This window comes from Mangrovibacterium marinum (genome assembly GCF_003046625.1).
GTDB classification, from domain to species: domain Bacteria; phylum Bacteroidota; class Bacteroidia; order Bacteroidales; family Prolixibacteraceae; genus Mangrovibacterium; species Mangrovibacterium marinum.
Genome location: NZ_QAAD01000014.1, coordinates 39,489 through 97,159 on the forward strand (window position 1 = coordinate 39,489; position 57,671 = coordinate 97,159).

Below are 57,671 nucleotides of genomic sequence, written 5' to 3' on the forward strand. Positions count from 1 at the left end.
TCGTCCCGTACGGGACGGAATAGCCGTGATGGATCTTGTTGGTCTACCCAACTATCATCCCTCCGGGATTTTTCTGTTCCGATCATTTATTTCAGAAAGCTCATCGAGACTTTAGCAGAGCAATGTTGTGCTTGAGGGGCAATGCCATCTGGTGGATAGTTTCTTGCAGGCAAATTTCCGTATTTAAGCTTAGGATGGCTCTATTTGTTACAGGGCAGTGTTCTGTTTGTGAGGATGAATAGGATGTTTACCAATGGCTTTAGCCATTTGATTTGGGTAGCACATAAGCGGAGAACAAGATTGTCCCGTCCCGTGAGGGACGGAATTGTTCAGGGAGATGGTATTGGGCTGGTCGGATGGCAGTGCCTGTAGACGGGCTTGTTTGAACGGTGTTTTTACTGGGCGGGAAGCTGATAAACCCCGAAGCTAGCTTTCTTTCAGCATTTTTATCCGGGCTTTTAGTTCGAAGGTGCGCAAGGCATCTTTATACTGGTTGTGGGCATTCACTTTGTACACGTCGAGCGAAGCATCCGAGTTGTCTTCCCAACGGCGGCATCGGTAAATGGGCTTGTAGATGCGGCCAATTTTCCATTTTCGCGAAATTACCAGACCCATTGCGTAATCTTCGCCATAACTGGTATTTGGAATACGGATGCTGCGGAAGATTGGCGTATAAAATGCCCGCGGTGCCCCCAGGCCGTTGATGCGCAGGGCATTGTTGGGGCCGTTTTCGGGGGTCCATTCGCGGTGATCGATAATTCCCGGAGGGATTTCTTCCAGCTTAAAATTACACATCTGGTAGGAGCCAATCACCATGGCACATTGCTCTTTGTGGAACTCATCGACCACCTGCTGAATGGTGGTTTCGTCCAGGTACAGATCATCGCTGTCGAGCTGAATGGCAAAGCGACCGCACTGGGGGTGAAAAACGGCTTCGTTCCAGCAACCGCCGATGCCCAAATCTTTTCGCTCGGGAATCAGGTGTATTAGCCGCTCGTCGGCATAGCTTTGCAGCAGCTCGGTGGTGCCGTCGGTAGAGTGGTTATCCACCACAATCAGGTTGAAGTTGAATTGGCATTTTTGGTTCAACACCGAATCAACAGCATCCTTGATGGTTTTAATGCGGTTACGAACGGGTATGACCACGCTTGCTTCAACGGGGAAGCCTTCTTCGAACGTTACGGTTTGAAAGTCGGCTTTCAGGAAAGCGCCGATCTTTTGCAGGTGAACGGTACAGGCTTGTTCCATCTCCCGCTGCCGTTCGCGGGCCGAGCTTTGCACATAGTCGAACTGCTTCTCGCCCGACAAGCGGGTGTCGGTTTCCGTCATGCTAAAGAGCAACTCCGGAACACGACGTATTTCACCCATGCGCGAGGCCAGTAGGCGTAAAGCATAGTAACCTGCATGATGCCAGTTGGCCGTTACAGCCGATTCAAAAGTTTTCAGCACATCGCTGCGGTACAGTTGTGCCGGGCCAAAGTTAAAGTCGTCGCGCAAGCTACCTTCCTGGTAATCAATGACCGGATTGGGGCTGAGCACTCCGTTTTTCTCTTCATAATAATCGGCATACAGGAGGGTGGCATCGCTGCCTTCGGCCAGCTGAAGCATCCGTTCCAGGGCATACTGGCCAATGGTGAGTTTTTTGGCGGCCAAGAGCAATAAGCTGTAGGGGCTTGTGGCTGCTTCGGCAATTTGTTGCATGGTTTGGGTCGACCAAAGGTTATCAACCTTTAGGCAGCTGGCACCTTCAAGCTGAACGTGCTGCGGTGCGAGCACAAAAACCGATGCTACCTGTGCCGACTGGTTTAACTGGTCGACAATATCTTGTGTTTGTTCCTGTCCGAGCCAGGCGATAAAACAGTTTGCTTTCATCTGTTAGTATTTAAGTGTTTTGGCCTTGGTTGCCCGACTTTCGTTATTGAGTTTGCCCAGAGCAGTCACCCTGAAATCGTAAGGGCGACGCTTCCCTTTGCGTCGGTCGAGCTTTAGGTGTTGTTCGTTGGTAATGGTATAGATTGAACGCGGATCGTTCAGGTCCGGTTTCTTCCCGGCCGGTGTTTTGTAAACGATATAGCGAATTGCTTCGTCCATTGGATTGTTGAAGCTGGGTTTCTTCCATTTCAACTTGCGGCCGCGTTTTTTCAATTTTCGGGGGCTCTGCGGAGTGGCCGGATCAATCCAGGGCATCTGCGGTGTTAAGGCAGGTGTTGCAAACAGTTTGTTTTGAAGGCTGTCCTGCAAGCCCAGTAAATTGCGTTTAAGATGTTTCACACTGTACAGCGAGCTTCCCTTAATGTTGGGGGTTGTGCGTGTCAGGCGGATTTGTTGAGGCATTTGGTCGGGGCGGGTCCACTCTTCGGTCGCCGACTTGGCATCAATGCGGTATAAGCCCAGTCCGATGTACACGTCGCGCTGAAAAGCGTTTTGGCTCCACCAATCAATGAGGCTGAGGTAGTCGGCCGCGGGATGGCCAATCTGCCAGTATAACTGTGGGGTGATATAGTCGATCCAGCCCTGTTCCAGCCACTTCAGAATGTCGGCATATAAATCGTCGTAATTGGTTACTCCGGCGCGGGTCATCGATCCGCGGGGATCCTGATCGTTATTGCGCCATACCCCAAACGGACTAATGCCGAACTTCACCCAGGGCTTGGTTTCTTTAATGGTTTTGGACAGCAGCTGGATGGTCAGGTCTACATTGTTACGGCGCCAGTCGGCTAGTTGATCGGGGCCAAAATGACGCGGATTTTGAGCAAAGTCGGCCGCATCGGGAAAGGGCACGCCGGCTACCGGATAGGGGTAGAAGTAATCGTCGCAGTGGATGGCGTCAATGTCATAGCGTTGGAGTATGTCGCGAACAACAGCAGCAATGAACTGACGGGTCTCGTCGAGTGCCGGATTAAAGTAGAGTTTTCCGCCATATTCAACCACCCATTCGGGATGTTGAAAGACGATGCTGGAAGAGGAAAGCTCCTCGGTGGCTTTTTGCGCAATGCGGAAGGGATTAATCCAGGCGTGAAACTCCAGTTTGCGCTTATGGGCTTCATCAATCCAGAATTTCAGCGGATCGTAACCGGGATCTTTGCCCGGCGTGCCGGTCAGGTAGCGTGACCAGGGCTCCAACTGTGAAGGGTAAAACGAATCGGCCGTAGGGCGCAGCTGAAAGATGACGGCATTCAGTCCGTTTTCGGCCATCAGGTCGAGCAGGGCTAGGGCTTCCTCCTTTTGTTTTTCGATACTCAGACCCGGCTTCGAAGGCCAGTCGATGTTGTTGACGGTGGCGACCCAGGCCGCCCGAAATTCGTACTTGGGGGGTACTTCGCCCACTGTTGCCAGGCTAACTGCCAGAACGATCAGCAGTGTTGAGGTGATTTTACGGATCATGAAACGGGATTGATTAAACGAATTTTTCTACTCATTAAACGAAAGCAACAAAAATGTTGCCTTTTGCGGACTCTTTCAAACCGAACTCGTCAAAAATAATGATTGCTTGACCAGTACAAGCAAATTTACAGATATTTTGATTTGTTGCGTGGCTGAGTCTATGTTCGATATGCTACATTTGAGGGAAAATCTATAATCAGGAAAGCTATGCTTTTAATTGCCGATAGTGGTTCGACTAAAACAGATTGGCTGGTGGCCGACGACTTTGGGACGACACGCCGTTTTCAAACCTCGGGAATCAACCCGGTTTTTCGTTCTACTGAAGACATACTGGCTGAACTGGGGTCTGTTTTCAAGAAGCAGCATCTTCCGGTTGAGGCTGTCTATTTTTACGGGGCCGGTGTGGTGAATGAGGAAAAGGCCGCCGTGATTCGTCGGGCTTTGCTTACGCTGCTGGGCGATCGGCCTTGCGAAATTGCCAGCGATGTGTTGGGAGCTGCCCGGGCGCTTTGCGGACGTTCGCCAGGTATTGCCTGCATTCTGGGAACCGGCGCCAACGCTTGCTATTACGACGGCCAGCAGGTGGTTTACGGAATCCCTCCGATGGGCTACATCCTGGGCGACGAGGCTTCGGGAGCCGTGATGGGTAAATACCTGCTGGGCGATTATTTTAAGCAAGTGATGCCGGCAGACTTGCGCACAAAGTTTCACCAAAAGTACGGGCTTGACAAGAATGAAGTGATCGATCGGGTTTACCGAGGCGAGAAGCCCAACAAATATCTGGCCTCCTTTGCCATCTTTTTAAATGAAGAGCGGGAGCATCCCTACTGTCATGCGTTTTTGCACGGGCAGTTTCATGCGTTCTTGCAGCGCAATGTCTTGCAAATGCCCGAGTCGGCGAGTTTGCCGGTCAGCTTTGTGGGATCGGTGGCGTATCATTTTCAGGACATCCTGAACGAAGAGCTTTTAAACCTGGGCTTGAACAAAGGCCTTGTTCTGAAAGAACCTATTGACGCTTTGTTTGCCTATCATTCCGCCGAATTTTAAAAAATGCGTAATCGATTGCACTGAGAAAAAGCTGTTTGAATATAAAGCTGTTGCATAAAAGTAAAAAACACGTTTAATAATTCTTGAAAATTCGTTTTCGTTATCAATAAAATCATATATTTGCGATCTATTGATGTGTTTTGTGTGTCAAATCCAATTTGATATACAGGCACATAAATCAAGTAGTGATCCGGCTTTGGCCGGAGAAACTCATGGTTTAATAGGTTTAGTTGGTTTAGGTTAGTTTCGGGAAACCGGAACGGAAAGGCAATCGGGAGGTTGCCTTTTTTCGTTTGTGTGCCCCCGGGCATGGGGGTTTGCGAAAATCATCGTGGAACTTGGTCGTCTTCCAAGCGTAACTACAGGTAGAGCGCAGGCCGTTATTGGCCGTGTTTTAACGCCCCGGAGATTGACACGATGAAAAGAAGGCTGAAATATTGGTGGCATCTGTTGCTGTTGGTTGTGCTGTTGCCTGGTTGTGCAAAGACGGATGAGGATGTTGGTCGCCCGGAGAACTTTCTGCAAGTTCAGGATCGGGTGTATGAACTCAACTACGGTTATCTGGAAGATTGGGGCCGGGGAGATTATTATCAGGGCGATAATGTTGATTTAGTGCTGGTCTCGGAGGGCATTTCGATCAACTTTGATAATTACGACGTGTCGGGCTCGGGGCACATCTTGTATCTCGAGCTTTTTACCGATCGCAAGGCGGGTGTTGCGAGGGGGAAATATCGCTACTCCAATGCCGAACCCTACCAGACCGGCACGTTCGACGATGGCGAATACCTGGTTAATTTCGACATTGTCACCGAGGAGGCCCAGTCAGTCGGCTATTTTAAAAGTGGTGTCGTCACCGTAAAACGGCGGGGCGCTGTTTATGAAATTACGATCCATGGAACCGATCTGGCAGGCCGGAAAATTACCGGATTTTACAAAGGACGCCTCAAACTGCTCGATGTAGAGTCGTTCTTTCAGATGAGCACCGAAGAGCTTGACCGCGACCGCTTCCAGATTCTGCCGGATGTGTATTGATGCGCGGCCCTCAGAGCGGCTTTGCCCGCAAAATGTTGGAATTAGATTTCACCCAGTATGGTCTTGGCTTTTACAACCGAAATTACTTTCTCGAAACTAATGCTCAGCTTGCCGTTCTTTTCTTTCATGCGGCATTTGTTTGGGTTGTGCTGCACAAAGCTCAATACCTTTGTAAATACCTCCGATTGGTAGAACGGCGATTGTTGGTCGGAAATGAAGTAACAGGTCATCTTCTTATTTTTCAGGATGATGCGTTCGATGCCAAGGCTGATGGCTACCCAACGCAAGCGAACCACTTCGAGCAGCTCGATACTTGGTGCGGGCAGTTTCCCAAAGCGGTCGATCAGGCTTAACTCAAACTGCTGCAGGGTTTCCTCGTTTTCCATGCTGTCCAGTTCGCGGTACATGAGCATCCGTTCCGAAACGCTCTGGATGTAGGCATCGGGAAAGAGCAGCTCCATGTCGGTGTCGATCTGGCAGTCGCTGATGAATTTATTTTTCAGGAACGCTTTGCTGGCGTCTTCTTGTTCGTCGGCAAACAGATCCTTGTATTCGGTTTGTTTCAACTCCTGGATGGCTTCATTCAGAATGCGGTGATAGGTTTCGTAGCCAATGTCGGCAATAAAACCACTTTGCTCGGCTCCCAGCAAGTCGCCGGCACCACGGATGTCGAGGTCGCGCATGGCAATATTGAAACCGCTGCCCAACTCCGAAAATTCTTCAATAGCCTGCAAGCGCCGGCGCGCTTCGGTACTAACCAGCGACATGGGCGGCGTTAACAGGTAACAAAAGGCCTTTTTGTTGGAACGGCCAACACGGCCGCGCAGCTGATGTAAATCACTCAGCCCAAAGTTCTCCGCATGGTTAATGATGATGGTATTTGCATTCGGAATATCCAGCCCCGCCTCAATGATGGTTGTGGCAATCAGCACATCCTGTTCGCCATTGATGAAGTCGAGCATAATCTTTTCCAGCTTTGGTCCTTCCATCTGGCCGTGCCCAACGGCAGTTTTCACGCCGGGAACAATGCGTTTGATGGTTGCTTCCACCTCGTAAATATTTTGCACCCGGTTGTGGATGAAGAATACCTGTCCGTTGCGTGCCATTTCATATTGAATGGCTTCGCGAATGATGTCCTCGTTGAACCCGTGTAGCTCGGTAACAATGGGGTATCGGTTGGGCGGCGGTGTTTGAATAATGGACAAGTCTCGGGCACCCATCAGCGAGAATTGCAGGGTGCGCGGAATGGGCGTTGCCGTTAGTGTGAGCGTATCTACATTCACCTTCAGCTGTTTCAGCTTTTCCTTCACCGACACGCCAAACTTCTGCTCCTCGTCGACAATCAGCAGCCCCAGGTCGTTAAATTTCACATCTTTCCCCACCAGCCGGTGCGTGCCAATCAGGATGTCAACTTTGCCATCGGTCACATCTTTCAGAATTTTTCGCACTTCGGCAGCGGGTCGTAAGCGGCTGATGTATTCTACCCGAACAGGGAAATCCTTCAAGCGGTCGCTAAAGGTTTTGTAATGCTGAAGGGCTAAAATGGTTGTTGGAACCAGTACCGCCACTTGCTTGCTGTCGGCAGCAGCTTTAAAGGCAGCGCGCACAGCAATCTCGGTTTTTCCGAATCCAACATCGCCGCATACCAGACGGTCCATCGGGATGGGGCGTTCCATATCTTCTTTCACCGCGGCGGTGGTCTTCACCTGGTCGGGGGTATCTTCAAAAATGAAGGAGGCTTCCAGTTCGTCCTGCAAGTACGAGTCGTGCGGGAAGGCATGTCCCATTTCCTGGCGGCGTTTGGCATACAGGCCAATCAAGTCGCGGGCAATATCTTTTACCTTCGACTTGGTTTTGTCTTTCAGTTTTTGCCAGGCACCACTGCCCAGTTTGTTAATCTTTGGCTCAACGCCTTCTTTGCCTTTGTATTTCGATATGCGGTGCAGCGAGTGGATGCTGACCAGCAACACATCGTTGTCGCGATAGGTCAGGCGGATGGATTCCTGCATTTTCCCGTTAATCTCGCTTTTCACCAGTCCGGCGAACTTGCCAATACCGTGGTCGATGTGCACCACATAATCTCCCGGAGTCAACTTGTTCAGCTCCTTGATGGTGATGCTTTCCTTTTGCTCTTTCTTGCTGCGTGTCTTGAAACGGTGGTAACGTTCAAAAATCTGATGATCGGTGTAGCAGCAAACTTTCAGGTCGTGGTCCACAAAGCCTTCGTGGACGGTAAAGTTCAGGGGTGTAAATTTCACATTCAAGCCCTGGTCGTCGAAGATGGCTTTCAGGCGCTCAATCTGTTTTTCGCTGGTCGACAGGATGAAGTTTTGATAGCCGTTAGCCAGATTTTGCTGCATGTTTTGCGCTAGCAGCTGGAAGTTTTTGTTGAAAACAGGTTGTGGCAAGCTGTTGAACTCGAGTATCTTGTCGGCTTGAAAGCCGGTTTGTGAATTACAAGCCACCAGCCGAAACGGACTGGCCGCCTCCCGGAACTCTTTGCCCGAAACAATGCGTTCGGCAATATCTTCTTCCTGCCCTTCCAACCCAAGAGTGCTGTTGTAAAACTGTTCCATTAGTTCGCAGATCAGCTGCAGGTCGTTGAAAAACAGCAGGCTGCTCTCGGGAATGAATTTTAGGAAATTGGCACGGCTGGCATCCTTCAGGCTGCTTTTTACATTGGGGATGATGACAATCTTGTTGAGCTGATCTTTCGAGATCTGTGTTTCAATGTCGAAACTGCGGATGCTGTCCACCTCATCGCCAAAGAAGTCGAGCCGGTAGGGATCTTCGTTTGAAAAGGAAAAAATATCAACCAGGCTGCCGCGAATGGAATATTGTCCCGGCTCGTAAACAAAGTCAACCCGCTCGAACCCATATTCAAACAGCACATCATTTAAGAAATCGATTGAAAGATTGTCGCCCTTAATGACGGCGAAACTGTTCAGATCCAGTGCCTCGATGGTGATTACCTGTTCGACCAAGGCTTCGGGATAGGTCACAATTTTGACCGGCTTGCCCTGGCGAACCTGGTTTAACACCTCGGTGCGCTGAATGATGTTTTCCTGTTCGAGGTGCTCGGGATGAATCATCCGCTTGTACGATCCGGGGAAGAACAGCAGTTGAGCATCTGTTTTCAGGTTTTGCAGGTCGTCGTAAAAATACGAAGCTTGCTCCTTGTCGTCCAGGATAAACAGTTGAACTTGCTGTTCCTGCTCGGCCAGAAGCGAGGCAAAAACAGTTTTTAACGATCCTACCAGTCCTTTGAGTTGGGTCTTCGATCCGGTTTTGGCGATCTGGCTGAAAGCTTGTTGAAAAGTATTGTGTTCGCGGTATAGTTTACGAAAATCTGCTAATTCCAAGGTTGAAAAATTTTGATGGCTAAGATACAAAATTGTTTTTGGCTATTGTTTCCTTGCCGGTAAGGAGGGTGAAAAAGCTTCTGCGGGCTGAACCAAAAACGGCTATTCGTGTTGAAATATCCAGATAATTAAATATGAAATTCAAAAATCAACGATGCTACACACAAATTTGAAACATGTTCTGTCGGCTGCCGACCATCAGAAGCTGATTGCCGAAAATGAAAATGTAATGATCTGCTGCGGACGAATGGGGCCCATGTGTGTTCCGGTTTATGCCGCTATGACTAAATTGGAAAGTCAATTTCCACAGGTTGTTTTTGCCGACATGGAATTTGACATCCCGGATGCGGCCGTGATTCGCGATGCTCCGCAATGCCGCAACTTTATGGGCCTTCCCTTTGTGATGTATTACAAGAATGGTAAAGTGGCACACGCTTCGAGCAGCATCTTGTCAACAGCGCAAATTGAAGCGGTCCTGCATGAGAAGCTATTGAAATAAACAGTTGCAGCGACATTTAATGAGGGGTAAACACCGATTGCGAGGAGAAAATGAAGGAAGGCATTTTAGTCGGGCCTTCCTTTATTTAGTCGATTTTATTCTATTAAAGGAGTTTTGCTTTCCGCAATTCAAATTCCTGGTCGGAAATAACGCCTTTTTCCTTCAGCTCGTGGAGTTTGCCTAATTCTTCGGCTGTGTTAACACCTCCCGAAACGCCGGCGACTTGGCCATTGTTGTATTTCTGGTTAAAAGCATCGTCGCTTATGGTCAAAAAGATGATGAAGTCGACAAATGCGATGACTGCGGGGATAAAGGTCCAGCAGAATAAAAGGTATAAGATACCGCGACCGGTTTGTCCCAGGTAAAAGCGGTGAACACCGATGCCTCCCAAAAAGAAGGCAAGAATTGCAGCAGTTGTTTTGCTTTTCATTTTTTTTTGGTTTTTGAAAGTTAGTAAAAAGTGAATTTTGTTGTGAATGCCAACTTCAGAGTGGGGTAGATTGTTCAGCGCGCTGGATAATCGTGTTCTTCGATCTGAAAACTAGCGTTCAGCTTTGACTTTCCCAAGTTAATGCAAACTTATCAAAATGCAAATACGCTTAAGCGAAAATTAATGATTGTTTTTAGGTGCGCAGACGGTGAGTGTTTTCGGGGTATTTTTGTTTGTGGTTTATGTTTCCCTTTGTGTGGGCTGTTCGCATCGTTACCAACGACGAAAATCAGGCCGGAAGTACGGTCTGATTAAGCTTGAAGACAATATGGTGCTGGTCGTTTTCATCCTGTGGATGGTCGAACCGAGCCAGTTGTGTTTCTTCTGTTTGACGTAATGCCCGAATCGGCCAAAAGTTGAAGGCGTTGATTCTGTCGGCGATGCCTTTTGGGGGGGGTATTTACCTGTGACGAAAAAATTGTCGGGGGCAGCACTGGCTACCCGCAGATTGATTCTTCCTGTTGCAATGCAGCGGTTTTTAAAAATTGCAAGGGGGTTATTCCCACTTCATTTTTAAACGAGGCGTAAAAGGTTGATTGGGATGAGAAGCCGGCTTCGAAGCCAATTTCTTTCATCAGGATGGTTTCGGATTTGCGCTCACAGATGATTTTTTTGCAGTAAGATATGCGATGGTGGTTAATCAGGGCATTGAAATTACACTTAAATTCCCGGTTGATTAATTGTGATACATAAGTGGTGTTGGTGCCCAGCATTTGAGCCAGTTTATCGAGTGAAAGGTCATGTTGTTTGAAGATTTGTTGTTGCTCCAGCAGTTCATTAAGCTTTTGTAACAAGAGGTTGTCGTCGTTCATTACCCGACTGTGCGGAGGGCTTTCGGCCAGTAGCTGATTGATTAGGGCTTGTTTTTGCTGGTTTTGTAAATGTTGCTTGTAAAGGGCCGCAACCGCCTTATTGCGGATTCGTTTGTTGGCAGCTATCAAAACGCCTATTTGCAGTATCAGCACCAGGACAATGACCACCGCAATTGCCAGCGTTCGCGAGTTTTTCAGCTGCTGTTGCTGGAGGTCGATCAATTGGTCTTTCTCCCGACTTTCGTATTGCACCATCAGTTCTTTTAGCTTGTCATCGGCTTCGCGGGTGTCGGCTTGCTTTTGAAAGTTCAGGTAGTCGGTTACGTAATCAATCGCCCGGGGATAGTCTTTTTCCTGTTTGTACAGTTCGTAGATCGACTTGCTGAGTTTGGCCTTCCATAGCGGTGATTCCAGTGAGTCGGCCAGTGGCATGGCCTCCTTCAGTGCTGCCTTGGCCTGGTCTATCTGCCCGGCTTTAATGCAGGCGTCGGCCAGTGCTTTGTAGCTGCGCAGGATGGATAAATGCCCGAGGCCAGCCTTTTTTTTGTGCCTCAGTGCTTCGCAGTAATACTGAATAGCTTGTGTCGTGTTTCCAAGTCGCTTGTTGTATTGTCCCAGGTTGGTGAGTGCAACAGCAATGGCCTCGGGGTTTCGCATTTTTGTGGCTTCGTTCAGCGATTGGTGAAATAGTTCATTGGCTTTTTCGTTATTGCCTATTTCGGTGTATATAATGGCCATTCCTTCCAGCCCTGCGCGGATTTCTTTGCGGTTATTTTGCTGTTGGGCCAGCGCCAATTGCTTTTCTTGCCAGATTAAAGCTTCGCTGTAGCGTCTCTGTGTGCGATATAACCGAGCTATACCTTGGTAAATGAGCAGCAATTGGAAGTTATTTCCGTTCCTGATGGCAATTTGTTCAGCGGTTAGGAAGTGTTTATAAGCCTGTGCAAACTCCCTTTGGAAACGACAGCTTTTCCCCAATACATACTGATAATAGTCGCGATCCTTGCTGATGCTGTTGCTCGCCAAAATGCTGTCGGCTTTATGAAGATAGGGGCTTGCCTGGATGAATTTGCCTACCTTCATGAAACGCAAAGCACGGGCTCCGGCACAATCGGCGGCATATTGGGGGTTTTTGTACTTTGCTGCCAGTTTTTCGGCTTGTGTCAGGTATTGTTCAAAGCGTACAAATCGTTTCAGGTTGGCTGCATCGCGGGCAGCATTAATCAATAATTGGTATCTCAGCCTGGAGTCTTTTCTTAACAACGATAAGCCTTCGTCGAAACAAATTAGCGCACTGTCCAAATCTATTTTTTTATGGAAATACATCGCCTTTATGTGGGCTATTTTGGCCAGCGACTCCTTGTCTTTTGTTTGTGTCCGGTAGTGGGCGGCTTGTCTTACGAACAGTTGCTGATCCTGTTTCATGCTCTTGGCATTTTCCCGGGCGTGTTGATATAGTTGTTCAATAGCCCAATCGGGCTGTGGGGTGGAGCACTGACAGCCGCAAAGGAGCAAAATACAGGTGGACAGGTGGCGTAAAAATCGGTTCATTTCAGCAGTTGTTTGGTTTCTTTCGTCCGTTAGCCATGTAGACTAGCGGGGCGCGGTTGTTATGTTTAGGTTGATGCAAAGATATATAATGACTGTTTTGTTCTGTAATGAATTTGTAACTTATTTTCGAATTCCGAAAACTTTAAAAAGGATTCCGAAAACTTTTAAAGCGATAAAAGCGCTTGTTTTTAAAGTAGTTCTTTGGTTAGGTTTGTGTCGGTCGGTAAACAGGCATAAGATCATCCGATCATATAGAAACGTCATTCTTGTTTTGTTATTCATTTATTTGTTAAAAGGATCTGGCTGTCGTTTTTTAATTGGCGATGGGCTAGCAAAGTCTGCCGAACAGGAGTGCAGGGTTGTTCGGGCTGTTGGTCGTCCGGGGGAGATTTCCCGTGGATAAGCAATTGCCGGCGACTGTGGATTTGTCACGTTTTTCACGTTCTAAAATAAATAACCAAAGAAAAAAACATGATTAAAAAATCAATTTTAGCCCTGTTGCTATTGGCTTGTTGCGGATTTGGAGTGTCGGCACAGCGACTGAAAGGACCGGAAGCGGTGAGTTATTTTCAGGCTCCGAGTAACGGTATCGAGTTTACAAAAGCAGATGTATATCTGTCGAACGATGATGTGCTGGAAGCAGCCAAAAAAGAAGAGACAAAGTCGAAAATATCCGGTTTGGGCTCTAAGCTGGGCGGACTGGGCAATATGGTTGCCGGCGCAGCCAATTCGGCCATCGACGCGACTGCCAATCTCAATAAGATGCTGGATGCCTACAAAGATGATAAAGGACGTTTTGGTGTGTGGAGTTTTGTGCCTCCCTATGTGCAATTACCCGAAGAGGTGGAAAAAAGGGTAAACGTTGAAATTTTTGTGTTTAATGAAGATGATCCTTCACCAAGCGCATCGATGCCTACCACACCCGACAAGGATGGTTATTACGATATCCCCTACTATGTGAACTGTCGCTACAAAGTGGTCGACCAGCGTGGCAATGTGCTTTTGGAAGAAAACCTGGGCGTTTTGCAAGGAAGTTCGAAAACCAAAGATTATACACCGGCAGCTCCGGCCAGTTCGCTGAAAGGAAGCATCGGGGCCGGATTTGCCGCAACAAAAAAAGATGCAGCATCGCAGGCTGACGCCCTGGCATCCGGAGACCTGGAGGATGAAGTGCCTATTCAGTATCAGATTGGAACCAATGCGGCTTACAATGCGGTGCGCACAGCTGTGTTTGCGCGTTACGGATTCGGTCAGTTTTTTGCCCCTATTAAGTTGGCAGTCATTAAAGAATCGAAGGAATCGAAAAAGATGATTGCGCCAACATTGGCTGCTTTCGAAGGCAAAAAGGGATTGTTGCTGACAAAACCGGAAAAGGAGCAGGTAGCTGCTTTTGCCCGGGAGATGGAGCAGGTGTTGCCTGCGGTTAGCTCGAAAGAAAAATGGGCTGTACTGCATAACCTTTCGGTTTGCTATGCCTGGTTGGAGGATGCTGCTAAAGCTTCGGACTATTATCAGCAATATACGGACGAAATTCAGTCGACCATCGGGAAGATGGAGTATTGGAATAAATTTTTGAATGCCGGTATGAAGGAACGCATGGCCATTCAAAAAGAAATGAAGGAGAAATTTGGCTCTTCGTCGTTGGGGACAGCCGAGTTGAAACAGTATCAGGAATACAACAACATCAGGTATTTCGTGAATTATTACCCGGCTGGTGCCAATCGTTATCAGCCCATGCTTACTGCGATCAACCGCGACCTGAAACGTTTTGTCGATTTCTATGCGGTTAACGATTTGTTGTGTCAGATGTTCGAAATAGATTTTCCTTACCAGTTTTTCCCCTTGAACGACTTTGCCGGATCGCCTAAAGATATGCGGGCAACCGTTGTGAAAGAAGGAATGGCTCCGATTGAGTACCGCGTAAAATTCAATTCGAAAAGAGAGATTAAAGAGTTGGCGGCCGATCAGGTTGCTGTAGCCGACGATGGCTCGAAAGTCAAGCTGGAAACCCGCGATATCATGCCTCAGTACGATGCCGACAATAAATACACCGGCATTTCGACCGACGCAGGTTTTTGGGCACAGGTGGTTGCCGACAATACCTATACGGGCTTAAACGCCATTAACGACCCCTTGCTGAAAAAGACTTACGGTATAGCCAATAATATTACTAAAAATGTGGGGCTGTTTGGAGGTAAGGCTTCCGACGAAAAAGTACAGCTGAAGGTCGATTTGGATGGTAACCTGTATTTTACCGGTAGTTCCAGTTATTATCGGGCAAATTCGTTCTTCAAAGAGATGCTGAACTCGATGGGCGTTGAGGCTAAGCGGGTTGATACGCGTAGTGAGTTCTTCACCAAAGCAAATATTAACGAGGATGGCGTGATGACTTCCTGGAACTGGCAGGGCGATGTGGTGACCAACTTCGGTGGTGTGCTGTCGGGGCGTGTTCAGCGCTTGAGTGCCAAACCGATGGTTCGCAGTATCGACTTTGAGGGAGCCGACGACAAAGGAAATCCGACCAAGATTGATTTTAATTTTAAGCTCGACGGGACAATGGAGTTGGAAGAAAAGGCTAAGGGAATGGCTTTTGTCAATAAGTACATCGCCGATTTGAATGGTCCGTTGCCAACCATATCGAAAGATACCTACGAGTTCGATGTGAATACGACCTGGGCTTGTGCTTTCGAGTACGATGATCAAGGCAACTGGGTGAAGATGAAAATCGGTCCTTACACGGCTGAACGTACCTTTAAATATTAAGCTTAGAGCTGTTGAGGTGAGTGGAGCATGTTTCTCCACTTTCCTTCATTTTGTTAACCCTTCCTTGAAATTTTATACCATGAAACGATTTGTTGTTTTGATAGGTCTGATGGTTTTGGGCCTGGTTGGTTCTGCACAGATGAAGACAATTGTTACCAGCTTGGCCGATGAGGCGCTCAACAAGGTAAAGCCTTTTGTGTTGGTCGATCAGGCGACCGGTTATGTAATGGCTCAAAAGCCGGTTAAGTACAATTCCGAAGCGGATATGCCGGAGTGTTATTTTACAACGCTTCCTGTTAGCGAAATCGGCCTTACGGTTTGCAATGCCAGTCGTATTTTGGCCATTAATACCCGGGTCAACTCCGACGCTTTCGCCATCAACCTGAATCAGGACGAAAAGGAAATCTTTTTCTCGCCGCGCAAATATCTGGCTACAGCTAAGTGGAGTTACCTCTGGGAGCCTCGTGTTGAAGGTAATTGGGTGTGCTTTCGCAATGTGTTACAGCAGGATGTTTATTTGGCGGTCGACAATAGCGGGAATTATCAGAAAGCAGACGCCGCACATGCTTCACGCTGGCAGTTGATCTGGAGCGGGGAACACAACTAATAGATCTACAAAAAAAATTGATGATGAAAAGATTGTTGTTTTTGCTAATGCTGTCGGTGCCTGCCCTGTGCGCGCCGGGACAAATTAGAATGACCAGTTATTCGTTGGATGCCGAAAAATTGCAGAACTCTCCTTTTAAGAGCAGCGCTTATTTTTTGCAATCGTTCGAGAATGCCGGTGATACTCCGGATCCCTTATTGGAACAAATGATTGACCGCTACTGGAGGCAACAGGTGGACGATCCGCAAATCAGCTGGCTGGTCCGTAGCTGGTGCTGCCCGGTTGAAACCGAGTCGGAAGCCGCAGTGCTGATTTCCGGAAGCTATGTTTACAGCTACGGAACCGATGCGCACGAAACCGTATACCGTGAAAGTGTAAGCGCCGGGAGCCCCACAATTCCGTATTTTACGAGTGAGAAAACGAATTATGCAGATCTTATGGTTATTCTGAACTTTAGCTACACCGATGGATCACCTGCCGTAAGCGATACGCTGCATTTGCGGAAAGAAAGTGTGTTAAAGCCCGGTAAGAGTTATTTTAAGGTCGACCAGCTCGTAAAACAGTTGGAGGATGAAACCCGATCGGCAATCGGTGGCTATCGCTTCTTTGTTGATCGGAAGACGGCTTTGCTTAACCTGCCATCGGTGAAAATTAAAGATAAAGCCTTGCGTGAAGACTATAAATCATTGAAGAGCTTGTTGCAGGAGGGGGAGTATATGGAGGCCGGGAAGCTGGCCCGCAAACTTTACCAAGCCGAGCAAATCCCGGAATTGTCGGTGGCGCTGGGAATGTGTTACGAGTTGGTTGGTAATTTTCCCAAAGCACAGGAATACTATGCCGCCAAACCCGATTTTCATATTAAGGTACGAATGAAAAAGAACATGGAAATGCTGGAGGCTGCACAGCGCTTGGGGTATCATCCCGAGTTTATTGAATTTCAGTGAACAGGGGAAGCTTGTTCGTGACGCATAAAAAACCAGGCGGATTGTCGTGAAATCAGGAAAAGCCATTAACTTTGGTTTTGAATTAATAGGCAATACGTTATGAAAAAGCTTAGTTATTTGTGTGTAATTATTGTGGCATTGGTTTCGTGTCAGCAGGGCAAGATCGACCGCATGCAGGCAACTCAGGATAGTTTGGCGCAGGCGGCAGTTGAAAAAGATTCAGCGATTATCAACTTCGTGTCGGTGATGACCGAAATTCAGGAAAACCTGGATTCCATCAAGCAGATGGAAGACATTGTGCGTATCGAATCGGCCAAAGTTGGCGAGGGAGGTCGCACCGATAAAGATCAGATTTTGAGTGATATTGCAGCCATTCACGAGCTGATGCGGCAAAACAAGGAGCTCATTAATAAATTGCAGAAACAGCTGGGCAGCTCGAATGCGAAAGTTGCCGAGTTGCAACGTGCCATCGTGGTGTTGCGCAAGCAGGTTGAACAAAAGGACGCTGAGGTTGCCAGCCTGAAAACAGAGATGGAGAAACTGCATTTGGATATGGCGGGCATGACAAGCCGTATGGAGGAAATGGCAGCCGAAAGCAAGCTGAAGGACGAAGCCTTGATGGATAAAACCAATACCATTGATGCACAAACCATTGCTTTAAACACGGCATACTATGCTTTTGGCTCACAAAAAGAACTGATAGAGAATGATTTGGTTGAAAAGGATGGCGGATTTCTGGGTATTGGTAAACGCCTGAAGATGAAAGAACAATTCAACTCGGATTATTTTACGGAAGTTGATATTCGCGATTTGGCCCGAATTGAATTAAATGCCCGCAAAGCGAAGCTGGTGACCAATCATCCGGCTGACTCGTATCATTTTGAAGGTGAAGATATGGCTGAGGCGTTGGTGATTGACAATCCCGTGGAGTTTTGGAGATCCTCAAAGTTCTTGATTATTGTGGTGAACTAACGCGAATGATGTTCCATTATAAAAAGGAAGTCCGCTATCCCGGTGAGGGTAGCGGACTTCCTTTTATTTTGTCTTTCTTTTGGGTGATCATTCTAGTAGTTGAACTCCAGTCGTTTGCCGCGAACGGATGTTTCGATGTGTCCCCGGTCGTAAGCCAGTTGACCGTTGACGAAAGTCTTCGACACCTGGGTGCTGAAGTTTGTTCCTTCGAAGGGTGACCAGCCACATTTGTAAATGATATTTTCGGGGCACACCGTCCAGCTTTTTTCCGGGTTAATCAATACCAGATCGGCGTAGTATCCTTCACGGATGTATCCACGGCGGTCAACACGGAACAGGTCGGCCGGAGCATGACACATTTTCTTTACCACCTCTTCGGCTGTAATCTTTCCTTGCTTCACGAACTCGAACATGGCCGTTACCGAATGTTGTACCAACGGACCTCCCGAGGGCGCTTTAAAATACGAGTGCGATTTTTCGTCCAGGGTATGGGGTGCATGGTCGGTGGCAATTACGTCAATCTTGTCGGCCAGCAGGGCATCCCACAGAGCCAGCTTGTCGGCTTCCGACTTCACTGCCGGGTTCCACTTGATACGTGTTCCGTAAGCCAGATAGTCGCGCTCGTCGAACCACAGGTGGTGGACACATACTTCGGCTGTAATCTTTTTATCTTTCACTGGTCCCGGTTGGAAAAGGTCCATTTCCTGCGCCGACGAGATGTGCAGTACGTGCAGGCGGGCGTCGTATTTGGCAGCCAGCTCAACCGCTTTCGACGATGACTTGTAGCAGGCTTCGGCGCTGCGTATTTTGGGGTGACGCGAGATGGGCACAACCTCACCGTACTTCTCCCGGTAAATTTCAATATTGCGTTTGATGATCGCCTCGTCTTCGCAGTGGGTTGCAATAAGCGTTGGCGCATTTTTGAAAATCTCAGCTAGTGTCGCTTCGTCGTCTACCAGCATGTTTCCGGTTGATGAGCCCATGAATACTTTAATGCCGCAAACCTTCCGGGGATCGGTTTTCAGCACTTCATCCAGGTTTTTATTGGTGGCTCCCATATAAAACGAATAGTTCACCGCCGACACTTCTGCCGCGCGGGCATATTTTTTTTCCAGCTCCTCGTGGGTCACACTTTGCGGATTGGTGTTGGGCATCTCCATATACGAAGTAACACCGCCGGCCAGCGCGGCCTTCGATTCGGTGGCAATTTCGCCTTTATGGGTTAAACCCGGTTCGCGAAAGTGAACCTGATCGTCGATGGCTCCCGGGATCAACCAGCGCTCTTCGGCATCGATAACCTGAGCGGCATTGTTGGTGCTTTCGGGCTTTTCTCCCTCAAATATGCTCTTAATAAATTCACCTTCGATGATAACTCCTCCACGGAAACGCTTCCCTTCGTTGATGACGATTGCGTTATGGATGATGGTCTGTTGCATGGTACTTGGTATTTGTCTTAAATTACGATCGTAAAAGTAAAAAGGCTACAATCCTGTGCAGCCTTAAGCAATTATCCGGTTTGATTTGTTCACGAGGCTATGTTGTTAGTCGGCTTTGGGCTGGTAGTTGGTAAACCAGCTGTGCATCTTCATTTTTAGAATTCCCCATAGTGCTTCGTTAAAAATGCCGCCACTCATTTTGGAACTTCCCTCCTGGCGGTCGGTGAAAATTATGGGTACTTCCACTAAGTTGAACCCGTGTTTCCAGGCGGTAAATTTCATTTCAACCTGAAACCCGTAGCCTTTTAGGCGGATGTTGTCCAGGTCGATGGTTTCCAGCACGCGACGGCTGAAACATTTAAAGCCGGCGGTGGTGTCCATCACTTTCATACCCGTTATAAACCGCACATAAACCGAGGCACAGTACGACATCAGCACCCGTCCTAGGGGCCAGTTGATGACGTTGATGCCTTTGATGTAGCGGGAGCCAATGGCGACATCGCCTCCTTGCTTTTCGCAGGCATCCAGCAGGCGCTCCAGATCTTCCGGGTTGTGCGAAAAGTCGCAATCCATCTCAAAAATGTAGTCGGCGCCGTAGTTTAAGGCCCACTTAAATCCGCTCAAATAGGCAGTGCCGAGTCCCAGCTTGCCTTCTCGTTGCAATAAGTGAAGCTTTTTGGGGAACTCCAGTTGTAGTTTCTTGACGATCTCAGCCGTTCCGTCCGGTGAATTGTCATCGATGATTAATAACTCGAAAGGCCTTGGTAATGAGAAAACTTTGCGAACCATTCGTTCAATGTTTTCCTTTTCGTTGTACGTGGGAATGATAACCAGATTTATTTTCACGAGCCCTATGTATTTAATTGAGTTAAATATAGAGTTTTTGAAGATAACTGGTAAATTAGAATAGATATTTTTGTTCCGGTAAATGTCATTTGGTTCGTAATGATGTTATTATTCCGTTAAAATGATACCGGCACAGGACTTGGCGCTTGCATGGCGTTGTTTTCTTGTGAAATTTGTGTGTAAAAAGAAACCGAAAATAAATCATCTTAGGCGGGAAAGTATGGAATTTAGGTGCAAAAAGGCGGGTGACGAATGTTACGGCGTAAAAGAGTTAACGCTGCTGTCGGAAATCAGTCAACGATTGATTCAGACCAAAGAATTGAAAAATGATTTGTCGGTAATTTTGGAATTGCTGGTGCGGCACCTGGATGCCGAGCGTAGCTTTTTGACGATTTTCAACAGGCAAAATTCGAAAATTTATATCGAGGCGGCTTATGGGTATAGTTCCGCGCAGCAAGCTCGCGGAAAATACGACCTGGGCGAAGGAATCATCGGTCGGGTGATTGAACTGGCCAGGCCGATTGTGGTGGATAAAATCTCTGAGTCGAATCTGTTTCTGAACCGCACGCAGCAGGAACTCAAATCGAAAGATGGAAAAGATTTGACCTTTGTTTGTGTTCCCATCATTGAGGAGTCGCAGGTAACCGGTGCATTAGGCTTGCTTCGTTTGTACAACCCCTATATTACCAAGGATGAAAACCTGTATCTTTTGTCGGTTATCGGGAGCCTTATTTCGCGAGTGGTGAGCTCCAAACAAGAGCAAATGGAAGAACTTGAAGCGCTTCGGCAAAAAAATCAGGAACTGCAGAGTAAGCTGGACGATGGACAGCGTCCCGTCAATATTGTTGGTAATTCGGGCAAAATGCGCGATGTATATTCGTTGGTGAATATGGTGGCCGAAACCAACTCGACGGTGTTGATTCGCGGGGAAAGCGGGATTGGTAAGGAACTGATTGCTGATGCCATTCACTATTCGAGCAAACGAGCCCGGAATAATTTTGTGAAGGTCAACTGCTCGGCCTTGCCCGACTCGCTGATCGAGAGTGAGTTGTTTGGTCATGAAAAGGGAGCTTTTACCGGAGCCGACAGTCGCCGGAAAGGACGCTTTGAATTGGCTGACGGCGGCACCATCTTCCTGGACGAAATCGGTGATATTCCGTTGTCGACGCAAGTTAAGATACTGCGGATCTTGCAGCAGCGTGAGTTTGAGCGCCTGGGGGGAACCGAAACCATTAAAGTGGATGTGCGCATTGTGGCGGCAACCAACCGAAACTTGGAGGAGGCCATCGAGAAGGGTGAATTTCGCGAAGACTTGTTTTATCGGATTAATGTTTTTCCCTTGTATATCCCGTCTCTGCGCGAACGCCGCGACGACATTCCTTTGCTGGTCGATCATTTCATCGAGAAATTTAACAAACGCAACGGAACCAGCGTGAAGCGCATTACAACCAGTGCCTTGAATATGTTGATGATTTACTCGTGGCCGGGCAATATTCGTGAGCTCGAAAACTGCATCGAACGGGCTTGTATTCTGACCACCGATGATGTCATTCATTCGTATAATCTGCCACCATCGCTTCAAACCGCTGATTCGTCGAATACGCAGGCTCGGGGAGGCTTAATGTATACGGTTGAGCAGGTGGAGAAACAATTGATTCGCGAAGCTTTAACAAGCACCAAAGGGAATATTGCCAAAGCGGCCGAACTGCTGTCGGTGACCGAGCGAATGCTGGGAACACGCGTAAAGAAATATGAAATTGAAGCCTGGCGATTTAAGGTATAAGTTCCTGATAGTATGGAAAACAGCTCATTGACGTTTATCGAAATTGATTTGTATAACAACGCGCATGTTGAGGCATTAATCGATTTGTTGGACTGTTACATGCGCGATCCGATGGGGGTGAGCGCTCCTATGCCGGAGAATATGGCGCCCAAAATTATTGAAGGACTGCGCAACTATTCGGGCTATCTGGGTTTTTTGATTAAGGCCGGTGATCGCTATGCAGCCTTGGCTAATTGCAATAAGAACTTTTCAACATGGAAAGCCCGCTACCTGATTAATATTCACGACTTGGTGGTTCATCCCGATTTCCGAGGCCAGGGTGTGGGGCTTTTTCTGTTGGACCAAATTGCCGCTTGGGCGCAAAAGAATGACTATTGCCGCCTCAATCTGGAGGTGCGTAACGATAACAGCAGCGCGCAAAAGCTTTACCGAAAAGCCGGTTTTACCGACTGTAATCCTCCGATGTATTTCTGGGAACGGAGCTGGTAGATAATGATAATATTAAATATCGCGTGGTGATTGGGCATTACTGAAATGCAATTCCGCCTAAGTCTGTATTTTTAGCTGGTTGATTAAATAGACAGCGCTATGTGGTGGAAATCAAAATTCGATACAAACAAGCATAATCCGCGGCTGGGAGCAGCCGAAATCTTTAAATTTATTGGTCCCGGCTTGTTGGTCACTGTCGGTTTTATCGACCCCGGTAACTGGGCATCGAACCTGGCTGCCGGAGCGCAGTTTGGCTATTCCTTGCTGTGGATGGTTACTTTGTCGACGATCATGCTGATTATATTGCAGCATAACGTGGCGCACTTGGGCATTGTTACCGGCTTATGCTTGTCGGAGGCAGCTACCGAGCATCTGAAACCGGTCTATTCGCGCGGGGTATTGGTTTCGGCCATGCTGGCATCTGTATCTACCTCGCTGGCTGAGATCCTTGGCGGAGCTATTGCCCTGAAAATGCTGTTCGATGTTCCCATTCGGCTCGGGTCGGTTTTGGTGACCATCTTCGTGATCATCATGTTATTCTCCAAAAATTATCGGGTTATCGAAAAGTGGATCATTGCCTTTGTATCGGTGATCGGGCTTTCGTTTTTGTACGAGCTTTCACTGGTTGATGTGGAGTGGACACAGGCCATGAAGGGCTGGGTGACTCCCTCGTTTCCGGAAAATTCAATTTTGGTGATTATGAGTGTTCTGGGAGCCGTTGTAATGCCGCATAACCTGTTCTTGCATTCCGAGATTATTCAGAGCCGGCAGTGGAACTTGTCGGACGATGCGGTGATTAAGAAGCAGCTGAAGTATGAGTTCTTCGACACCCTGTTTAGCATGATTATTGGCTGGGCCATCAACAGTGCCATGATTTTGCTGGCAGCAGTAACCTTCTTTAAAACCCAAACGCCGGTCGACGAGTTGGAACAGGCCAATCACCTGTTGGGGCCGCTTTTGGGAAGCCATGCGTCGAATGTTTTTGCCGTGGCCCTGCTGTTTGCCGGGATTTCGTCAACCATCACTTCGGGGATGTCGGCAGGCAGTATCTTTGCCGGAATTTACAAAGAACCCTACGATATTAAGGATAACCACTCCCGCCTTGGCGTCATCATCTCGCTGGTGGTGGCTTTGCTGATCATCTTTTTTATTTCCAATCCGTTTCAGGGACTGCTGATATCGCAGATGGTGCTCAGTATTCAGCTGCCCTTCACCATTTTTACACAGGTTTACCTCACTTCTTCGGAAAAGGTGATGGGGAAATATAAAAACTCAACAGTCTCCAAATGGATGCTTTACACTCTGGGGGCTATTGTTACTGCGCTGAATGTGGTGTTGTTCGCCAGTGCCTTTCAGTAAGATCGGTCGGCTTTCGCGGTCAACAAATCCGACGTTTGCTTGTTGGTATCCACATTAAAAGCAATCGTATGACGAAGTCAATTATTATAACAGCAGCCATTTTGCTGGCTTTGGGAGTTGTGATCGGAGCCTTTGGTGCCCATGGTTTAAAGTCGCGTGTTTCGCCCGATCTGCTGCAAGTGTACAAAACCGGTGTCGAGTATCATTTTTATCATGCTTTAGGGCTGTTGCTCATCGGTGTTTTGTCGGTTAGCATGCCATCGGGCTACCTCAATTGGGCTGCGCTGTTTTTGTTTGCCGGCATTCTCATTTTCTCCGGTAGCTTGTATGTCCTGACCTTGACCGGTATCAAATGGATTGGCGCTATTACGCCCATTGGTGGGTTGAGCTTCATCGTCGGGTGGATTTTGTTGGCTCTCGCTGTCGTCAAGCATTTCCCCAAACAGATTTAGGAACGGGATCTCGCGCAGAGGCGTCCTGCCGGATGAGGCAGGGCTGAGTTTGAAATTCGTGAGCAAAGTTCTGGCTTCCAAATTGTTTTTGTCGTAACTTGAAGGGAAGCCAAAAATCACTTGCCATGAAAAAATCTGTCTACAACGATGCTTTACGCTATCACGAGAAGGGGAGGCCCGGAAAAATTCAGGTAGTCCCCACTAAGCCCCACGAAACCCAATACGATCTTTCCTTAGCTTACACGCCGGGGGTGGCTCAGCCCTGCCGCGAAATTCAGCGCGATCCGGAAGAGATTTATCACTACACTTCGAAAGGAAACCTGGTGGCTGTTGTCTCGAACGGAACAGCAGTGCTGGGGCTTGGCGATATTGGCCCCGGTGCCGGCAAACCGGTAATGGAGGGGAAGGGAATGCTGTTTAAGATTTTTGCCGATATTGATGTGTTTGACATTGAGGTGGACGAAAAAGACCCCGACCGGCTGATCGATGTGGTGCGGGCCATCTCGCCTACATTTGGAGGTATTAACCTGGAAGACATCAAGGCGCCGGAATGTTTCTATATTGAAGAGAGGCTGAAAAAGGATCTCGATATTCCGGTTTTTCACGACGACCAGCATGGAACAGCCATCATCTCGGGCGCGGCCTTGTTGAATGCCCTGGAGATTACCGGAAAGCAAATTGAAACTATTCGGGTTGTCATTAGCGGTGCCGGAGCGGCAGCCATTTCCTGCGCCAAATTGTATTTGCAGCTGGGGGTGAAGCCGGAAAATATCGTCATGTTCGATAGTAAAGGTGCTGTATCTAACGCCCGGAGCGATTTAAATGAGTCCAAAAAACAGTTTGCCTGTGCCCGCGATTATGCCTCGCTGGCCGAGGCCATGAAGGGAGCCGATCTGTTTCTGGGCTTGTCGGTGGGGAATCTTGTTACGGCGGATATGGTGCGTTCCATGGCGCCCAGCCCGATTGTTTTTGCCATGGCGAACCCCACGCCCGAAATTGCCTACGACGAGGCCGTGGCCGCGCGCGATGATGTTATCATGGCTACCGGCCGCAGCGACTTTCCCAACCAGATTAACAATGTGCTGGGCTTTCCTTTTATCTTCAGGGGAGCCCTGGATGTTCGCGCCCGGGTGATTAACGAGGAAATGAAAATTGCAGCGGTGAAAGCCTTGGCCGATCTGGCCAAAGAATATGTTCCGGAGCTGGTTACGAAAGCCTACAATATGGAGAATATTGTTTTTGGCAAGGATTATATTATTCCGAAACCCTTGGATCCCCGCTTAATTACCACGGTTGCCCCGGCCGTAGCTAAGGCCGCCATGGAAACGGGCGTTGCCCGCAAGCCAATAACCGATTGGGACGAATATGAACGCGAGCTGGGGGCACGCCTGGGAGGCGAGAATAAGCTGATCATGACCATCTGCAATAAGGCGAAACAAAATCCGAAGAAGGTGGTGTTTGCCGATGCCAATAACCTGAAAATGTTGAAAGCGGCCCGTTTTGTTACCGATCAGGGAATTGCACAGCCTGTTTTGCTGGGTAAACGTTCGGAGATAGAACGGATTAAAACAGAAAATAAACTGGATTTGGATGGCCTCACGATCATCGATATTTATCAGGATGTGACCGATGAAAAGCGCAATGAATATGCCCGAATTTTGTTCGACAAGCGCAAACGAAAAGGGATGAGTTACGACGAAGCACTCGAACGGATGTATAATCACGATTATTTTGGCTGTATGATGGTTGAAACCGGCGAGGCCGATGCTTTCATCTCGGGGTTTTCGCGCAAGTATGCCGATACTATCCGGCCGGCTATTCATGTGATTGGTACAAAAGAAGAGTTTAACCATATTGCCGGGATGTATGTGATGCTCACATCCAAAGGCCCTTTGTTCTTAGCTGATACCACGGTCAACTCCGACCCGGCGCCTCAAACCATCGCCGACACCACCGTTTTGGTGGCTAATGAAGTGCGGCGATTTAAAATTGAACCCCGGATTGCCATTCTCAGCTATTCCAATTTCGGGGCTTTTAAAGGAAAGGGAAGTCCGGTAAGGGCCAGCGATGCTGTGAAAATTCTTCACCGCGATTATCCGGATCTGATGGTCGATGGTGAGATGCAGGCCAACTATGCGCTGAATGGTGCCTTGCGACAACGAAAGTTCCCCTTTAGCAAGCTCGGCGATGCTGATGCCAATGTTCTTATTTTTCCCAATCTCAGCTCGGGCAATATTCTGTATAAAGTGTTGCAGGAGCTGGGGGCAGCCAAGGCGATGGGCCCCATTTTGCTGGGCATGCGAAAACCGATTCATGTTTTGCAGATGGAAAGCTCGGTGCGCGAAATCGTCAACCTGGTGGCTATTGCTGTTGTTGATGCGCAGGAAGCCGAGATAACGAAAAAAGCATAAATCACGAGATTCGCTGGTAATATGATTCGGAGGGAATCACCAAAAGGGATGAAAGTGTAGTCGTTTTCGACGATGCTGTTGTCGTTGTTTTCAATAGTTGTCGGGTTGTTGGCCAAAACAGCGTCGTGAGACGGAGATCACCCGGTTGAACTTAGCTTTTCGGCAGATGGCGGTTGCAGATAAAAATCAGCCATGACCTTTTTGTTTCGTTTTTGTGTCCCCGTCAGACCGGCCGGGCAGGACTACAAAAATGAAAACCCGTCCGGTAGGACAAAAGATCCGAGTTGAATAAAAGCCGGAGTGAAAAACGGGTCAAACTGTTCAGGGACGGGGCAAATTGCTCGGGGGATGCTTCAAACTGCTCGGGGATGGCTTCAGATTGCTCGGGGGACGGTCAATCCTGCTCGTGAAGCCGGTCAAACTGCTCAGGGGACGGTCAAATCTTTCAGGGGATGGCTCAAACTGCTCAGGGAACGCTCCAAATTGCTCGGGGAAGGCTTCAAACTACTCAGGGACGGGTGAAAATCCTCAGGGGAGGGTCAAACCTGCTCGGGGGACGCGTCAACCGGGCGTTTCAGTATGTCTTTTCCTAAAATAGCTTGACAGATTTATACTTTATTTGGTAGGATGTAAATGTTTTTCATTTCATTTACTGGTTTACAAATCTAATACGATTCTAATTCCTGATTGCGTTCATACTTCATTTTCTTTATCCTGTTTTTTGTTGGTTGTTTTTTCTCTTTGCTGGTTTCGCTAATAAGCAGCGTTCTACTCCCTGTTTTTAGCCTTGTGTTTTTTTCAATTGCCTGAAGCAGGTTGTCTTGTTGTCACAGGTTATCATGGTTGTCACAAGTTATCGGGTTGTCATCCAAGACGCCATCAGCTCATAAGAAGGTCGTTCGATCAATGCCAAAAACTTGGGAACCGGTTGGCCTGGTTTTATCGAGGCCTCCATCAAACGAAAAGCTTCCTGCAATCCCGGAGGGATGCTAATTGGGTAGCATAACGACGACAGGGGCGAAATTCCGTCCCGTACGGGACGGGAGAATCTTCGTGTTGCCTTTGGTGCTACCCAAATTATACCGTTTTACAGGCTAATTTATGCTATGAAATAGGACGGTATAATGCCGATAGACTGAAAAAGAAGCATTGTACTGAAGTGATACGATGCGATACTTTTGAAGCTAATCGGTATTAAATGGCTAAAGCCATTGTTGAAAAATGAAAACCCGTCCGGTAGGACAAAGATCCGAGTTGATCAAAAGTTGAAGCGAAGGAATAGGCTCTAAAGCGTCGAAAAAGAAACTTTCGCAAAAAAAAAAGGGGACATCGTGTGTGATGCCCCCTCTTCCGGAAAGTTGTATTTTCAGTTTTCAAATTCTTATTGCCAGCCGCCTCCCAACGCGCGGTAAAGTGTTACCACGGCGGTCAGTTGTTGTAAATGGTCGCTTACATTGTTCAATTGGGCTCCGAGGTAACTTTGTTGTGCATTTAGCACTTCGGTATAGGTTGCCGACCCGTAGGTCAACAGCTCTTTGGTATAGTCAACCGATTTTTCCAGAGCGTTTAGTTGCTTTTTGCGCAGGTCGATCTTGCGTTCTGCTGCCTGGTAGGTGCCCAGCGCATCGGAAACTTCTTGGCCGGCAGTGAGCAAGGTGTTTTTGAAGTCGGCCAGCGCTACTGCCTGTTGGGCTTTGGCAACTTCGAGCCGTGTTCGGTTTGCTCTTTTGTTGAAAAGCGGAGAGGTTAATCCGCCAACCACGTTGGCCATAAGCGAACCGGCATCAAAAAGGTCACTGTATTCGAGTGCTTCCAGTCCGCTCGATGCAGTTAAGGTTACCGAGGGGAAGAAGTAAGCTTTTGCACTGTTGGTGGTTTCGTAAGCGCTGATGACCGCGTATTCCGCTTGCATTACATCGGGGCGGTTATCGAGCAGTTGCGAGGGAACTCCTACGGTTAACTGGCTGTGCACTTGTTGGTCTTCCAGTTTTCCGCGCGTGATGGTTCCGGGTCTACGTCCCAACAGGATGCACAGGCTGTTTTCGGTTGCTTCAATTTGTTGTTCCAAATCCGGGATGGTCACTTCGGCAGCATAACGGGCAGCTTCACTTTGCACGACTGCGGCACCGGTAACACTTCCATGATCTTTTAATACCTTCATTGTTTCAACCAGTTCGGCATTGGTCTTAACGGTTTCTTGTGTGATTACCAGCTGTTGATCCAGTGCCAATAAATTGTAGTAGGCCGTTGCAATGTTGGCAATCAGGTTGGTCTGAACTGCTTTGCGGGCAGCATCGGTTCCCAGATAATCGGCATAAGCTGCTTTTTTGGCGCTGTTTAATTTTCCCCAGAAATCGATCTCCCAGCTGGCCTGAAGGGCAATTTGAGCTGCATTGTACTCGCGGGGCCCCGAGGGGTAGGTCGATTCTGAATTGCGCACGTAAGTGTGGCCGGCTTGAGCACTGATGCCCGGAAGCATGCTCTGGCGACTTTGCTTGAAATAGGCTTCGGAGGCTTTTACGCGCTCAATGGCTGCTTGTAGGCTAAGGTTGTTGCTTAGTCCTTCAGCGATCAGGCTTTTTAGAACCGGATCGTTAAACAGGCTTTCCCAAGCCTCGTTGGCCAGGTTGGTACTATCGGTTTGCGTGGTACCATACAGCCCTTCGGTGTTTATGCTGCTTCGCTCGTAGTGTCTGCTACTGCTGCACGAAAGCAGCGTAGCAGAAGCTAGCAAGGCGAAGGCCATATTTTTGAGTGAATTTGTTTTCATATCTCGTTCAAATTTTACCCGATTGTTAATCCAGGCTATTCATTTCTGATATTTCCTTATTTTCTGGTTTCTTAACTTTTTCCTGTAAAGTTTGGAATACCACATACATGGCCGGAATGACCAGGATTCCGATCACCGTACCAATCAACATACCACCAATGGCACCGGTCCCGATCGAGCGGTTACCGTTGGCTCCAACACCGCCACCAATAATCAACGGCATCAAACCTACGATAAAGGCAAATGAGGTCATCAGGATTGGGCGCAGACGGGCCGTTGCTCCTTCAATCGCTGATTGAACAATGCTCATACCGCCTTGGCGACGCTGAAGGGCAAATTCCACAATCAGGATCGCGTTTTTCGCTAACAGACCAATCAACATGATGAGCGAAATTTGCAGGTAAATATTGTTTTCAACACCCAACATTCGGGCAAAGATGAATGCACCGGCAATTCCAATAGGTAGTGGCGTGATGATTGAAAGCGGCAAAATGTAGCTTTCGTACTGCGCAGCCAGGAAGAAGAATACAAAGATTAAACTCAAGGCGAAAACCACGATGGTTTGGCTACCGGCGGCAATTTCCTCGCGGGTAATACCCGAGTATTCGTAAGCATAGCCGGTAGGCAAATGCTCGGCAGCAACTTCTTCAATCGCTTGAATGGCATCACCTGTACTGTAGCCCGGATTGGGGCTACCCGTTACGTTGATTGAGGTATACATATTGAAACGGGTGATGTTTTCCGGTCCGTAAACTCGTGTTAGTTTGATGAACTCGGTAATCGGAGCCATCTCGCCGCTCGAAGTCCTGATTTTGATGTTGTTCAGGTCTTCCGGGTTACCACGGTACTCCGCTTCCGATTGGAGCATTACGCGGTATTGTTTCCCGAAGCGGTTAAAGTCGGAGGCGTAATAACCACCAATGTATCCCTGCAAGGTAGACAATACCGTACTTACCTCAATGCCGCTTTGCATACAGCGGGCGGGGTTGACATCAACCATGTACTGCGGGAAGCCGCTGTTGAACGATGTTTGTGCATACTGAATTTCCGGACGTTGGTTCAGGGCAGCCAAAAATCCTCCGGCAGCCTGTTCAAAATCCTTGATGTCGCCTCCGGTTTTATCTTCCAGCTTCAGCTCGAAACCACCGGTAACACTAAAGCCGGATACCATTGGCGGCGAGAAGATGATAACACGGGCATCTTTAATGCCAGCCGTCATGCCGTAAAGCTTGCGGACAATGCTGGTCTGATCCTGTCCGTCTTCTTTGCGCTCGTCAAAGGGAGCCATACTACAAATAATCATGGCGTACGAGCTACCCTGACCACCGATAAACGAGTACCCGCCAACCATTGAGCGGCCATCGATTTCGGGGATGGTCGCCAAAATCTGGTCAACCTGGCGTGCTACTTCCAGTGTTTTTTCAGAAGAAGTTGCCGGCGGCATGGAGATGTCGACAAACACACGGCCGGTATCTTCATCAGGCACAAAACCGGTTGGCGTTGTTTTCATCAGGAAAACCAAAACCGCAATAAATGCGACGATTAAGCCAGCTGAAAGCCATTTCCGTTTAATAAAGAAATGGGTTGACTTCTGATATTTATGGGTCATTGTTTCAAATGCCGTGTTGAATGCCGTGTAGAAGCGCTTCATCAGTCCTTTTTTGTGCTTTTCCTCTTCGTTGTGTGGTTTCAGGAAAATGGCACAAAGCGCAGGGCTTAAGGTTAAGGCATTGATGGCCGACAGGATGATGGAAACGGTTAGTGTAATCCCGAATTGGCGGTAAAACACCCCCGTGGTGCCGGTAATAAAGGTAACCGGGATAAATACAGCCGCCATAACCAAGGTGATGGAGATGATGGCAGTGGAGATTTCACTCATCGCCGAGATTGACGCCGAGCGGGCATTCTTGGCTCCCTGGTCTAATTTGGCGTGTACCGCTTCAACCACCACAATGGCATCGTCCACCACAATACCGATGGCCAGTACCAGGGCAAACAAGGTCAGCAGGTTGATGGTAAACCCAAACAGGTTCAGGAAGAAGAAGGTACCAACGATTGAGACCGGAACGGCAATCGCCGGTATCAGCGTAGCCCGGAAGTCCTGCAGGAAGATAAACACCACGATAAATACCAGGATAAAGGCTTCGAGCAGGGTGTGCAGCACTTTCGAGATCGAGCTGTCCAGGAAGTCGTTGGTGTTCATTAATATTTGATAATCCACTCCCGGAGGAAAATCCTGGGAGGCATTTTCAATTACTTTTTGACATTCAATGATCACGTCGCGGGCATTGGAGCCGGCAGCCTGGAAAATGGCCATGGTTACCCCGGGCTTGTTCATTGTTGCTGTCGACATGGCGTAGTTGAGCGCCCCCATTTCAATGCGGGCAACATCTTTTAGGCGGAGAATATTTCCGTCAGCATCTGCTTTTATAATGATGTTTTCAAATTCTGCGGGCTCCTTCAGTTTTCCGCTGTAACGCAAAACGTATTCGAAACTCTGGTCGTTTTGTTGTCCAAAGCGGCCGGGAGCAGCTTCCAGGTTTTGGGCTGAAATTGCTGCGGTAATATCCGATGGCATAAGCTTGTAGCTGGCCATCACGTCGGGACGCAGCCAAACGCGCATGGAATAGTCCTTGGCACCAAAAACCATGGCTTCACCAACCCCGGTAACCCGTTGGATTTGCGGAAGCAGGTTGATTTTGGAGTAGTTTTGCAGGAAGGTCTCGTCGAATTCGCCCGAGGGGCTGTAAACCGAAAATACCAGCAACATGTTGTTTTGGCGCTTGCCGGTAGTAACCCCGGCCCGGGTAACTTCGGAGGGCAACAGGGCATTGGCTTGTGCCACCCGGTTTTGAACGTTTACGGCCGCCATATCGGGGTCGGTACCTTGTTTGAAGTACACCTCGATGGTTGCCGCTCCTGTGTTACTGGCCGACGAAGTCATGTAGATCATGTCTTCAACGCCGTTAATTTGTTCTTCCAGCGGAATAATTACACTATTCATCACCGTAGCAGCATCGGCACCGGTATAGGTGGCCTGCACACGGATGGTTGGCGGTGCAATATCCGGGTATTGCTCGATGGGGAGCGAGCTGATGCCCAGCACCCCAAGGATTACGAGTATGATAGAAATGACCGTTGAGAGTACCGGTCTTTCAATAAATTTTCTAAACATCTTCCTTCTGAATTTAAATTACTGATTGGAGCTGTTGTTGTCGCCGGTTTGTTGGGGCGTAACATTGGGCTTGATTTCGGTTCCGTCGCGCAGGCTGGTGATGCCTTCAACAACGACCTTGTCGCCGATTTTCAATCCGGTAGTAACAATGTAGGCGTCTTTTAGGTTACCTGCGACTACTTCAATCTGCGTGTTTACAACTTTGTTTTCGGCATTCACTACATACACAAAGTGTTTATTCTGAATTTCGGTTGTTGCTTTTTGCGGAATGACGATGGCATTGTTAAAGTGCTGAGGAATGCGCACAGCACCGCTGCCTCCGGAGCGTAAGAGCCCTTCGGGGTTTTTAAACGAAGCACGGATGTTAATCGCTCCGGTAGACTGGTCTACAATACCGCTGGCTGTTTCAACCTGCCCTTTAATGGGGTAAGCCGTGTTGTCGGACAGGATTAGCTCAACAGCCGGAAGGTTTTCCAGTTTTTGTTTGGTGTTCGCTCCTTCCAGATCTTTAGTGAGTGCTAGAAATTCGGTTTCGTTGGCCGAAAAGTAAGCATACATCGTGGCTGTGTTCGACACTGTTGTCAATGGTTGGGCGCTTGAGCTGCTAACCAGGCTACCCACCCGGTAGGGAAAGTTGCCGATAATGCCGTCGGTAGGACTGGCGATCAGCGTGTAGCCCAAATTGGCTTTGGCATTGGCAACATTGGCTTTCGCGTTGGCCAATTGCGCTTCGGCGGAGGCATAAGCTGCTTTTACCGATTCCAGTTCAAATTCGCTGACAATATTTTTGTCGACCAGCGGTTGCGTTTTTTCAACATTTATTTTTGCCGTAGCCACTTGTGCTTCGGCAACTTTCACCTGCGCTTCTGCCGAGCGTAGTTGTGCCTGAAGGTCGTTGGCATTCAAACGGAACAGGATTTGTCCTTTTTTGACAAGGTCGCCTTCATCAACAAAAATCTCTTCGATATAGCCGGCAACGCGCGGGCGGATTTCAACGGTTTGTACACCCTGAAGGGTGGTTGGGTAATCCTTGTAAAGGGTTGTTTGCTGGGGTTGCAGCTCAATGGCTTTGTATTCCCGTACTTGTCCGGCCATACCGGCACGACCGCCGGTAGAGTCTGAGCAGGAGTACATCGCTAAAAGGATGGCGATAATACTAAGATGTTTCATTCGAATAATTGTTTTCATGTTTCTTATCTGTATGATTTTATAATTTCTAAATAGTAGTATTTGTCAACAATTCTCCGCCAAATCGGAAAAACCGGTATTTTGTTGAATTTTCTGGATGACGTTCTCGAAGTGAATTAATTCTTCTTCAGTAACGCCGTGCAATAGTTCCTGAGATACTTGATCGGAGATTTTTTTGGCATGCTCAAAGACCTCGAATCCTTTTTTAGTTAAAATCAGGTTCTTTTTTCGTTTGTCTTCCCGGTCCTGCATTCGAACAACGTAGCGTAAATCAATTAAAATGTTTGTTTGACGCATGATCAGTGATTTGTCGCGATAGAAATGGTTTGCGATATCTTGCTGCGTTAAATCTTCTTTTGCATTGATGAAATGCAGCAGGATAAACTGTTCCATGGATAGCTCGATATCATTTTCTTTAAACGTTGCCAGCAGTCTTAGCTTGCTCAGGTGCATTGTTTGCCCCATTAAGTATAGAAGTGGTTTTCGCGTGTTCATAGCTTCTTTAGTGCTTTAGGGCACAAATGTAATGCAAATTAGTTGCAAAAGTCAACTAATCTGATTGTATTAACAAAGAATTAAACTTTTCCGGGCGGTTGTGAGGGGAGGAGACGATAAGTGGTGTTTAGTATTGTGTTGTCTATTAGTTTGATATGTTGATCTTTTATATTTATTTTTTGAGATTGATGTTTTTACGTCGTTTTTGCCAAATATCGCGCGCTAATTGTTGCATATCGGTTTGCGTATCGCGTTCGTCCACGATTTCAAGTCCCAGTATTGTTTCGATGATATCCTCCATGGTGATCACGCCTTCAGTTCCCCCGTATTCGTTGACAACCAAGGCAATGTGTTCTTTAGTCAGGAGCAATTTTTCGAAAACTTTTGGAATGCTCAGGTTCTCGTAGCAGGTCACAATGGGGCGCTTTTGACTGGCGAGTGTAATATCGTTGTTGTCAGCAACTAAGTGTTCCAGAATGTCTTGTTTCAGAATGTAGCCGGTAATTTGGTCCAGGTTATCTTCATAAACCGGAATGCGTGAAAACTGCAGATAATTGGGTGTTTGAAAGAATTCGCTTGCCGGAAGGGTCTCTTTGGCGGCGACCAGTACGGTTCGCGGGGTCATGATGTCCTTCGCTTTAAGGTTTTTTAGTTGAATCAGGTTGATGATGGTTTGACTTTCCAGCTCGTCAAAAACACCTTCTTCGCCCCCCAGCGAAGCCAACATGGCGACTTCTTCGCGGCTAACGGTGTCGGAAGTTTGTCCGCGGGAAAAAAATCGCGTTAAAAATTCCGATAGAATCACTAGTGGATAGGTGATAACGATGAACACGCGGATGACGCGCGCAGCGGGTAGGGCAAGTTTGCGCCAGTACAAGGCACCAAGGGTCTTGGGAATGATTTCAGAAAAAATAAGGATCAGCAAAGTCAGTATTGCGCTGATCAGCCCAAAATACACTTCTCCAAACATTTGGGTGGCTTCGGCACCAACACCCGCTGCTCCGATGGTGTGTGCCACGGTATTTAAGCTGAGGATTGCAGCCAACGGGCGGTCTATATTTTGTTTCACTTTCTTCAGCAAGGCTGCACCAGGCCTGGCTTGTTGTTCCATTAAATAGATGTAAGGTAAGCTCACGCTCAGGATGACCGATTCCAGAACAGAGCACAAAAATGAAATGCCGAGAGCAAGCGTTAGGTAGAAAATCAACATTGATGCCATTGGTGAAACGTCTAAATGATACTTAAAGCTGATAAAATAGATCAGTAAGAGGCGTTATTGCTTTGTTGGATGTCAAAAAGGAATATAATCCTTCAATTTTGTGAATCTGACAAATTTGTAACCTCCGAATTTGAAGATACCGCTGAAAGCCCAATAAAATAAGGAATTATGCTCTACAACATAGAATGTGTTTGAATAAGCAATTTCCTACCGGAATGTAGGATTTTTTGCATGGTGCCAAAGCGTGCCAAAAAAGCGAAAATGGAATGGGCGTGCAGTATATCAGCGTGTTGTGTGTGTGTGGCAGTCGTCTCTTTTTCATTTTTTGGCAAGTTGGCACTCGTTTGGTTATAAGGGGAAGCAAAGCAAAAAATGTTGAACCCTCAAAATTCAAAAAGATGAGAAAGATAGCTATTTATGGAAAAGGTGGTATTGGTAAATCTACCACAACTCAAAACACAGTTGCCGGTTTGGCTGAAATGGGAAAAAACGTAATGGTTGTAGGTTGTGACCCGAAAGCCGACTCTACGCGTTTGCTGCTTGGTGGTTTGGCCCAAAAAACCGTGTTGGATACCCTGCGTGAAGAAGGAGAGGATGTTGAATTGGATGACATCATTAAAAGAGGTTACGGAAACACGCGTTGTGTTGAGTCAGGTGGTCCTGAGCCGGGTGTAGGTTGTGCCGGTCGTGGTATCATCACTTCCATCAACTTGTTGGAGCAATTGGGTGCCTGGGATGCCAAATACGAAACTGATTATACTTTCTACGATGTATTGGGTGACGTTGTATGTGGTGGTTTTGCCATGCCGATTCGCGATGGTAAAGCGGAAGAAATTTACATCGTTGTGTCGGGCGAGATGATGGCCATGTATGCTGCCAATAACATTTGTAAAGGGATCAAGAAATACGCTCAGTCGGGTACTGTTCGCCTGGGAGGCCTGATCTGTAACTCACGTAAAGTAGAGAACGAGCAAGAGATGATCGAGCAATTGGCAAGTCGTATCGGAACTCAAATGATTCACTTTGTGCCTCGCGACAATATGGTTCAGCAAGCCGAGATCAACCGTAAAACCGTGATTGACTTTGCTCCTGAACACCCGCAAGCGGACGAATATCGTGCTTTGGCTGCTAAAATAAACGCAAATGAGATGTTCATTATTCCTAATCCGTTGGAAATTGAAGAATTGGAAAAACTGTTGATCGATTTCGGTATCGCCAACTAAACCATTCTAAAAAAACTACCCTTTTGTCAACTAACTAAAAATAGGAGAAAACGAACATGTTAATGATCAGAGCAATTATCCGCCCCGAAAAGTCGAGCAAAGTACTCACAGCCCTTTTTGAAGCTGGCTACCCTGCGGTAACAAAAATACCGGTTGTCGGTCGCGGTAAGCAAAGAGGTATTAAAATCGGAGACATCACTTACGATGAGCTGCCTAAGGAAATGCTGGTTGTGGTGTGTAACGACGACGATAAAGAATATGTCATCAAAACCATCATGGATACGGCGATAACACAGCCCAAAGGTGCCTTCGGCGACGGAAAAATCTTTGTGCAACCGATCGAGGAAGCCTATACCATCAGTCGCGGAACAAAAGAGTTATAACCCTTTAAATTTCCAGGATTATGAAAATGATAATGGCAATCATCCGGATTGATAAAATGAACGAGACCAAGAGTGCTCTTTCCGAAGCCGGAATCACATCGATGACCGCAACCGGAAAAGTTTTTGGACGAGGAAAAGGCCTTTGGGACGCCAAAGTGCTGGAAGGCGCCAAAAACGACCAGCCCGAAGCCTTGGCCTTGCTCGGCAAAGAACCCCGACTCAGACCTCAGCGTGTTTTAAACATTGCTGTATCTGACGAAAACGTTCAATTAACAATTGATACGATTATTGAAGTGAACCAGACACCCGCTGCCGGCGACGGAAAAATCTTTGTGATGTCATTGGGCGATGCCGTTCGGGTCCGCACTGGTGAAACAGGTACAACAATCCTTTGATAAAATTGAAAAGTTATGGTAAAGAAAAAAGATTATACAAACGGTTTGCCGGATCCATCGAAGCTGAAGGAAGAAATTCTGGCAAAATATCCTCGCAAGGTTGCCCGCAAACGCGACAAGGCGATGGTTGTTAACGATCCCGGAGTGGATCAGGAAATTCTGGCAAACGTGCGTACTATTCCCGGAATCATTACCCAGCGTGGATGTACTTACGCCGGATGTAAAGGGGTAGTGCTGGGCCCCACCCGCGATATTGTCAATATCGTTCACGGGCCAATCGGATGTAGCTTTTATGCCTGGTTGACACGGCGTAACCAAACACGTCCGGCTACCGAAACAGATGCAAACTACATCCCTTACACTTTCTCAACCGACATGCAGGACGAAAACATCGTGTTTGGCGGCGAGGTGAAGCTGAAAGAAGCAATCCGTGAAGCTTACGAACTGTTTAACCCTGGTGCAATTGCCATTTTCTCGACCTGTCCGGTCGGCCTGATTGGTGATGATGTACATGCTGTGGCCCGCGAAATGAAAGCTGAGCTGGGAATTAACTGCTTTGGATTTAGCTGTGAAGGTTACCGCGGCGTTTCGCAGTCGGCTGGTCACCATATTGCCAACAACCAATTGTACAAACATATTTTGGGAACCGACGACCGCGCCCGCATGGGTAAGTTCCAGGTGAACCTGTTGGGTGAATACAATATTGGTGGTGATGCTTTCGAAATTGAAGCCCTTTTCGAAGAAGCCGGAATTACCTTGCTGTCGACTTTCTCCGGTAACTCAACGGTCGAAAGTATGGCCTATGCCCACACAGCCGACCTGAATATGGTGATGTGTCACCGGTCGATCAACTATATCGCCGAGATGATGGAAACCAAGTTCGGTATCCCCTGGATCAAAGTGAACTTTGTTGGTGCCAAGTCGGCTGCCAAATCACTGAAAAAGATTGCTGAGTTCTTTGGCGATGCAGAGCTAACAGCCAAGGTCGATGCCATTGTGGCACGCGAAATGGCTAAAGTGGAAGCCGTTCGCGAAGCGATTAAACCCAAGGTGGAAGGTAAAGTGGCGATGATGTTTGTTGGCGGATCGCGTGCTCACCACTACCAGGATCTCTTCGGCGAACTGGGCATTCAGGTTGTATCAGCCGGTTACGAGTTTGCTCACCGCGACGACTACGAAGGACGGAAGGTAATCCCGAACATCAAAATTGACGCCGATACCCGGAATATTGAGGATCTGGACGTTGAAAAAGATGATGTACGTTTCCGGAACGACCTGGCTGCTAAAAAGGCAGAGCTGATGGAGGCGGGTTATAAATTCTCCGACTACGAAGGAATGATGCCCGATATGAAAAAGAACTCATTGGTTATTGATGATGTGAACCACTGGGAAACTGAAAAATTAATCGAGTTCTATCAGCCCGATCTGTTCTGTGCAGGAATCAAAGAAAAATACGTGGTGCAGAAGTATGGCGTGCCTTTGAAACAGTTGCACAACTACGACTACGGCGGCCCCTACACTTGCTTTGAAGGAGCGATCAATTTCTACCAGGAAATGCAACGGATGTTGGATACGAAAATCTGGAAGCTCGTGGACGCCCCCTGGAAGCGTGAGCCGGAGATTGTTGGAAGTATGACTATTGAAGCTTAATAAGGAGGAAAAATCATGTTACTACGACATACAACAGATAAAGTAAAAGAGCGCAACGCGCTAACGGTTAACCCCGCGAAAACCTGCCAGCCGGTAGGTGCAATGTATGCCGCATTAGGTGTTCACGGTTGTTTGCCACACAGTCACGGTTCGCAAGGTTGTTGCTCATATCACCGAAGCGCCCTGACGCGTCACTATAAAGAGCCGGTTATGGCATCCACTTCGTCGTTTACCGAAGGTGCTTCTGTATTCGGGGGACAAGCCAACCTGTTAACCGCCATCGATAATATTTTTCAGATCTACGAACCGGAAATTATCGCCGTTCATTCAACTTGCTTGTCGGAAACCATTGGCGATGACCTGGGACAAATTGTGGCCAAAGCAGGCGACGATGGACGGATTCCCGCCGGGAAACACGTTATTCAGGCTCCAACACCAAGTTATGTTGGTTCGCACGTAACGGGTTACGCCAACATGCTGGAAGCATTTGTGAAGTATTTTCCCGAAAAGACCGACGAAAAGAAAAGACAAGTGAATTTGTTGTCGGGTTGGGTTGAGCCTTCCGATATGCGCGAGCTGAGAAGAATCGCCGGCCAGATGAAAGTGAAATCTGTTCTGCTGCCCGATACGTCCGATGTGCTGGATACGCCCATGACTGGTTCGTACTCCATGTATCCCAAAGGTGGTACAACAATCGCCGAGATGGTTAGCATGGGCGATAGCATGAGCACCATTGCGATGGGCGAGTGGGCTACCCAAAAAGCAGCGATCGCTTTGGATAACAAATGCAAAGTTCCGTTCGAATCCATCGATATCCCTGTTGGGCTTCGCGCTACCGACCGTTTTATTCAGGCTTTGTCGAAAGCAGGTAAAGTGTCAGTTCCGGAAGAAATCACTGCCGAACGCGGTCGTCTGGTTGATATGATCACCGACATGCACCAGTATTTCTACGGCAAACGAGTGGCTGTTTTTGGTGATCCGGATAACATTCTTCCCTTGATCGAGTTTTTGGTCGACCTGGATATGAAACCGGTATACATCGTGTCGGGTACTCCCGGAAAGGCTTTCACCAAGAAAGCTGAAGCCATTCTCTCGGAGCGGGTTCCTGAAGCGAAGTTCAAAAACGGTCCTCAGGCCGATATGTTCCTGATGCACCAGTGGATTAAAGAAGAAGGCGTTGATCTGATCATTGGTAACACGTATGGCAAGTATATCGCCCGCGACGAGCAAACACCCTTCGTTCGCATGGGATTCCCGATTCTTGACCGTCAGGGACACAACTACTTCCCAACAGTTGGTTACATGGGAGCTATCCGTATTGTTGAGAAAATCCTCGACGCAATGATGGATAAAATCGATGCAACTTGTCCGGAAGAAAAAGTTGAACTGCAGATGTAATTGAACCCGGAAGTTATCAGGTCGTTGTCGAAGTTGTCGGGTTGACCGACAACAACGGTAACAACGAGAACAACGACAACGCTTGATCGAATTCCGCAAAATATATCCTTCTCTTCAGCCAATCGAAGGATTCAGGGAGGCATCCCTTTATAATATGTTCTTCATAATGTCAAAATGTGAGGGGAGGCAACCCGCAGCCTCCCTTTCATTTACTAAAAAGAAAACACCATGGACACATTTATTAACGACAGACAAAATCAGATCCTTACCAAAGGAAAAGATGATGCAACAATAGCATGCGGGAAAGCCAGTGTGGCCGGTTCGGTCAGTCAACGGGCATGTGTTTTTTGCGGCTCGCGGGTAGTTCTTTACCCAATTGCCGATGCGCTTCACCTCATCCACGGGCCGGTAGGCTGTGCTGCTTACACCTGGGATATTCGCGGAGCGTTGTCGTCAGGACCGCAAATTCACCGATTAAGTTTTACAACTGATCTGAAAGAAAAAGAAGTTGTCTTCGGTGGTGAAGAACGCTTGTACAAAGCTTTGATCAGTTTAATTGAAACCTACAAGCCGAAAGGCGCTTTTGTATATGCCACCTGTATTGTCGGGGTGATTGGAGATGATGTTGAGGCTGTGTGTCGGCGGGTGACACGCGAAACCGGCATCGATGTAATCCCGGTAATGTCAGAAGGATTTAACGGAACAAAAAAGGACGGCTATAAAATTGCTTGCGGTGCGTTATCTAAATTGATAGGAACGGATACAACCTACCAGGCGCCGGAACATAGTATTAACATTCTCGGAGATTTCAACCTGGCTGGCGAACTCTGGATGTTGGCTGAATACTACAAGAAGATGGGGGTGAACCTGGTTGGTGCCATGACCGGCGATGGTCGTGTTGATGATATCCGGAAAGCCCACACCGCAAAATTAAACGTCGTTCAGTGCTCAGGCTCCATGATTGGCCTGGCAAAAGAAATGAAAGAAAAGTACGGCATTCCGTTCATGAAGGTCTCTTATTTCGGAATTGAAGATATGAGTGATGCCCTTTACGAAGTGGCTAAGTTCTTCAAGTCGGACGAGATGATGGAAAAAGCACGGAAGCTGGTAACTGAAGAGATCAGTAAGTTGTTGCCGCAATTGGCCCAATATCGGGAGAAGCTGGAAGGCAAAAAAGCAGCGATTTATGTCGGAGGAGCCTTTAAAGCAATTTCATTGGTGAAAGCCCTTCGCCTGCTTGGTATGAAGACGGTTGTGGTTGGTTCACAAACTGGAAATTCTGACGACTACAACCTATTGAAAGATATGTGTGACGATGGAACCATCATTTGCGATGACTCCAATCCGAACGAACTCTCTGAATTTGTAAAACAAACCGGAGCCGACCTGTTCATCGGTGGTGTAAAAGAAAGACCAATTGCCTACAAACTCGGACTTGGTTTCTGCGATCACAACCACGAACGGAAAGAAGCTCTCGCGGGATATGAGGGCATGCTCAACTTCGCCAAAGAGGTTTACGCCTCGGTTTGCAGCCCGGTTTGGCAATTCATGAAATAAAAAAAGGTCATTTATTGTCATTTGCTTCGCGTCAATAGTTGCTGCGATCAATGACAACCGAATGACTATTATTGACAATCAATGACAGTTTTAACATTAAAACTTGAAGAACATGTTTGAAAATGCACCGATTATAAAATCGACAAAAGAATTTACAGCTACCCGAAATGCCTGTAAGCTTTGTGCTCCGCTTGGTGCCAGTGTTGCTTTCAAAGGGATCCGGGGCTGCGTACCAATTATTCATGGTTCGCAGGGCTGTGCCACTTACATTCGTCGCTACCTGATCAGCCACTTTAAAGAACCGGTTGATATTGCATCCTCAAACTTTACCGAAGAAGCAACTGTTTTCGGAGGAGGTGCCAACTGCGACAGGGCAATCACCAATGTCATTAGCCAATATAAGCCCGAAGTGGTGGCTCTTACAACCACTTGTTTGTCCGAAACGATTGGCGACGACGTGAAAATGTATGTTCACGATTATAAAAGGAATTCAGAACTGAAAGATCTTCCTGCTTTCGTAACAGCATCAACGCCCAGTTACCAGGGGTCGCACATGGATGGATTCCATGAAGCTGTTGGTGCTGCCATTAAAGCTTTTGCAAAAGGCGGCGAAAAAGGAACCCACCTGAACATATTCCCCGGATTTGTATCGACCGAAGATTTACGTCAACTCAAATATTTACTGAAGGATTACGGTATTGAATTCGTGATGCTGCCCGATTATTCCGAAACGCTGGACAACCCAATCTGGGAATCTTACAAGCGTATTCCTGAAGGAGGAACTCCGGTTAGCGCCATCGAGACTTGCGGGTCCGCGGCGGCTTCAGTCGAATTTGGTACCATTCTGAACTCGGGAGCGCTATCGGGTCGTGTGAAAAATACCCGCTTATCGGCCACAGGAGCCGAATATCTGCAGAATGAGTTTGGCGTGAAAAATTACCGAATGCCTTTACCAATTGGCGTGAAAAATACCGATCGCTTCTACAAAGCACTGGCGGAAATCAGCGGTAAAGAAATGCCTGCCCGTTACAAAGGCGAGCGTGGCCGTTTGATCGACTCTTATGCCGATGGACATAAATACATCTTCGGAAAGAAAGCAGTGGTTTATGGTGAAGAAGATTTTGTAGTAGCCATGACAACTTTCCTCGATGAAATTGGCGTTGACGTGATTTTGGCGGCAACCGGTGGCGAGAGTGGACGCCTGGCCGACCAAATTAAAGCCAATTGCCCCGAACGCGGTGAGCAAATCCTGGCTAAAAACATGTTCGACTACGAAAAAATTAAGGAGTGGTGTCAGGAAAATAAACCCGATCTGCTGGTCGGCAACAGTAAAGCCTATTACATCGCTCGCGAGCTGGAAGTACCCATCGTGCGCTGCGGTTTCCCGATTCATGACCGCATTGGCGGACAGCGCATCAAGCATCTGGGCTATGCAGGCACGCAGGAGTTGTTCGACCAGGTTGTCAACGCCATGATTCAATATAAACAAGACCATTCGCCGGTCGGCTATAAATATATGTAACCCGGGTTGCAGATTGATGGCTTCACTCCAAGTGAAAACCTCAATAATAGCCCCTAAAACCAAACGCTATGATTGATATTGAAAAACACCCTTGTTTTAGCATCGACGCTAAAGGAAAATATGCCCGGGTACACTTGCCGGTTGCACCAAAATGTAATATTCAATGTAATTATTGTAAACGCGATTACGACTGTGTAAACGAAAGCCGCCCGGGTGTGACAAGTAAAGTATTGTCGCCCGAACAAGCGCTGACTTACCTGGTGAAGCTGAAAGAAAAAATGCCTCACCTCTCGGTTGTGGGAATTGCCGGCCCCGGCGACCCGTTTGCCAATCCGGTAGAGACGATGACAACTCTGCGTTTGATTCGCAAAGAATTCCCGGAAATGATCCTTTGTTTGTCGTCGAACGGGTTGAATGTTGCCCCTTATGTGGATGAATTGGCCGAGCTGAAAGTAAGCCACGTGACCATTACCATGAATGCCTTCGATCCTGATGTGACCAAAAGTATTTACAAATGGGTGCGCCTGGATAAACGTGGTTATGTGGGAGTCGAAGGGGCAAAAGTTTTGTTGGAAAAGCAACTGGAAGCCATCAAACTACTAAAAAAGTACAACATCACGGTGAAAATCAACACGATCGTCATCCCCGGTATCAACGATCATCTGATTGGCGACATCGCGAAGCAGGCCAAAGAGCTTGGTGCCGACCTAATGAACACCATCCCGCTGTATCCGGTTGAAGGCACTCCCTTCGAGGATCTGACCGAACCCTCGCCAGCTATGATGAAGTTGATTCGCGCCGATATTGCAAAGTATATTAAGCCCATGACGCACTGTGCCCGCTGTCGCGCCGATGCTGTTGGGCTGCTGGGGAAAGACGATCCGGAAGCTGCAAAAATCTTAAACGATGTTGCAACCATGTCGGTAACAGCCGACGAAAGCCGCCCTCACATCGCTGTAGCAAGTCACGAGGGCTTGTTGGTCAATCAGCACCTGGGCGAGGCTGACTACCTATATATCTATAAAGAAACACCATCGGGATACCGGATGGTGGAGAAGCGCCGAACACCGCCGTCAGGAACCGGAAATGTACGGTGGGAAGCATTGGGCAAAGCATTGAACGACTGTCGTGCCCTGTTGGTGGGGGGAATTGGACCTTCGCCGTCATCAATTATCGGACGCTCCGGGATCCAAATTGTCGAAATGACTGGTTTGATTGACGATGGCCTGGATGCAATTTATAAAGGCAAACAGCTGAAAACCGTTAAAAAAGCAGATGTATTCCGTTGCGGAGCCGAATGTTCGGGAAGCGGAACCGGCTGCGGGTGAGGCCCCATCCCGTCCTTTCCCATTGGGGAAAGAGAAAGAGAAGTCGCATAAAATTCGAAATTTAAGTATAAAAAATAAATCAAATTATTAACTAAAAATCCAGCTCCTCCCAACGGGAGGGATGGGGAAGGCTCTATTATGAAAAAACCTGATTATCACATTTTAGTTTGCAACTCGTATCGGGTTGCCGGCGACGCCAAAGGCTATTGTAACAAAAACGGTGCTGCCGATTTCATTCAATATATTATGGAAGAATGTAACGACCGTGGATTGGATGTAGCTGTTTCGTCTACCGCTTGTTTGAATGTTTGTTCGCAAGGGCCGGTTATGGTTATTCAACCCAGTAACTATTGGTACGGCGGAATCACAGAAGAGCGCATCGACGAAATTCTGGATGCCTTGGAAGACGGTGGGGCAGTTGAGGAATATTTGATTTCGGAATAAGGCCTCTCCACAGCTCCCCATCGGGGAGTAATAAGATGACCTAAAGGATATAATGGTCTCATTTTAAATTGACATTATAAATGCTTGTAAAATGATCGACTCTAACCGTATTTATCGTCCTGAAGTCGCTCCGGCAACTTCAGGACGATCTAGAGGGGCTTCTCTCCATATAATTGATACAACACTCCGGGACGGCGAACAAGCTCCCGGAGTTGTTTTTAGTTTTGATGAAAAGCTGAAAATTGCCGCTCTTTTAAATGATGCGGGCGTTCAAGAGCTTGAAGTTGGTACGCCAATTATGGGGGAATGCGAGCAAATGGTTATTCGGGAAATTGTAAATGCCGGTTTTAATTTCTCATCCACTTGCTGGGGGAGGGCAACCGAGGAAGATATGGTTGCAACCGAAAAAACAGGGTGTTCCCGAATGAACATCTCATTTCCGGTTTCCGATATCCAACAGGCGGCTATCGGTAAAAGCCGTTCGTGGGTAATGGACCGGGTAAAACCGATGATGGCATTTGCTCACCAGCGTTTCGACTTTGTAGCCGTTGGTGCCCAGGATGCTTCGAGGGCAGATCGAACATTTCTGAAAGAATTTATTGAAGCTTGTTTGGCTGAAGGGGCTCATCGAATTCGGATTGCCGATACCGTGGGAACATTGAACCCCTTGTCGACCATGGAATTCTTTTCGTGGCTGACTGGTTTGTTCCCGGCTGTTGAATTCGAATTTCACGGGCATAACGATCTAGGAATGGCAACCGCAAACACGGTTTCGGCAGCATTGGCAGGATGCCAGTCGGCCAGTTTAACCGTAAATGGCCTGGGAGAGCGAGCCGGAAATGCCTGTTTGGAAGAAGTTGTCGCCGCAATGAAGCTTTCGGCGAATAGTGATTGTGGTATCCGGTTGGATCGCTTGCAAGAGCTTTGTCACGTTGTTGAAGCTGCATCGTTGCGAAAATTGCACGACTCAAAACCAATCGTCGGCGAAATGATTTGTCGTCACGAGTCGGGCATTCATTGCCGTAGCCTGGTGAACGACGAAATGAGCTACCAGGCCTTCAAGCCCGAATTATTCGGGCGCAAGACTGAGTTGGTGTTCGGAAAGCATTCCGGAGCTGGTGGAATCAACCACTTTCTGAAGTCGAAAGGCATCGATCTGGCAAAGGAACAATTGGCCGATGCCCTTCAGTCGATGAAGGCTGCAGCACAGCGAGCTAAGCGTGCGTTCGATTACGAAGAAGCCGCAATTATAATGAATGCGGCGATCAACGATTCGAAATAATTGAAAAAGACATTGGAGATGAACACTTAAATAGAGTAGTTATGGAAGAATGGTGTGGATATTACAACGAAGGCTTGTCCTACTATAAAACGACGGTTGGCGGAATTAGAAAAGGAAAGAAATTGGGAAGTGCCGTGTATTATAACCTCATCGGTTTGTCGCTCGAGAGTTTTCTGACAGCCGCAATGATGAAGGATGGTTTCTTGCCGGAGCACTCAAGTATATCTTATATGATCCGCGAGTTGAAAAAGAAATACGATGTGCCGGAATCCTTTACCGACGAGTCGCGCTTCTTTAACCGGTTCATGAATATGTGCTCGCTTGAGGTGCTCGAAATGAAAGAACCCGACGAGCAGGATTTGCTGCGTTTGGTTGATTTCTTAGAGCAGGTAAAGGCGTGGACCGAGACTCTTTTGGAGGTTCCCCGCCATGAGGAATCCGCCAAGTAAGAGGGAGAACCATTAGTAAAAGGCTGAAAGGCAGATGTATCTGGTATTAACCAAACATCGAAATAGTATATTGCAGGTATCTGTAGGCTCTTTGCCGTACAGATACCTTTTTTTTGCTGATATTTTGCGCCTTCGGTTTGCGCCGAGGTCATTTTTCTATTCCCAGATTATTTCGTGTATGCGAACCGGTTTGTTGTGGGTCTCGACTGCTATACTGCGGATATTTTTGCTTGTTGGCTGTGGGGTTTCATCATAAGCCGCCCGGGCGCCATCGGTAAATACCAGTTGTATGCCGGAAGTTTCGCCAACAATGCGAACCTGACGTCCTGATTTCTCATCGGGGCACTGCATACGATATTCGGTTGTACTTGCCGAAAATTCATAGTAGCTAAACAGATCTCCGTCAGAAAGTGCTTGCTTGGAGTTGATGCGGGAGTTTTCAGGAATGTCAACCTTAAACCGATTGATTTTCAGTTCGAGTGTTTTGTCAGACTTGTTCTGAAAGCGAACGTAGCGCCGTTTTTCGTCCACCGAGATTCGATTTTGAAGTTCCGAACCCTCGCACTGCATTTCATGTTTCTGCCAGTCGGTGCCGTTCGACGAGACCTGTACTTCGCCGAGAAGGCAAGCTTGCTCATTTTCCAGTTCCAGGTGAATGTAGTTGGCGTAAATACCTTGAGGAAGTACTATTCCGATGTAATCGCCGGGCGCGAGTTTAATAACTTCGAGCATGGGTTGGATGCGAACGAATTTACCTTCGCGTATCACCGGTGCAGACTGCAAGGATTTTACGGAACTCAAGAAACGGTACGATTCCTCTGCGGCTTTTTGCGGCAAGCCCGCAGTTTGGCCGGTCAGGCGTGGGAGTTGTACGGGGGCTGTTTGTTCGAATAGTTGTTCAATAAAAGGCATCAAAACAGTCCCACCGCTTACGCAGCCCTGCGCCCATCGGTCGGGAGCCCCTTTCTGCTTTTGCAGGAAACTGTAGTGTTCCATATTCCGGAATTGCGCAAATACCTGATTGCTCAGTGCAAAAAGCTGATCCTCGCTCAGCTCTGCAGAGCCTAGTTGAAGCGCGGCTTCTCCCGCAATTCCCAGTGATTCGAAGCAAGCGAGCCAATACTCTAATTCTTCATGAAGTGCCGGATTGATTTCAGGCAGACGTGTAAGTAGAATTTCCGCAGCTCCCGCAATGGTGCGAAATTCATTACTCAGTGTATCCAGTACACTCCCGGAGATGCGCTGATTGCTTGTCCATTCAGCAAGCGCTTTTTGGGTATAGGGCTGTATTCGGGCAGATTCCTCGCGTCGGTAACCGTGCGAATTTGGCCCTTGGTCACTGTTGTGCTCTGCAAATAGTTGCATCTCGCTCCAAAGTTCCGGAAAAAGATACCGGATTCCCGCTTCCCAGGAGCTTTGAGATTTATAGCCATGCATATTCCAGCAGTAGTCGGCAACACCAAACAGGCCAATCTTGGAGGCTTCGGGCTTATCCATTGGGTTGGACACAAAGCCCGAAAGTGTTCCCTTATTATTCACGTCCAGCCCGTATGCAGGGCCAAGAAGTAACCGCGTACGCACATAGTCGCTAACCGGCCAGTTCCACCAGATGAATGCTTTACGTTTTATTTGCCGGTTAATCCAGTCCAGCCCTTCGCGAGTGATATCGGCACAGACCGAATTTCCGGTCCACATAATGGCAATGTCCTGATCCAGCTTATCGCCCAGAATAGTCAGGTAATCACCGCTAGACCATGCCCGGTTATATTGCGTAGGGCACATAATAAGTGGTGTGACATCGGGCTTTTTACGCACAAAGTTTGCATTCAGGTAATTCATCAACTCCGCTTGGCGATTGGCATCGGTTCCTTCCCCGCTGATATCGTCGAAAAATACGGCGAATGACCTGATGCCCAACTTATACATCAATTCAAATTTGTGTAAACAGGCCACGAAATCGTCAATAAGCCCATCATGATCATTGTCTGTCCAGTGGATGTCGCGCCCCGGATGAACAGCCCACACAAAATTCACCTGGTTTTGGCGGGCTTTTTCTGCCAGCTCACTTATTTGAACTGCTTTTTGAGCTGGATAGGGCTCGCGCCATTGGGTCGAAAAACCATGATACGGGTCGTCTTTGGGGCCGTAGATGTAGGTGTTTAATTTATTACGACCGTAGAAATCGAGTTGAGCGAGGCGGGCAGCATGGCTCCAGGGCTTTCCGTAGAAACCTTCTACCGTCCCCCGAAAGGGTACATCAGGCCAATCAGTCAGATCGGTGATCGGGAGGCTGAGTTCCTCAGCTTGCCGGCGAACTAACTGGCGTAAACTCTGAACGGCATAAAAGATACCGGTCTGGTCGTTTGCCGCGATAGAAATCCCGGCTTTACTGACGTGTAGAACGTAACTTTCGGGGACTTTCGGAAGCTGTTTCGGATATGCCTCTTGAGCTTCCTCGCCCAGCAGAATACGGATCTCTAGGTTGTAGCCATCGATCAACTTTTTTAGCTGTTGTTTCGTAGAGGCGGCAACTTGTTGGCTTTGGTGCCAGTTTGTTTCTCCTTTCCGGGAAATGATCAGCTCCTCGCTTTGGATCATCTGTTGAGGGATGGGGTAGACTTGTCGGAGAATTGTGTTTGCCCTCTTTACTTCCACAGTTGTCGAATTCTGAAGCGGGAGCAGCATCCCCGCGTGAATTGTCACGGGGGATGTTGCGCCAGATCCGGATTGCTCCGGAATAGTTGATTGGTCCTGTTTATCAACAGCCTGTTCTGCCAGTGTACTGGTTGGAGAATAAAGGAATAGCTGAAGGCTAATTAATAAAGCGGAACATTGTTTTAGCATCATGATTTGTGTTGATTTAGTCAGCACCCAATAGCAAAAAGTTTGCCATTACTGACCGTAAACTAAAGTACGTGTACCATCGAACGCAACAGCTTCAATCCGGCTTGCTCCATCCGGGAATGGTACGGTGGTCGACGAGTTGCTGGCATCTCCGCTACCGGTCATGGTTAGGCGTGAAAGCTCATTGCCCGAGTACGTTTCAAAAACAACCACATTCTTCCATACCGAATGATTGATCCGAATGGCATCGGATAGTTCGTTGATGCCCTGCCCGTAGCTGCCTTGCACCGGAAGTTGGTTTTGGTAAGCATTGAGGTTGTTAACCGAGATGTATTGAATGGTTTGGGCACAAGCCGGTTTCGGGTATTTGCTGATATAGTTGATCGTTTCTTCAATCATTGCTGTGGTAATCGTTTTTTGACGACTGCTGTAGTCGCCGAAAAGTTTGTCCACTTCCTTTAGCATGCCAATGTTGGTGAAAAAATCTGTCAAATCGAATTGGACGGCATCGCAGACATTCTTCACAAAATTCAGTTGCAATTCTCCTTGTGTCAGTGACGTTTCATCGGTGTTTCTAACAGCTTCAAATACATCTCCATAAAAGAAGGGACGGTGCCAGTCGTTTCCTTCGCCAGCTACATGAAAGAAGAGTTGAAGTTGCCAAAGAGGAACCAATGAAACAAATACATCGCCTCCCCACGCACCGTCGCTGTTTGGCCCGTAAGTCGCGTTCGGTCCGGATTGCAATCCCCACTCATACCTGTTAATGAACGCATCGTAGAAGTAGTTGTTGAAACGTCCTCCGATTGCGCCTCCTACATTTTCATGTTCCAGTCGCATACTTCCGGGCGTGTAATTGTATTGGATCCAGGACGAAAAAAGGTTATTGGTAACCTCAGTGGTCCCGACCCATACCAATCCCGGGCGCGTTTGGTTAACATGTCCAAACTCATGTGCGGGTCCCCAAATGCTGGTCCTCAAAATATCCGGATTGGCAATGGTATTCATCGTGTTGTCATGAAAGGCTGCACCCCAGCCGTCGGCATGCATGTATCCATCCCAAATTACACGACCCAGTAGGTGGTTTTTGGGCAGCCTGTCGTATTTGCGTAAGCCCATCAGGGTTTGCTGATTACTCACGATGCTGTCGTAGATGATCGTCAGATCATAGAGACTGTTAAGGCAGTTGTTTTTTAGTGAATTTACGCTGTAGGCCAGTTGTACGCGTTCTCCTTTAATATCCATAATTTCGCTCACCGCATTTTCAAGTAGATGGCGCCCATCTTCGTTATTGTGGCGGTTGATGTCGAAATAGCCGTTTACTTTTCCGGAAGCGATGTGTATTTTTACGTTAGGTAGGTTTTCGAAGTTGCTGTTGAAATAGCTGATATAGCCGTTGCCCTGACCTTCCATGGTCAGTACATTCAAGCCTTTTTTCAGAGGGTATGAATGGTCGTCGCCTGAGGGGCCGAAATTCTTGACACGAAGTTGAATGTTATTGCCAATCTCGCCGGCAACAAACAGAATGGCATCCTGCCCTTCGGTAAAGTAAATACCGGTTGGATTTTCGAACTGGCTATAGCTGCTGGTTTTTAGTTCGGCCGCTAGTTCGCCTACCGGTCGGAAGGGCTCGTATTCCTGGATTCGAAATTCAGCGGGGTATTTCCCAGCAAGCAAATAGGCAGCAATGTTTTGTAGAAATTGATTTTTGATTTGGACGATATCTTCCAGGGTTGTGCCCGGTTCCAGTTCTGAGAAGCTGTCGTCGGTGAAGTATGCAGCATCTTCAGCTACAGCATTAACCGATTTACTTTCGTAGGCTTCAAATTCAGCTAGCGATACGTAGTATTTGCCAGCGTCGTGCGTGTAGCTGTCGGTTACGATAATCTTGACGGAAAGAGGGTTTAGTATAGGGGAAGATAGGCTGATTACAAGTGGGTTGTTGCTGTTTGGTGCTTCGATATCTGCAACTTTTTCATAATTGCCGTTTTCTGCTGTTGTGACCCACACGGATCCTGTTTTGATGATGCCGTTTGCGCCGGATGTACGAGGTTTCAGTACCAAGTAGTTCATTACTGGCGAGGTTTCAGGATCAAAAGTATATTCCAGAGTAATTTCAGTTTGAGGAGTCATTCCTCCCCAAGGCGAGTGATAGAGAGTGCTCACTTCTCCGTCCAGCGTATTGGATATGTCCTGTCCGCTTTGGTACTTGTCGGCTGGAGTGAGTGATGCTTGGAGCACGGTTAATTTTTGATCTTTTTCGAAAGACTCTGATGTTTCGGGGATGTAATCGCTTGAAACCACAATCAATTGTTTAACCAGCAAGGTGTCAACCAGGTCGCCTTCATCCTGGTTGAACAATATAAGGCCTTCGCGAACGTCGGCACCGGAGAGGGCCGAAATATCGAAATTGAAGCTGTATTTCACCGGATCAATAGAGACGGATTTTTGTGTCGGGCTTTGTTCTATCCAGTCAACGTTGCTGTTGGCTTGTACTGTTACATTGGAGTATAGTTCTACAGTAACCGTTTTGGAGCGGAAGTCCGTGATCAGGCTATCCCGCGTGATAAAGATCGATGGTTCGATACCGAATTGCATCACATTGATTTTCTTGCTCTCGGTGGCGTGTGAAACTTTGACGGTTGCAGTGCGTGATTCGAGGGCGGCATTTTCATCGACTGAAATGCTGAGTTTTTTTAGCTGGCTGTCGTAGGATACGTTACACCAGCTTGCGGTACTTTGTACTTGAAGTTCCTCGGCGTTCGTATTTATATTAATGATCGACGAGCCAGCTTGCGGCATAAAGCCAAGGTCAAGCTTACTTGCTTCAATTTCAAGAACTGGAGTGGGCGAAGAAACTTCAGAATCCTTGCTGCAAGACATGAAAAGCAGTAGGATGAGCCCCGTTATGAGGTGGGATAATCTGTGTTTGTGCATTTTTATAAGTTTAAATTTATGAATCCGGGCTAATACGTATTTGTGATGGGAAATAGGAAAAAAGAAAACGGCAGGTCAGGCTAACCTGGAACCTGCCGTTGAGGTATTCATGAGTTGGTTTCGATTTCGGCTAGCCGATTACTTATAGTCATTTTCAGCTTCTTCTTCCAGATCTACCACTCGTTCTCCCATTGTGAACAGTTCAATTCCACTAAGGTGAGTATAGGTTTTCATTCCCGGGTTTTTCAGAATCCGGATACGGAAGTAACGAGACTCGTGATTTTTACCAAAGGTTAGGGTCTTCACTTCGTCAACAGGCGCTGTTGGGAGGTTGTCCTGGGAAATCCACACGGTTTCCCAGCTCGTGCCGTCTTCGCTGACCTGTAAGTCAAATTGACTGGGGCGTCCGTTAACATCTCCGCTTTGGCGGAAGGTGTAATTCATGCCGCCGAGTTTGGTCGGCTCGGCAAAATTGACTTGAATGTAGTGTGGTAGCGGAGCTACTCCCGACGACCAGGCGCTATGCCAATAAGTATTGATATTACCATCCAGTAAGTTTTCTTTTGGGCCCTCGCTGCTTTCCTGAGTATAGGTGTCGATCATATCGGCAGTTACATCCAGTGCTGTTTTGTTTTCGATATCATAGGTTATATCCAGGGCGCGACGAATTGGACGAACCAATTCTGTGGTTACCGTATTGCTGCCAACCAAAGCCTGGTTGAATGTTTGCAGGTCAAAGGTGTATTCGTACTTATTCAGCAATCCACTGATCAAAACACTGTCGGTGTAGATACTTGAATTGGTATTGATTGTCCGTCCGTTTTTTTCGTAACGGGTTTGGACGTAGAAATAGTTAGAATCATTCGGAATAGTCCAGCTGACCAATACTCCTCCAACTCTCGGCTCGACAGAGATATCGCTTATCATCGACGGCTGAGAATAGCTGTTGTCATTGTCATCGTCACTACAGCTTACTATCGTTGTTAGTAGCAGGGATGACAGGATTAGTGAAAATATTTTTCTCATAGTCTAATCGTTAAAAATTAATTAATACCCAGGGTTTTGAACCAATTTTTCGTTTTTGTTAATTTCTGATTGCGGGATAGGCATCAGGTAAAAAGCAGGCGAACGAAACTGGCGCTGGAAGGGAACTGTGGTTACGCGGAAGAACTCATCGTCCGTGGCGCCCTGAATGTTCATACCTTTGGCTTGTACGCCCAAATAGTCTTCAGCAATCATCCAGCGTCTTAAATCCCAGAAGCGTTGGTTTTCCAGATATAGCTCAATAGTGCGTTCGTCACGAACAATACGGCGTAGTGTTTCTTTAGTTGAGGCTCCGCCAACAACCCCCCAGGCTTCATCAATTGTTGGGATCCCCGCACGTGTGCGAACTCGATCGATGTATTCCTTAGCCGTTGCAAATTCAGTCGCACTGCCGTACTCGATTAGCGCTTCAGCATATATCAGGTACAAATCTGCCAGCCGAATAACAGGCCATGGATATTGTTGAGATGGAGCCATTAAAGTAGGTTGTTCCAATTTAGGGTGAACACCTTTTTTGTTCAAATAGCCCGTAGGGGTATAGTTGTTGCTGCGACCATTGATCCCACAGTTATCATTTTTTCGAAACTGGGTTTTGATTTGTTCCACCACTTCGCCATCGACGTCGCGGATAATTTCGTAATAGCTGTTGTGGTATCCCACCCATGCATCAAAACGCGGTTCACGGTGTAGGTTTAGGTTTAGGGTTGTACCGTTTGGCCCCGTGGCAATAGCATACCGGTTATCGTAGTCAAAATTTGGGTCTACGTCTATTGGTAAGCCATTTTCGGTGTAAAACGATTCGACCATTGTCAGCGTTGGAGCAACACCATTCCATGCCCGCCCCTGGATAAAGGGAGTTGACTTGTTTTGCAACTCATAGGTGCCTTCATTTCGAGTATCTGCCCAAAGCAGTTCTTGACTATAGCGGTCGATGAAGGTATAACGTAGATCGCGTAAGGTTTCATCCAATGGATAGGTTTCGCCCAACGATTCGTTGTACGAATATAACGCATGTCCATTGGCTTCAGCCAGTTGAATGGCCTCGCTGGCTGCATCGGCTGCTCTTTTCCACTTTTCAGGGTTGTAGGTGGTGCTAATCAGCAGGTTTCCTTCCTCGTCTTTAAAGTCGGTGTAGAAACTGGTTTGGTCTTCTCCTCCACCGTTAAACAAGGGCGAGGCTGCCATTAAGAGCGCTCTGGCCTTTAAGGCTTTTGCTGCAATGCTGGTTGCGCGTCCATAGGCGGAGGTTGACGAATATCTTACTGGCAGTTCGGCGGCAGCTTCGTCGAATGTTTTGGCGATAAAATCAATCACATCGTCAAAGTGCGCACGCGAGGGAAAGTCCTCAAAGGGCGTATTGATATCAGCAACTCCGTCAACAATGATCGTTGGACCGTAGTTGCGCGCCAGCAAGAAGTGATAGTAGGCAATTAGGAACTTCGCTTCTGCTTTGTACAGGGTTTTGTTTTGGTCACTTAATCCCGGGGTTTGATCAATGCCGTCAATGAGCAAGTAACATTGACGAATGCCCTTAAATAAGGTGTTCCAATATGAAATAACCGGGTTCGAAGCGGTGAAATTTCCTTTTGGAAAGTTGGCAAAAGTTTCGTGCTCGAATGCCGTAACTACTTCGTCGGCGGTCATAAAATCGATCGATCCGGTTCCTGATCGCGGGTTCGGGATATAACTGTAACAGGAGTACAAGAAGTTTTCGGCCGCATAAATGTTTTTAAATGCGTCGGCTTCGGTTGGTCGCTCATCCGGCACTACGTCCAGATAATCGGTACAGCCTGCAAAGGCGACCACCAACACCAGGGCTATAAGTTGTTTAAATACGTTCATAATTCCGATTCTTTTTACAATGACATTTGAATACCAATATTGAATACGCGTTGTGTCGGATATTTCAGGCCATTTCCGCCTCCCATTTCAGGATCCCAAAGGTCGAACTTGGAGAAAGTCAGCAAGTTCATACCACTCACGTAAAAACGCATGAATTTATGAGTATACCCAACTTCCAGGTTTTTAAGCTTGAGGAAAGCACCGTTACGCAACCAGTAAGATGAATTGGCGGTGTTGTTGGGGTGATCCAGTTTGCTTAGACGAGGATACGCTGCATACACGTTTTGGTCTTCTACACTCCAGTAGTCGTCTGCAATGAAACTAAGTACATTGCGGATGCTGCTTGTTCCGAATGGATGGAAGCCATTGATGAAGAATGACGTGTGTGCTACTCCCTGGAAGTAGAATGAGAAGTCCAGTTTTTTGTACTGGAATGAAGGGCCAAAACCATAAACGATTTCGGGAACCGTTGGATGTCCCATCGGGATGCGGTCATCACTGTTGACCAAGTCCAGACCATCAATGTCGGCAGTAATGTTGGTGTATTTAATATCGCCAGGCAGGACCGTCCCCCCAAGTTGCTGTGTCGGGCTATTCTCAATTTCAGCCTCGTCAATGAACAGGCGTTCTGCTTGGTAGCCCCATAAGGTGTTCACCGGCTGCCCCACACCCGACAAGTTCGGATATTTACTGAATTTGGGTTCGTCCTTTTCAAGTACTTTGTTGCGGGCATAGGTGAAGGTACTTTTGAATTGCATCGAGAAGTCGTTTGAAAATTTGTGGTTCACATCGATGGCAATGTCAAAACCTTTGTTCTCCACTTTCCCCAGGTTTCCGAAGATATTTGTTCCATCGGTACCAAATGAGGTTGGGATAACCTGACGAGCCAGAAAGATTCCATCTCGCGTTTCTTTATAAAAGTCGGCAACCACGTTGATTTTGTCAAACAATCGCAGGTCAAGTCCCATATTTAACTTCGTACCGATCTCCCAAGAAATGTCTCTGTTTTCGTACCGATTGTAAACTGGACCGCTTCTTGTGTAGTTTTGGTCGATGCCGGTGGTGTAGCCCGAGCCGCTCAGGTCGATATCGGATAAGTAAACAAAGCGTTCGCCGCCAATTTGGTCGTTACCTACTTTACCCCATGAGGCGCGTAACTTCAACCATGAAATAACGTCTTTCACTGGATCCCAGAATTTTTCGTTACTCACAACGTAGCCAACTGCGGCTGAAGGAAAAAAGCCAAAACGTTTTCCTTTGGCAAAGTTTTCACTCCCGTTGTAACCAAAGTTGACCTCAAAAAGGTAGCGGTCGTCGTAGCCATAGGTTGCACGACCAGCAATGCCTTGGGTGCGTTGTGGCAAGGACGAAATTAATCCGTCGGGATTGTTTACCATGTACTCGTCTTGTGTGTACAACAACATCCCGGATACGTTATGCACGTCGAATGTGCGATCGTATTGGAATTGTGTTTGGAAGTAAAGCGAACGGTCGCCAGAGGTGCCGGTGCTTGTGCCCAATGTTGCGGATTGAACGTTCCCAACCAGCTCAAAATCGTAATCGTAGCCGCCTTCGCCGTTTTCACTGATGTTAGATGCCGTGTATTGGTTGACACCTCCGGAGCGGGTAACAGTTGTATTACTCCAGTTTTTGAATGATGCCATAGCCCGAAAAGTCAGTCCTTTAGTCACAAAGTCGAGCTTTTGTTCGCCATCAAGTGTTGCAATTACTGTACTTTGAAAGCCATCGCTGTAACCTTTTACCATTTCTGCAAATGGATTGCGGTAGCCATCGTTAAAGCGACCTCCTGATTTACCGCCGAATGCGATGTGATCGAGCACGCCGTCGTTCCCAAATGAAGTAGGAATCATCTCGGTTGGCCACATGATTGGGAAGTCAACGGGGTTGGCTTCCATGGTCAATGCAAAAACGTCCTGTGCTCCAATCGAGGGGCCGTGGTAGTCGCGAAGCTGCGTGTTCAAGCGTAATGATACACGGGTCGATGGTGTTAAGTAGGCATTGATGTTATTTTGGAAAGTATAACGCTTCACTTTAACATTATTGTCGTACGAGTTGATGTTAAACTTTTTCAGGATTCCGTTATCTATGTTGGCCGAAACGTTCATGAAATAGTCCATCTTTTTACCTCCGCCCAATAGGCTAACGTTGGCACTTTGGTTCATTGTATAATCCTTGAAAAGCTCGTTGTACCAGTCAACATTGGGATATAGGTAAGGGTTTAGGCCCTGGCGTGTTGCATCAATTTTGCTTTGCTCGTACGGAATAT

The 57,671-nt window shown here is 47.6% G+C and carries 40 protein-coding genes (1 of these 40 only partly in view); 23 read left to right on the forward strand and 17 right to left on the reverse strand.

Annotated features, from left to right (window positions below):
- Positions 1 to 426 precede the first annotated feature (426 nt).
- Positions 427 to 1,872, reverse strand: a complete 1,446-nt coding sequence (locus C8N47_RS13220) for a glycosyltransferase family 2 protein (protein WP_107823047.1) — start codon at positions 1,870 to 1,872, stop codon at positions 427 to 429.
- A gap of 3 nt (positions 1,873 to 1,875) precedes the next feature.
- Positions 1,876 to 3,384: a glycoside hydrolase family 10-like protein gene (locus C8N47_RS13225; RefSeq protein ID WP_245915715.1), complete on the reverse strand. Its 1,509-nt coding sequence runs from the start codon at positions 3,382 to 3,384 to the stop codon at positions 1,876 to 1,878.
- A 207-nt stretch (positions 3,385 to 3,591) separates the two neighbouring features.
- Here C8N47_RS13225 and C8N47_RS13230 point away from each other — a divergent pair, with 207 nt between their 5' ends.
- Positions 3,592 to 4,431 carry an ATPase gene (locus tag C8N47_RS13230; RefSeq protein WP_107823048.1) on the forward strand — a complete coding sequence of 280 codons (840 nt, stop codon included), beginning with the start codon at positions 3,592 to 3,594 and terminating at the stop codon, positions 4,429 to 4,431.
- A 417-nt stretch (positions 4,432 to 4,848) separates the two neighbouring features.
- Positions 4,849 to 5,463, forward strand: a complete 615-nt coding sequence (locus tag C8N47_RS13240; protein WP_107823050.1) for a hypothetical protein — start codon at positions 4,849 to 4,851, stop codon at positions 5,461 to 5,463.
- Positions 5,464 to 5,504: 41 nt separating this feature from the next.
- Here C8N47_RS13240 and mfd read toward each other — a convergent pair whose 3' ends face one another.
- On the reverse strand, positions 5,505 to 8,825 hold the full coding sequence (gene mfd, locus C8N47_RS13245) for a transcription-repair coupling factor (RefSeq protein ID WP_107823051.1): 3,321 nt from the start codon (positions 8,823 to 8,825) through the stop codon (positions 5,505 to 5,507).
- A 154-nt stretch (positions 8,826 to 8,979) separates the two neighbouring features.
- Here mfd and C8N47_RS13250 point away from each other — a divergent pair, with 154 nt between their 5' ends.
- Positions 8,980 to 9,324: a thioredoxin domain-containing protein gene (locus C8N47_RS13250; RefSeq protein ID WP_107823052.1), complete on the forward strand. Its 345-nt coding sequence runs from the start codon at positions 8,980 to 8,982 to the stop codon at positions 9,322 to 9,324.
- A 103-nt stretch (positions 9,325 to 9,427) separates the two neighbouring features.
- On the opposite strand, the gene C8N47_RS13255 is transcribed toward C8N47_RS13250, so the two are convergent.
- The gene (locus tag C8N47_RS13255; protein WP_107823053.1) at positions 9,428 to 9,754 is read right to left on the reverse strand and encodes an NINE protein; all 327 of its coding nucleotides are present in this window, start codon (positions 9,752 to 9,754) and stop codon (positions 9,428 to 9,430) included.
- Between the two features lie 497 nt (positions 9,755 to 10,251).
- Positions 10,252 to 12,177 (reverse strand): tetratricopeptide repeat protein, encoded by a 1,926-nt coding sequence (locus C8N47_RS13260; RefSeq protein ID WP_107823054.1) that lies wholly within the window; start codon positions 12,175 to 12,177, stop codon positions 10,252 to 10,254.
- Between the two features lie 471 nt (positions 12,178 to 12,648).
- Between C8N47_RS13260 and C8N47_RS13265 the strand changes: the two genes are divergently transcribed.
- From C8N47_RS13265 to C8N47_RS13280, 4 genes are all read left to right on the forward strand, one after another.
- Positions 12,649 to 14,940, forward strand: coding sequence for a hypothetical protein (locus C8N47_RS13265; RefSeq protein WP_107823055.1), 2,292 nt, complete (start codon positions 12,649 to 12,651; stop codon positions 14,938 to 14,940).
- Positions 14,941 to 15,019: 79 nt separating this feature from the next.
- Positions 15,020 to 15,547: a hypothetical protein gene (locus C8N47_RS13270; protein ID WP_107823056.1), complete on the forward strand. Its 528-nt coding sequence runs from the start codon at positions 15,020 to 15,022 to the stop codon at positions 15,545 to 15,547.
- A 20-nt stretch (positions 15,548 to 15,567) separates the two neighbouring features.
- Positions 15,568 to 16,491, forward strand: a complete 924-nt coding sequence (locus tag C8N47_RS13275; RefSeq protein ID WP_146161533.1) for a hypothetical protein — start codon at positions 15,568 to 15,570, stop codon at positions 16,489 to 16,491.
- Between the two features lie 99 nt (positions 16,492 to 16,590).
- Positions 16,591 to 17,463, forward strand: coding sequence for a Cbp1 family collagen-binding glycoprotein adhesin (locus C8N47_RS13280; protein WP_107823058.1), 873 nt, complete (start codon positions 16,591 to 16,593; stop codon positions 17,461 to 17,463).
- A 92-nt stretch (positions 17,464 to 17,555) separates the two neighbouring features.
- Here the strand turns inward: C8N47_RS13280 and C8N47_RS13285 are convergent, their stop codons facing one another.
- Together C8N47_RS13285 and C8N47_RS13290 are read right to left on the reverse strand one after the other, a co-directional pair.
- Entirely contained in the window at positions 17,556 to 18,899 is a 1,344-nt protein-coding gene (locus C8N47_RS13285) for a dihydroorotase (protein WP_107823059.1), read from the reverse strand.
- 105 nt (positions 18,900 to 19,004) lie between these two features.
- Positions 19,005 to 19,745: a polyprenol monophosphomannose synthase gene (locus C8N47_RS13290; protein ID WP_107823060.1), complete on the reverse strand. Its 741-nt coding sequence runs from the start codon at positions 19,743 to 19,745 to the stop codon at positions 19,005 to 19,007.
- A 220-nt stretch (positions 19,746 to 19,965) separates the two neighbouring features.
- On the opposite strand from C8N47_RS13290, the gene C8N47_RS13295 reads away from it, so the two are divergent.
- From C8N47_RS13295 to C8N47_RS13315, 5 genes are all read left to right on the forward strand, one after another.
- On the forward strand, positions 19,966 to 21,528 hold the full coding sequence (locus tag C8N47_RS13295) for a sigma-54 interaction domain-containing protein (RefSeq protein WP_107823061.1): 1,563 nt from the start codon (positions 19,966 to 19,968) through the stop codon (positions 21,526 to 21,528).
- A gap of 12 nt (positions 21,529 to 21,540) precedes the next feature.
- Positions 21,541 to 22,017: a GNAT family N-acetyltransferase gene (locus tag C8N47_RS13300; protein ID WP_107823062.1), complete on the forward strand. Its 477-nt coding sequence runs from the start codon at positions 21,541 to 21,543 to the stop codon at positions 22,015 to 22,017.
- A 99-nt stretch (positions 22,018 to 22,116) separates the two neighbouring features.
- The gene (locus C8N47_RS13305; protein ID WP_107823063.1) at positions 22,117 to 23,376 is read left to right on the forward strand and encodes an Nramp family divalent metal transporter; all 1,260 of its coding nucleotides are present in this window, start codon (positions 22,117 to 22,119) and stop codon (positions 23,374 to 23,376) included.
- A 68-nt stretch (positions 23,377 to 23,444) separates the two neighbouring features.
- Positions 23,445 to 23,828 (forward strand): DUF423 domain-containing protein, encoded by a 384-nt coding sequence (locus tag C8N47_RS13310; RefSeq protein ID WP_107823064.1) that lies wholly within the window; start codon positions 23,445 to 23,447, stop codon positions 23,826 to 23,828.
- A gap of 125 nt (positions 23,829 to 23,953) precedes the next feature.
- Entirely contained in the window at positions 23,954 to 26,239 is a 2,286-nt protein-coding gene (locus tag C8N47_RS13315; protein WP_107823065.1) for an NADP-dependent malic enzyme, read from the forward strand.
- 1,381 nt (positions 26,240 to 27,620) lie between these two features.
- Here the strand turns inward: C8N47_RS13315 and C8N47_RS13320 are convergent.
- From C8N47_RS13320 to C8N47_RS13340, 5 genes are all read right to left on the reverse strand, one after another.
- Positions 27,621 to 29,009, reverse strand: a complete 1,389-nt coding sequence (locus C8N47_RS13320) for an efflux transporter outer membrane subunit (protein WP_107823066.1) — start codon at positions 29,007 to 29,009, stop codon at positions 27,621 to 27,623.
- A gap of 25 nt (positions 29,010 to 29,034) precedes the next feature.
- Positions 29,035 to 32,184: an efflux RND transporter permease subunit gene (locus C8N47_RS13325; protein ID WP_107823067.1), complete on the reverse strand. Its 3,150-nt coding sequence runs from the start codon at positions 32,182 to 32,184 to the stop codon at positions 29,035 to 29,037.
- Between the two features lie 18 nt (positions 32,185 to 32,202).
- On the reverse strand, positions 32,203 to 33,354 hold the full coding sequence (locus tag C8N47_RS13330) for an efflux RND transporter periplasmic adaptor subunit (protein ID WP_211316136.1): 1,152 nt from the start codon (positions 33,352 to 33,354) through the stop codon (positions 32,203 to 32,205).
- Positions 33,355 to 33,417: 63 nt separating this feature from the next.
- A complete protein-coding gene (locus tag C8N47_RS13335) occupies positions 33,418 to 33,867 on the reverse strand; it encodes a MarR family winged helix-turn-helix transcriptional regulator (protein WP_107823069.1) in 450 nt (149 codons plus the stop codon).
- Positions 33,868 to 34,039: 172 nt separating this feature from the next.
- Positions 34,040 to 35,086: a hemolysin family protein gene (locus C8N47_RS13340; protein ID WP_107823070.1), complete on the reverse strand. Its 1,047-nt coding sequence runs from the start codon at positions 35,084 to 35,086 to the stop codon at positions 34,040 to 34,042.
- 398 nt (positions 35,087 to 35,484) lie between these two features.
- Here C8N47_RS13340 and nifH point away from each other — a divergent pair, with 398 nt between their 5' ends.
- The 11 genes from nifH to C8N47_RS13395 all read left to right on the forward strand — a co-directional run bounded on the left by nifH (position 35,485) and on the right by C8N47_RS13395 (position 46,717).
- Complete coding sequence (gene nifH, locus C8N47_RS13345) at positions 35,485 to 36,309, forward strand: nitrogenase iron protein (RefSeq protein ID WP_107823092.1); 825 nt, start codon at positions 35,485 to 35,487, stop codon at positions 36,307 to 36,309.
- 62 nt (positions 36,310 to 36,371) lie between these two features.
- Positions 36,372 to 36,692, forward strand: coding sequence for a P-II family nitrogen regulator (locus tag C8N47_RS13350; RefSeq protein ID WP_211316137.1), 321 nt, complete (start codon positions 36,372 to 36,374; stop codon positions 36,690 to 36,692).
- A gap of 20 nt (positions 36,693 to 36,712) precedes the next feature.
- Positions 36,713 to 37,087: a P-II family nitrogen regulator gene (locus C8N47_RS13355; protein ID WP_107823072.1), complete on the forward strand. Its 375-nt coding sequence runs from the start codon at positions 36,713 to 36,715 to the stop codon at positions 37,085 to 37,087.
- 15 nt (positions 37,088 to 37,102) lie between these two features.
- Positions 37,103 to 38,737, forward strand: a complete 1,635-nt coding sequence (gene nifD / locus C8N47_RS13360; protein WP_107823073.1) for a nitrogenase molybdenum-iron protein alpha chain — start codon at positions 37,103 to 37,105, stop codon at positions 38,735 to 38,737.
- Positions 38,738 to 38,752: 15 nt separating this feature from the next.
- Positions 38,753 to 40,135, forward strand: coding sequence for a nitrogenase molybdenum-iron protein subunit beta (nifK, locus tag C8N47_RS13365; protein WP_107823074.1), 1,383 nt, complete (start codon positions 38,753 to 38,755; stop codon positions 40,133 to 40,135).
- Between the two features lie 228 nt (positions 40,136 to 40,363).
- A complete protein-coding gene (nifE, locus tag C8N47_RS13370; RefSeq protein WP_107823075.1) occupies positions 40,364 to 41,692 on the forward strand; it encodes a nitrogenase iron-molybdenum cofactor biosynthesis protein NifE in 1,329 nt (442 codons plus the stop codon).
- A 112-nt stretch (positions 41,693 to 41,804) separates the two neighbouring features.
- Entirely contained in the window at positions 41,805 to 43,214 is a 1,410-nt protein-coding gene (locus C8N47_RS13375; RefSeq protein ID WP_107823076.1) for a nitrogenase component 1, read from the forward strand.
- Between the two features lie 68 nt (positions 43,215 to 43,282).
- A complete protein-coding gene (nifB, locus tag C8N47_RS13380) occupies positions 43,283 to 44,542 on the forward strand; it encodes a nitrogenase cofactor biosynthesis protein NifB (protein WP_107823077.1) in 1,260 nt (419 codons plus the stop codon).
- Between the two features lie 138 nt (positions 44,543 to 44,680).
- Entirely contained in the window at positions 44,681 to 44,986 is a 306-nt protein-coding gene (locus C8N47_RS13385; protein WP_107823078.1) for a (2Fe-2S) ferredoxin domain-containing protein, read from the forward strand.
- Positions 44,987 to 45,077: 91 nt separating this feature from the next.
- Positions 45,078 to 46,268: a homocitrate synthase/isopropylmalate synthase family protein gene (locus tag C8N47_RS13390; RefSeq protein ID WP_107823079.1), complete on the forward strand. Its 1,191-nt coding sequence runs from the start codon at positions 45,078 to 45,080 to the stop codon at positions 46,266 to 46,268.
- 41 nt (positions 46,269 to 46,309) lie between these two features.
- Positions 46,310 to 46,717 carry a hypothetical protein gene (locus C8N47_RS13395; RefSeq protein WP_107823080.1) on the forward strand — a complete coding sequence of 136 codons (408 nt, stop codon included), beginning with the start codon at positions 46,310 to 46,312 and terminating at the stop codon, positions 46,715 to 46,717.
- A 156-nt stretch (positions 46,718 to 46,873) separates the two neighbouring features.
- On the opposite strand, the gene C8N47_RS13400 is transcribed toward C8N47_RS13395, so the two are convergent.
- From C8N47_RS13400 to C8N47_RS13420, 5 genes are all read right to left on the reverse strand, one after another.
- Entirely contained in the window at positions 46,874 to 49,564 is a 2,691-nt protein-coding gene (locus tag C8N47_RS13400; protein ID WP_107823081.1) for a beta-N-acetylglucosaminidase domain-containing protein, read from the reverse strand.
- Between the two features lie 45 nt (positions 49,565 to 49,609).
- On the reverse strand, positions 49,610 to 52,498 hold the full coding sequence (locus C8N47_RS13405; RefSeq protein ID WP_107823082.1) for a M60 family metallopeptidase: 2,889 nt from the start codon (positions 52,496 to 52,498) through the stop codon (positions 49,610 to 49,612).
- 138 nt (positions 52,499 to 52,636) lie between these two features.
- Positions 52,637 to 53,524 carry a discoidin domain-containing protein gene (locus C8N47_RS13410; RefSeq protein WP_107823083.1) on the reverse strand — a complete coding sequence of 296 codons (888 nt, stop codon included), beginning with the start codon at positions 53,522 to 53,524 and terminating at the stop codon, positions 52,637 to 52,639.
- Between the two features lie 21 nt (positions 53,525 to 53,545).
- Positions 53,546 to 55,384, reverse strand: a complete 1,839-nt coding sequence (locus C8N47_RS13415; protein WP_107823084.1) for a RagB/SusD family nutrient uptake outer membrane protein — start codon at positions 55,382 to 55,384, stop codon at positions 53,546 to 53,548.
- A gap of 14 nt (positions 55,385 to 55,398) precedes the next feature.
- Positions 55,399 to 57,671 carry the 3' portion of a TonB-dependent receptor gene (locus tag C8N47_RS13420; RefSeq protein ID WP_211316138.1) on the reverse strand. It continues 1,153 nt past the right edge of the window, so only the last 2,273 of its 3,426 coding nucleotides appear in the window; its start codon lies beyond the right edge, outside the window; it ends in the stop codon at positions 55,399 to 55,401.

Bases quoted from the DNA above. Each gene is read 5' to 3' on its own strand.
- C8N47_RS13300 (WP_107823062.1), top strand. From the start codon at position 21,541: ATGGAAAACAGCTCATTGACGTTTATCGAAATTGATTTGTATAACAAC.
- C8N47_RS13335 (WP_107823069.1), bottom strand. From the start codon at position 33,867: ATGAACACGCGAAAACCACTTCTATACTTAATGGGGCAAACAATGCAC.
- C8N47_RS13400 (WP_107823081.1), bottom strand. From the start codon at position 49,564: ATGATGCTAAAACAATGTTCCGCTTTATTAATTAGCCTTCAGCTATTC.
- C8N47_RS13265 (WP_107823055.1), top strand. From the start codon at position 12,649: ATGATTAAAAAATCAATTTTAGCCCTGTTGCTATTGGCTTGTTGCGGA.
- C8N47_RS13410 (WP_107823083.1), bottom strand. From the start codon at position 53,524: ATGAGAAAAATATTTTCACTAATCCTGTCATCCCTGCTACTAACAACG.
- C8N47_RS13375 (WP_107823076.1), top strand. From the start codon at position 41,805: ATGTTTGAAAATGCACCGATTATAAAATCGACAAAAGAATTTACAGCT.
- C8N47_RS13220 (WP_107823047.1), bottom strand. From the start codon at position 1,872: ATGAAAGCAAACTGTTTTATCGCCTGGCTCGGACAGGAACAAACACAA.
- C8N47_RS13330 (WP_211316136.1), bottom strand. From the start codon at position 33,354: ATGAAACATCTTAGTATTATCGCCATCCTTTTAGCGATGTACTCCTGC.
- C8N47_RS13315 (WP_107823065.1), top strand. From the start codon at position 23,954: ATGAAAAAATCTGTCTACAACGATGCTTTACGCTATCACGAGAAGGGG.
- C8N47_RS13295 (WP_107823061.1), top strand. From the start codon at position 19,966: ATGGAATTTAGGTGCAAAAAGGCGGGTGACGAATGTTACGGCGTAAAA.
- C8N47_RS13320 (WP_107823066.1), bottom strand. From the start codon at position 29,009: ATGAAAACAAATTCACTCAAAAATATGGCCTTCGCCTTGCTAGCTTCT.
- C8N47_RS13225 (WP_245915715.1), bottom strand. From the start codon at position 3,384: ATGATCCGTAAAATCACCTCAACACTGCTGATCGTTCTGGCAGTTAGC.
- C8N47_RS13280 (WP_107823058.1), top strand. From the start codon at position 16,591: ATGAAAAAGCTTAGTTATTTGTGTGTAATTATTGTGGCATTGGTTTCG.
- C8N47_RS13255 (WP_107823053.1), bottom strand. From the start codon at position 9,754: ATGAAAAGCAAAACAACTGCTGCAATTCTTGCCTTCTTTTTGGGAGGC.
- C8N47_RS13250 (WP_107823052.1), top strand. From the start codon at position 8,980: ATGCTACACACAAATTTGAAACATGTTCTGTCGGCTGCCGACCATCAG.
- C8N47_RS13385 (WP_107823078.1), top strand. From the start codon at position 44,681: ATGAAAAAACCTGATTATCACATTTTAGTTTGCAACTCGTATCGGGTT.
- C8N47_RS13230 (WP_107823048.1), top strand. From the start codon at position 3,592: ATGCTTTTAATTGCCGATAGTGGTTCGACTAAAACAGATTGGCTGGTG.
- nifD (WP_107823073.1), top strand. From the start codon at position 37,103: ATGGTAAAGAAAAAAGATTATACAAACGGTTTGCCGGATCCATCGAAG.
- C8N47_RS13390 (WP_107823079.1), top strand. From the start codon at position 45,078: ATGATCGACTCTAACCGTATTTATCGTCCTGAAGTCGCTCCGGCAACT.
- C8N47_RS13395 (WP_107823080.1), top strand. From the start codon at position 46,310: ATGGAAGAATGGTGTGGATATTACAACGAAGGCTTGTCCTACTATAAA.
- C8N47_RS13405 (WP_107823082.1), bottom strand. From the start codon at position 52,498: ATGCACAAACACAGATTATCCCACCTCATAACGGGGCTCATCCTACTG.
- C8N47_RS13415 (WP_107823084.1), bottom strand. From the start codon at position 55,384: ATGAACGTATTTAAACAACTTATAGCCCTGGTGTTGGTGGTCGCCTTT.
- C8N47_RS13275 (WP_146161533.1), top strand. From the start codon at position 15,568: ATGATGAAAAGATTGTTGTTTTTGCTAATGCTGTCGGTGCCTGCCCTG.
- nifK (WP_107823074.1), top strand. From the start codon at position 38,753: ATGTTACTACGACATACAACAGATAAAGTAAAAGAGCGCAACGCGCTA.
- nifB (WP_107823077.1), top strand. From the start codon at position 43,283: ATGATTGATATTGAAAAACACCCTTGTTTTAGCATCGACGCTAAAGGA.
- C8N47_RS13240 (WP_107823050.1), top strand. From the start codon at position 4,849: ATGAAAAGAAGGCTGAAATATTGGTGGCATCTGTTGCTGTTGGTTGTG.
- nifH (WP_107823092.1), top strand. From the start codon at position 35,485: ATGAGAAAGATAGCTATTTATGGAAAAGGTGGTATTGGTAAATCTACC.
- C8N47_RS13305 (WP_107823063.1), top strand. From the start codon at position 22,117: ATGTGGTGGAAATCAAAATTCGATACAAACAAGCATAATCCGCGGCTG.
- C8N47_RS13310 (WP_107823064.1), top strand. From the start codon at position 23,445: ATGACGAAGTCAATTATTATAACAGCAGCCATTTTGCTGGCTTTGGGA.
- nifE (WP_107823075.1), top strand. From the start codon at position 40,364: ATGGACACATTTATTAACGACAGACAAAATCAGATCCTTACCAAAGGA.
- C8N47_RS13350 (WP_211316137.1), top strand. From the start codon at position 36,372: ATGATCAGAGCAATTATCCGCCCCGAAAAGTCGAGCAAAGTACTCACA.
- C8N47_RS13260 (WP_107823054.1), bottom strand. From the start codon at position 12,177: ATGAACCGATTTTTACGCCACCTGTCCACCTGTATTTTGCTCCTTTGC.
- C8N47_RS13325 (WP_107823067.1), bottom strand. From the start codon at position 32,184: ATGTTTAGAAAATTTATTGAAAGACCGGTACTCTCAACGGTCATTTCT.
- C8N47_RS13270 (WP_107823056.1), top strand. From the start codon at position 15,020: ATGAAACGATTTGTTGTTTTGATAGGTCTGATGGTTTTGGGCCTGGTT.
- C8N47_RS13340 (WP_107823070.1), bottom strand. From the start codon at position 35,086: ATGGCATCAATGTTGATTTTCTACCTAACGCTTGCTCTCGGCATTTCA.
- C8N47_RS13285 (WP_107823059.1), bottom strand. From the start codon at position 18,899: ATGCAACAGACCATCATCCATAACGCAATCGTCATCAACGAAGGGAAG.
- C8N47_RS13355 (WP_107823072.1), top strand. From the start codon at position 36,713: ATGAAAATGATAATGGCAATCATCCGGATTGATAAAATGAACGAGACC.